Here is a 57,671-nt window from a genome sequence, read left to right as displayed (position 1 = left end):
GTCAGAATGGCGCTGGTGGCACTGAGATAGAGCAAAAGCGTCCACATGCTGTCGCGGCCATCAACAAAGCGCGCGCTTAACATCAAAAGCGCATAGGTAAAGGCTGTTGCGACCGGCAGGAGCGAGACGAGCTCGAAACTTGCGGCACCGGGGCGGACAATCACCAGCACGCCGACAAACCCGATACTGACTGCCGCCCAACGCCGCCAGCCGACCTTTGCGATGAACAGGGCTGAAATCGCGGTGATGAAGAGCGGGGCGACAAAGGCAATGGCGGTGGCTTCGGCCAGCCCCATCAGATGGATGCTGGTAAAGAACAGAACCGTTGCCGTAATCCAGATCAACCCGCGCAGGAAATGCACCCCGACACGATGAGATCGAAGGGCGCGCCGCCCGCCCATTTTAAGGGCCAGCATCACGGCAAAGGGAAGGGCAATAATATTGCGCATGAAAATGATCTGGATCGGCGAATAGTGATCCATCAGGGATTTGGCCAAGCCGTCATTGATGCACAGACATGCTACCCCGGCACACATCAGAAGGATGCCGGTCAGGTTTTGTTGGCGGCTTTGGTTCGTTGTTGTTTCCAACCCCTGCTTTCCTGTTGGCAGCGCATCGAAGCACGCTAGCGTTTATGGAATCTACCTTTAGGGGAAACATATCTGTTGCACCAGAAAAGAAATGCAGAGGGCCTCAGTTGTGGGTTTGATAATATTAAGAACCCCTCGCAAAACAGATTGACTTTCGAGCCTGGATCGGATTTTTAGTGTTACGTTATAACATTACATTTTTGATTCATGGAGTTCACGATGAACCATCCTGTATTGCGCGGTTTATGCGTATCTGTCGGCATGGCCGCGATTGCGGTTTCAGGTGGGCTTTCCCTGCCTGCGCAGGCCGCAGAAAACGACGGCGTTCTTGATATTGCCAGCCCGCTTGAGATTTCTGGCCTTGAGCCGGCCAAGTCGGGTTATATTTTCAGCCGGATGCAGGCGGCTGAAACCCTGTTTACCGTGAACAAGGACGGGCAGCTTGTCCCGATGCTGGCAAGGGATAGCCACGTATCTGAGGACGGGTTGGTCTGGGACATCGCAATCCGTGACGGGGTCCTGTTCCATGATGGCACGTCGATGACGGCCAAGATCGTGGCAGATGACCTGAACCGGGCTTTTGCGCGTCCGGGGGTTTTGAACCGGGCACCGATCACGGCCATCGAAGCACAGGGCGATGAGGTTGTTATTACTCTGTCCGAACCGTTTTCGATGCTGCCGGCATTCCTTGCGCATTACAGCACGATCATCCTTGCACCGAGCGCCTTTGACGCCACGGGAGAGATTACTGCAATCGTCGGTACAGGTGCGTTCAAGGTTGACGAAGTGACCCCGCCATTGCGCGTGGAAATGACCGCATTTGATCAGTGGTGGAATGGTCGGGCCGGGATTGAAAAGGTCAGCTACCTTGCAGTTTCGCGCGGGGAAACGCGCGCGATGATGGCACAAAGCGGGGATGCGGACCTTGTATTGTCGCTGTTGCCGGTTGCGGTCAATCAGCTGTCGAATAATTCCGAGGTCAATGTCAATGTTGCCACCATTCCCAGAACGCGACTTTTGAAAATTGATGCTGCCAAGCCGTTTTTTGACGAGGTGATCGAACGACAGGCGTTGAGCCTTGCGATCAATCGTGCAGCGATTGCCAGTGTGGTGATGCGCAACCCGGATCTGGCCGCGACCCAGATGTTCCCGCCATCGATTGTCGGTTGGAACAATGCCGATATCCCGGCCTTTGAATTTAATCCGCAAAAGGCACGTGATCTTTTGACCAAAGCCGGTTGGGTCGAAGGGACCGACGGTATCCTTGAAAAGGATGGCAAGCGGTTCTCGGTTACAGTTCGGACCTATGCAAGCTGGCCGGATCTTCCGTTGATTGCGACGGCACTGCAATCGCAATTGCGTGCGGTGGGTATTCATCTTGAAATTTCGGTCGGAAGCTATACCGAAATTCCGTCCGGTCATGCCGATGGCAGCCTTGAGGTTGCTTTGATCACGCGCAGTTTTTCGATGGTGCCCGACCCGCTGGCAACTGTAATGACCGATTATGGTCCCGGTGGTGCCGATTGGGGTGCGATGAACTGGAACAATGCCAAGGCAGCAGACCTTCTGACCGAGTTGGGCCGCACATCGGACAAGGCCGCGCGTGCAGATATGCAGCACGAACTGACCGCGATCTTGCAAGATGAATTGCCGACCATTCCGCTGGTCTGGAGCGAACTTGCCGTATCAAGCAGTGCCAAGCTTGAAAACCTGTTTGTCGATCCGTTCGAGCAGAATTACTACCTGTCTGATCTGCGGTGGGTGAAATGAAGCAACTGATTGCAACGCGGCTGATGCAGCTTGTTGCCGTGGTTCTGATTGTCGGAACAATCAGTTTCGCGTTGATGTACTTTCTTCCGGGGGACCCGGCCTTGCGCATTGCCGCAGGCCGGTATGGCCCGGATATGATGGACAATGCGATATCGGATATGGTCCGGGTCGAGCTTGGTCTGGATCAACCGGTTATCGTGCGCTTTGTTGCATGGATGGGGGACTTGCTGCGGTTTGATCTGGGCCATTCGTTGGTGTCGGGTGCGCCGGTCATTGACGAGATTGCCCTTCAGCTTGGTTATACCCTGTGGCTGGCGGTGGCGGCCTTTGTGATTTCGCTTTTGATTGGTCCTTTGATCGGGGCGGTTGCCGGGTTGTTTCCCGGTTCGATATTTGACCGGGTGACGTTGCTGATGGCGATTGCCTTGCGGGCGGTGCCGCCCTTTGTTTTGGCGATTGTATTCATGGTGGTGTTTGGCGTCACGCTGCGCTGGTTCCCGACCGCCGGTTTTGGTGGTTGGGAAAACATGGTGCTGCCATCCTTTACCCTTGCCCTTGGTCTGGCGGCGATGTCGTCGCGGGTTATGCGCGATGCGATGACAGAAGTCGCATCCAGCCCGTATTTCGTTCATGGACGCTACAAGGGGCTTTCGGATCGTTCTGTTGTGATGCGTCACGGTTTGCGCAACGCGTCTCTTCCGGTTGTGACTTATCTTGGTTTGCAGATGGTCTATCTGGTCGAAGGGGTTGTTGTGGTTGAATCGATCTTTGCCTTTCCGGGTATTGGTCATGCGTTGGTCCATGCCATTGTTGCCCGTGATGTGCCGATGGTGCAGGGCACGGCATTGGCGATGGGCGGATTGTTCGTGCTGCTTAACAGCATTGTTGATCTGATGTGCCTGCGCCTTGATCCGCGGCTTGGTGCCCGAACAGTCGGGAGGCGCGCATGAAAACCGTATCTTTGGCACAGCTTCCTGTCGGGCTTGATAGCGAAAAGAAGCAAACATTCTGGCAACCCGTTCGGATTGCTGGTGCAGCCATTCTGGTGGTTTTGCTGTTGTTTGGTTTTGTCGGCCCCCTGATTGTGTCGGCTGATCCGCTGTATCAGGATTATGGCGCGGTTCTTGTCGCACCTGGTGATGTGACCCACTGGTTGGGAACGGATCATTTCGGGCGGTCGATGCTTGCCCGGCTGGTACACGGGGCGCAATTATCATTTGTCATGGCATTTGTTACGGCGCTTAGTGCTGCAATTCCGGGTATAGCACTTGGCATTGTGGCAGCAAGCCGGGGTGGCTGGACGGAACGCGGTTTGGTTGCGCTTTCCGATATTGTGCTGGCACTGCCCGGTTTGCTTTTGGTGTTGTTGCTGATGGCGTTTGCGCCGGGGAAATTCGGGCCGCTTTATCTGGGGCTTGCGCTTTATCTTTGGGTGGAGTTTTTCCGGGTCGCACGGATTGAAACCGCGCGTGTCTTGCAGCTTCCGTGTTGCGAGGCGACCAGACTGCTTGGTTTTGGCAATATTTATATCCTTAAACGGATCATTCTGCCTGCATTGGCGGGGCCGATGATGACACTGTTTGCCTTTGCCATGGGATCGGCCATCATTGCGGTTAGTACGCTTAGTGCCATTCATGTCGGTTTGCGTCCGCCAACACCGGAACTTGGCGCGATGATTGTTGAACTGATGCCCTATTACAGCGAAGCGCCGCTTCAGGTGCTGATGCCTGCTGTGGTGATTTTCCTGCTGGTGTTGTCGTTACAGTTGCTTGCCGGGAGGAAAAGCTGATGAACTGTGAAATCAGGATTGAGCACCTGACGATCAAAACCGGCGATGGCACGGTTCTGGTTGATAATGTGTCGGCCGCTTTTGGCCCGCAAAGGCCGTTATGCCTGATCGGGGAAACCGGATCAGGCAAAAGTCTTGTCATGCATGCAGTGTTTGGCAGTTTGCCCGACAATCTGGAGTGTGAAGGGGCGATTTTGCTTGATGGGCGTGATCTTTTGGCTTTGTCGCCACATGAACGTCGCGTGCTTTGGGGGCGGGTAATTTCATTGCTGCCTCAGGAACCATCACGGGCACTTGACCCGACCATGTCGGTGCGGTCCCAAGTGGCGGAGATTTATCCGGCCTTGCATGGCGAAAGCTGGCAGCAGGCCAAAGCCCGCGCGCAGTCTGATCTTTCTGCCGTCGGGCTGGAGGAATCTGGGCATGCTTATCCGTTCGAACTTTCGGGCGGCATGGCCCAGCGTGTGTCGATTGCCATGGCCCATGCCGGGCAAAGCAGTGTTCTTCTGGTTGATGAACCGACCAAGGGACTTGATCGGGCGCTGTGTGATGTTGTGGCAGAAATGCTTGATTACGAAGTCGGGTTGGGTCGGGCTGTTATGGTCATTACCCATGATCTGGAACTGGCCGCCCAGACCAAGGGCACCATCGGGGTCATGCGGGCAGGGCGTTTGGTTGAATACGGGCCTGTTGATGAGGTATTGGGTCGGCCCAAGGATGCTTATACCCGATCACTTGTGGCATCGTTGCCGCGCAACTGGCCAAGGACAGATAAACACCGATCAACGCAGGCAGGCACGCCTCAGATTATTGGGCGGGGGCTTGGCAAATCGTTCGGGCCAAATACCCTGTTTGCCGATCTTGATTTAACCCTGCGTTCGGGGGAGATCACGGTGGCACTTGGCCCAAGTGGCAGCGGCAAAAGCACGCTTGGCAATATTCTGCTTGGTCTGGTGGATGCCGATCATGGTGTGGTTGACCAGACAGAAGGTCTGGCAAAAACCCGATATCAGAAAATCTATCAGGACCCGCCATCGGCGTTCATTGTCCATCAGACACTGGGACAGGCTTTTGATGATCTGGGGCGGCTTCATGCCATCCCTGAAGCATTGATTGATCAGATGATGATTGATCTTGGTCTTGATCGTGGATTGCTTGCGCGCCGCCCCGATGCGATTTCCGGCGGCGAACTACAACGCTTTGCCATCGGGCGGGCTTTGTTACTTGAGCCGGCTGTTTTGTTTGCCGATGAAGCGACATCACGGCTTGATCCGGTTAGTCAGAAGCGGGTGATTGATTTGCTGGTGGCGCAGGTGCGTGATCGCAATCTGGCCTTGATGCTGGTGACCCATGATCATGTTCTGGCCGACCAGATTGCCGATCATATTATTGATCTTGGCGGGCAAAAAGAGACTGCCCGTCGGCGTTCTGCCGCCTGACACAAAACAAAACGCCGCCCGGCATGCACACGGGCGGCGTTTTCCGTTGGGGCGGAAAGTCGGACGATCAGATCGCGGTGGCGCGGTTGGCGTCGATGTAGATTTCGCGCAGGCGCTTGGCGATGGGGCCGGGGACGCCATCGCCGATTTTCTTGCCATCAATTTCCGCAACCGGGCAGACAAAGGCCGAGGCGGAGGTCGAAAAGGCCTCTTTCGCGTTCTGGGCTTCTTCGAGGGTGAAGTGGCGTTCTTCGACTTTGAGCTGCAATTCTTCGGCGCATTTGAGAACCGATGCCCGGGTGATGCCGTGCAGGATGTCGGTCGAGAGTTCGCGGGTGACGATGGTGTTATCCTGCGTCACGATATAGGCGTTGTTTGACGATCCTTCGGTGATGAAGCCATCAAGCAGCATCCATGCATCATCCGCGCCCTTTGATGCGGCTTCGGTTTTGAGAAGCGACGCATACAGAAGCTGGGTCGTTTTGATGTCGGACCGGCGCCAGCGGATATCGGGGAAGGTGACAATTTTCTGACCACGTTCGGCCAAGGCCGATTTGATCAGCGATTTGGACTGGGTGAACATCACGATGGTCGGGGTGGTTTTCGGATCAATCGCGAAATCACGATCACCAGCCGAGCCGCGTGAGACCTGCAGGTAAATCAGGCCTTCGGTGATGTCATTGAGCTTCACCAGTTCGCGGTGGGCTTCAAGAAGCTGATCGATATCGGGCTTGAATGCAAATTTCAGTTCCGACAGCGAGCGTTCAAGCCGCTTCATATGGCCCATGAAATCAATCAGCTTGCCATCCAGAACCGAGGTGACTTCATACACGCCGTCGGCGAACAGGAAGGATCGGTCAAAAATCGAAATCCTGGCTTCGGTTTCCGGCAAAAACTCGCCGTTTACATAAACAGTACGCATGACAACTTTCCTGAATGGCAAACGGATCTTTTGTGATCCGTAATTGATCTTTAGCGCGACGTTTCCGTGGTCTTGCCTGCTCGGAAAATCCAAGCGGCGACCATTTGTTCCTACGTTATTTAGCTACTGCAATATCACAGTGCGAGGTCGGCTGTCGTGGAAAAGCTCTATATCCTGCGTATAAAAGGTGGATTGTTGCTTTGACGGGGTATCTATGTGACGTGATAGGTGTGATTGTGCATGCGAAATGGTAAAATTGTCGCAGATTATTCGATTTTGAGATTGCTAAGAAAATTCCTTTTGACCCTAACATAAGTTGAGGTTCTATCGTCCTGTTCCATGAGATGAAAAACATCGTCAGATAATGGAGCCTTGTGATGAACAGTCCCTTGCCAAATGCCGTGACCATGCCCGTTCTTGCGGATGAAAAAACCTTGCAAAGCCGTGTCGATGCCAGCTGGGCGCAGCCGTTGCCGCGCCCAAAGCAGGAAGTCGATCTGGATGCCTATTTCGCCCGGATTGGCTATGACGGCCCGCGCGAAGCAACGTTGGAGGTCTTGCAAAATCTGCATGCCCTGCATCCGGCGGCTATTCCGTTCGAGGCGATTGACGTGTTTAACGACAAACCGATCAGCATCGCGCCGGAGACTATCGACCGAAAACTGATCCATAACGGACGCGGGGGTTATTGTTTTGAACATAATTCGCTATTTGGCCGGGTGCTGCGCAGTTTGGGGTTTGATGTCGAAGGATTGGCCGGGCGGGTTTTGTGGGGATACGGCCCGGATGACATGCCGCGTCCGCGTTGCCACATGGCCAACCGGGTAATGATTGACGGCGAAGCCTGGTTGGCCGATGTCGGTTTGGGCGGATGTGTGCCGACCGCCCCCTTGATGCTGGATGTCGCAAGCCCGCAAGTCACCCCGCATGACACATATCGCGTGAGTAAAGGCCCGCACAGCTATCTGATCGAGCTTGAACGCGGCGGGGTTTGGAAGGCCGTGCATGAGATCGATTTCGCACCGGTGGCCGAGATCGATTACGAGGTCATGAACTGGTATGCGTCCGATCATCCCGAAAGCGGTTTTTGCAAAACCCTGATGGTGGCGCGTTCTGCGCCGTTTGCGCGTTTTACGCTTTTGAATAATCGTCTGACCATTCGGCTTGTGACTGGCGAAGAAGAAACACACAAACTTTCGGTCGGGGATATCTCCCAAACCCTTGAAGACATTTTCGGCATCACACCAAAAGATAGCTGGAAAATTGCATTTTCGCGATTGGTATAACGCAAGAGCAGTCGCGGGCGGAGTGCGGTGTCTGCGGCTTTTGCGTTGACGGGGTGACGGGGAGCAATTGTTCCCCGTCATTGCCCTTGAAAAGGCTTAAGGACGGAATACCAGTTTAACCGGATGGGCATTATTGCCCGCTTTTGGCATCAGCTTCGCGGGTGAGTTCACCAAGATAGAGCAGAAGGTCCGCAATGCTTTCCGGGGTGAAGGAAAATTCCGGCATGGTCATGCTGTCATGGGAAACCGTGATGCCTTCGGCCAGGGCTTCTTCCAGATTTTCAAGCGGCCAGCGTTGGCCGAAACTGGCAAGGGGCGGGGCATCTGTGATCGTCGGGTCGGGCAGGGGATCGCCTTTGAATTTTGTGTGGCAGCGCAAACAGGTTTGTTCGGCAATCGATTGCCCCTGTGTGACGTCGCCATGTTCTTCGCCCTTGCGGTTCATATAATCGCCAACCCCCCACATGCCTGCGGCGACAAGGCCGGTCACAAGGATGACAAGGCTGATTTTCTGCATGGTGGATCTCCCCGAGGCGGTTGTTTCTTGTTGATATTATCGAACGATAGCAAAGGTTGGTAAGGAATTTCCTAAGCCGGTTTTTGTGCGATCAGACCAATGGATAGGGTTATGTAAAGGTTATTGATAATCAGTCTCAGTTGCTGTAAGTGTCGTGCCACTGCGGGCCCAAACCTGCCGGTGCGTCCTTAAAGGAAAATCTGATTGCCTGGAAATTCATCCTCATTGGCCCTGTTTATGCGCCAGCGTTCTGCGCTTGTGAATTATGCCAGCAACATCATCGGCAGCCGTGTTCTGGCCGAAGATCTGGTGCAGGAAGCCTGGCTGCGGTTTGATGCGGCATCGAAGGGCCGGTTTCTCGATGATGCGACCGGGTATCTGTACCGGATCGTGCGCAATCTTGCCCTTGATAGCAAACGGCGTGATGCGCGCGAATATAGCGTTACGAATGCTTCTGATTATGAGATCGCAGTGCAGGTATCCGCCGACGAGGCACCCGATCCTGAAACCGTAATCCTGTATAAAGATGATTACGCCAAGGTGATGGAAGCCTTGGGTGAGCTTCCTGAACGCACGCGCATTGCCTGCGAAATGCACCGGTTTGGCGGGGCGAAACTGCGCGAAATTGCGACCTATCTTGATATTTCTGTGCCGCTTGCCCACAAGCTGGTGGCCGATGGTATTGATCATTGCCGGCAACGGTTGGGCGGCTGGCCATGAAGGTAATGCATGACGGATCCGGGGTTTTCAGTGTAGAACAGCTTCGTGCCAAGACCCGTTTGGGTGGCAATCGGGACAAGAATTCGGGTGGGATGGCCTTGGGCGCACCGTTTCGCGGTGCCAAGCAGGGCGACGTGGCGTGATGACAGGCATAACTGATCCGGTCCAGAAACAGGTGGCACAGGAAGCAACCGATTGGTTGATCCTGTTGCAGGATGATCCTGATAATGCAGAGCTTAGTGCGCAGTTTGCGGACTGGTGCGGGCAAAGCGATGATCATATCGCAGCCTGGAATGCGACCTGTAAGGCCGCAGACCTGATGGCGCAGGTCAAACCGTTTGATGCCGATGTGAACCAAGGTGGTCAGGCCGACTGGCAACGGTTCCTTGCCGAAACACGTGCCGAGAATAACGCCGAAAAATCCGACGTAGACGAAACATCTGAGCCAAACAAGGATGCCGTCGGGATCAATCCGGGCACCGGGCAAAACGATCATCCCGACGGGCCGGTCATGTCCGAGGATGCAAAGAGCCTTCACCTGCCAAATGGCAGCGTTATTTCCCTGCAAAGCCGTTTTGATCAGCGGGGCAATAAATCATGGCGGGGCATCGGGCTTGGCGGGTTGGCGGTGGCGGCATCGCTTATGGCGGCGATCATTGGTCCGAAAATCGCAACCGAACTTCGTGCCGATCATATAAGCGGCACGGCCGAGATCAAAACGATCACGCTTTCTGATAACAGCACAGTCACCCTTGCACCGGAAAGTGCGATCACGGTCCGGTTTGATGGTAAAACCCGCTTTGTCGAATTACTTGACGGCGAAGCCTTTTTTGACGTCACCCCCAACCCGGAACAGCCATTTCAGGTTGGCGCAGATACCGTTACGGTAACTGTGCTGGGCACCGGGTTTGATGTATCGGACACCGGCAATGTATCAAAGGTGGGGGTCGAGCACGGGTTGGTTCAGGTGGATAATGCCGATCATGTCCCCGAACTTTCGCAAAAACTGACCGCGGGTGAAGCGATACGGGTGGCGCGCGATGGCAGTGTTATCCGCAGCACGACGCCAAAAGGCCAGGTCGCACCATGGCGGAACCATCAATTGATCGCACAGGATCAGCCATTGGCCGTAATTGTTGATCAATTGCGCCGCTATTATAGCGGCACCATCCTGATCACGGATGAAGCATTGGGGCAACAAACGGTGACCGGGGTTTATCGTCTTGATGATCCGGTATCGGCGTTGCGCGGTATGGCACGGGCGCAAAATGCGACTGTGCGCGAACTTACCCCGTGGGTTTTGATCGTCTCGCCGTCCTGATTTTTTACTCCATCCATCATTGTTCGAAACCCGCAAGGCCTTTGGGCTGCGCGACGGTTTTCTGCATGCTCAAATCACCGGGTTTCAGGTGTTTTCGGAAAAATTTCGCATTTATCGAAAGTATTTTTGAAAAAAGCCAATCGGCAGCCGTTTTGTTTTGTATGCGCCACTGAGAAGCATTTGCATTCTCAAGTTGGCTGAGGCATATGACAAGAAACGGAGAATAGACGAATGAAGAACGGGGGTGCATCCGCACTGCGAAATCGTGGTCGCGTTGCCGTAATCGCCAGTGCCTTGATGATGACGAGTGCCTTGGTGCCGGTGATGTTTGCAACGCCTGCTTTGGCGCAGATTACGAACGATGCGAAGGCCGGGCAGAACGGTATTGATGGTCAATATGCATTTGATATTCCCGCACAGTCATTGACCAGTGCGCTGGCGCAATTTGGCGTTCAGACCGGTTTGCAGGTGACAGTCGATGGTGCGCTTGCCCGCGATGTACAGGCCGGGGCGGTATCAGGGACCATGCGGGCGGACAGTGCACTTGAAACCCTTTTGCGCGGAACCGGGCTTGATTACGATGTGACAGGTGATGGCACGGTGGTGATCGAACCCTTGGTGACGGGTGCGGCATCACAAGGCGAGGTTCTTGACCCCGTGCGGGTTGAAGCTAACGCATCAGAAACCCGTGGCCCGATTGATGCCGTTACCAACAGTTATGTGGCTGCGCGCAGCCTGACAGCATCGAAAACCGATACAGCGATTATTGATGAAGCGGCCTCGGTTTCTGTCATTACCCAAAAGGAACTTGAAACCCGCAATGTGCAGCGTGTGGCCGAGGCGCTTGGCTATACATCGGGTGTGACGATTGATTTGTATGGTACGGACCAGCGATCTGACTTTGCTTCTGTGCGCGGCTTTTACCAGCCGACCCTTGGCAATTACCGCGACGGATTGCCGCAGCGTGTTTACAACTTCACCAACAGCCGTCAGGAACCTTATGGGTTGCAGCAGATTGATGTTCTTAAGGGATCGACATCAAGCCTGTTTGGCCTGAATGGTCCGGGTGGTTTGGTTAATGCCATCACCAAACGCCCCGAAGATGATGCGCGCGGCGAAGTGTTCACGACCTTTGGCGAAAACCATATTGCCACGGGCGGGGATGTGACCGGTCCCATCGCCGATGACAGCAACTGGACATACCGTCTGACCGGTCTTTGGCAGGATGCCGAATACAGTCAGGATTATTCGCAGGATGACCGCATTTATATCGCACCGGCTTTTACCTATAAGCCAAAGGCGGGCACGGAACTGACCATTCTGACCAATTACAGCAACCGCAAAAACACGCCGGGTTATGGTTTTCCCCAAGGTGTTGAAATTGATCCCGATACTTTTTTGGGCGAGCCGGATTTCAACCGCTATGACACCGAACAGACCAATATCGGCTATCAGCTTTCCCATCAGTTGACCGATCAACTGGCATTTCGGCAAAACACCCGCTACACGCATATTGAAACCGACTATGAACAGGTTTACGGCGCAAAGGTTGATTCGTCCCAGAACCGGACAGCCTTTGCCATTTATGGCGAGCTTGACCGGTTTGCCATCGATAACCAGTTCCAGTACGACACCTATTGGGGTGAATTTGACAGCAAGTCCTTGGTTGGCCTGGATTATAATCGCGATCAGAACAATGAAGTCCGCTATGACGGGTCTGCCACCGGGATCAATGTTTTCAACCCGTCTTATTGCGGCATTTCATGTGTGAATGTGTCCTTTAGTTCGGAAAAGGAAATTACCCAAAGCAGCTATGGGCTTTATGCGCAGGAACAGTTGACAGTCTATGACGACTGGATCGTCACGCTTGGTGGTCGTTATGACTATGTTCAAAGCGGTACTGAAACGATCAATACCGGCGCGGTTGAAGAACGCAATGATCAGGCATTCACATCGCGCGCGGGCCTGACATACAAGGTTACCGATGGTCTGTCGGTTTATGGTAATTATTCGGAATCCTTCCAGCCGATCTATAGCAACACATCAAGCATGGATGGTGAAGCCAAGCCACAAGAAGGCACGCAGTATGAAGTCGGGGTAAAATACAAGCCTGAGAACTTCAATGCCCTGTTTACCGCAGCTGTCTATGACCTGACTCAAACCAATGTCGGGCAGTGGAACGCAAGCTATAGCGAATATCGTCAGGTGGGTGAGGTCAATTCACAGGGGCTTGAACTTGAAGCAAAGATGAGCCCGCTTGAAAACATGAATGTTACACTGGCCTATAGCTTTATCGATGCCGAGGTCAAAAAGGATGTGGTCGCGACCAATATCGGCAAGCGTCCTGCATCCGTTCCGGAAAACAGTGCATCAGCCTGGCTGGATTACACTTTCGAAGAAAGCGGTGCGCGCGGTGATCTGACGGTTGGGGCGGGGGTGCGCTATGTCGGTCAGACCTTTGCTGATAACGCAGAAACAAAACCTGCAGGTGCCTATGCGGTGGCCGATGCCATGATCAATTACATGATCACGGATGATGTCAGTTTTGCGGTGAATGTCACCAATCTGCTTGATCGCAAATATGTCTCCTATTCCTATAGTGATGATTATTACGGTCCGGGCCGTTCGGTCCTTGGAACGCTGAAATATACTTGGTAATCGGTTTGACATGCCAAAGCAGACGGCCGCCCATTGGGTGGCCGTTTTGCTATTAGCAATCAGCAATCGGTTTTGGCTTATTGAATGCGGGCGGTGGAGTTTTTGCGCAGGTTCCGGTGCAAAAAATCGATAAAGATGCGGACTTTGGCCGACAGGTTATGGCGTTCGGGATAGACGGCATAAATGTCGGCATCGACATGGGCGTATTGCGGCAGAACGAGTTGCAGGCGGCCTGCTTTGACGTGGCGGGCAATGTCCCATTCCGATCGCATCATGATGCCATGGCCGTTCAATACCCAGCCCAGGGCGATTTCGCCGTCATTGCTGCTGAGTGTGCCATGTACTTTGACGGTTTCGGAATGCTGACCGCGTTGAAATTTCCAGACGTCATGGACGTCATTGTCCTGTCGCAGAATGATGCAGTTGTGATGGATCAGATCGGCGAGGGTTTTGGGCGTGCCGTGCTTTTCGATATAGGCCGGGGATGCACATAAAAACCGCCGGTTGCCTTGAAGCTTGCGCGCGCGAATGCGGGAGTTTGGCAATCCGCCAAACCGGATGCCAAGGTCGATGGCTTCTTCGACCATGTTCATCGGGGCATCGGTCAGCAACAACTGGGTTTCGACTTCGGGATAGAGATGGCAAAATTCCGAAATTACCGGGGCGACATATTCCCGACCAAACCCGAAGGTGGCATTGATGCGCAACAGCCCGCTTGGTGTTTCGCTTGCCTTTGTCACGCGTTGTTCAAGGTCTTCGATCTCGCGCATGATCTGGATGGCGCTTTGAAAATAGGCCTCGCCTTCGCTGGTCATGCTGATCCGGCGTGTTGTCCGGTTTAACAGGCGCACCCCCAACCGGTCTTCAAGTTTCGCCAGCCGTTTGCTGACGGCTGGTGGCGACAGATTGAGTTCGAGTGCGGCGGCCGAAAGATTTCCCTTACGGACCAGAAGAACAAAAAAGCCGAGATCACTGTCAGATGACATTCTTAACCTGTGCGACATAATGAAATGAATAATCAGAAATTATACTGAATTAATAAAAAATCTACACTGCAAGTGTCATTCGGGCAGTGATTCAAGAATAACGGTGCGTCCTACAGCACGATTAATCGCCCGAACGACGTCAGGGAAACTCTGGCAGGGTGGTTGAATTGTCCAAGTCTTCGGTCACCTGCCGGAATGCTGATCAAACGGGTCAGCCCATTCATAACCGGGAGGAATACCAATGCGTAAGCTCGCACTTGCGGCGGCCTTGGCCGCGACTTTCTTTGCAACCCCTGCATTTGCCGAATTTCCGGAAAAGACCATCAATTACATCATTCCGTTTAATGCGGGTGGTGAGTCTGATGTGTCCGCACGTTTTCAGCAGGCCTATCTCGAACAGATTTCCGGTCAGCCGGTTGTCATTCAATATATGGCCGGTGCCGGTGGGGCACAGGCATGGTCGCAGCTAAATGGCATGGAAGGTGACGGTTACACCATCATGGGAATTAACCTTCCCCATACCATCCTGCAGCCGATGGAAAAAGATGTCGGGTACGAGACCAAGGATCTGACCTATATCAACTTTTTCCACTACACACCGAATGCCTTGTTCGTTCCCAAAGACAGCGAATTTAACTCGCTTGGCGATTTGATCGACTATGCAAAAGCCAATCCGGGGATGGTGACGCTGAGCGGGTCGGGGTCGAATTCCGCCAACCATCTTGGGCAGGTTCAATTTGACCAGCTTGCCGGTATCACCACCACATATGTTCCGTTTAGCGGAACCGGCCCGGCGGTGACGGCAATTCTGGGCAGTCAGACCACGGGTGGCTTTAACTATGTCACATCGGGTGTGAATAACGGCGATGGCATGCGGATGCTTGCTGTTGCGTCAGAAAACCGTGTGAAGGCATTCCCGGATGTGCCGACCTTCAAGGAACTTGGATTTGACATTACCGGCGGTGCGTTCCGCGGTGTGGCTGTTCCGAATTCAACCCCGGAACCGATCCGTGAAAAAATCTCGCAGATGGTGACCGAGGTGAACAATAACAGCGAATTCCAGAAAAAGATGGAAGATGCCGGATTTGTTCTGACCGATATCCCGTACGATTTCATCAATGATTTCGTCGCGGCCAAAGCAGAAGAATACCGCGCAATCGCCGAGACGCTTGGCATCGCCAATCGATAATCGGCGCAAGCGACCAATAAGAAACCTGCGACAATAAAAAAATCGGGATTGGAAAGGTCCATCGTCATGGAGCTCCTTGGCTATTTCGTTAATGCCCTGACGCCTTTGAATATTTTGATGGCGCTTGGCGGCGTGGTTCTTGGCACGGTAATCGGTGCTTTGCCGGGATTGTCGGCAACTATGGCGGTGGCCGTTCTGGTCCCTTTTACATTCACGATGGATCCAGCTACCGGCTTGATCGCACTGGGTGCGATTTATACCGGGGCCATTTATGGCGGGGCCTATGCCGCCATTCTGGTTAATACACCGGGAACGCCATCTGCAATCGCGACCACCTTTGATGGTTTCCCGATGGCCAAACGCGGTGATGGTAGTCTGGCAGTAACACTGGCAACGCTTGCGTCTGTTTTTGGCGGGCTTGTCGGGGGTGTGTTCCTGTTGCTGCTGTCACCGCCGCTGGCCAAGGTTGCCTTGGCCTTCGGGCCGCCGGAATATTTCTGGCTGGCGATTTTTGGACTGACGCTTATTTCCGCCCTGTCGGTTGGCAATACGCTTAAAGGATTGCTGGGCGGTTGTGTCGGCCTGATGTTGGCAATGGTCGGGGTGGCCGTGGTTGGCGGGGATATCCGTTTTACCATGGGAACCCATATGTTGCTGGGCGGGTTCGATATTGTTTCCGCACTGATCGGTCTTTATTGCATTCCGGTATTGATTGATCTGGTGGCAACTCCGGACCCGCATTTAAAGGTCGAACAGGGCAATCGCGGCATTCGCCTGCGCGAAGCATTCGGCATTGCCTGGAGCAGTAAATTCAACGTTCTGCGAAGTTCATTGATCGGGACCGTGATTGGTGTTTTGCCCGGTGCCGGGGGATCGATTGCCGGGTTGGTGTCCTATTCCGAAGCGCGTCGGTCATCCAAACATCCTGAAACCTTTGGCAACGGGGCGCCTGATGGCATCATTGCCACGGAATCAGCCAATAACGCCACGGTTGGCGGCGGCTTTATCCCGACATTGGTGTTGGGCATTCCCGGCACACCGCCAGATGCGGTTATTCTTGGCGCGTTGCTGGTGCAGGGGATCAAGATCGGGCCGACCCTGTTCACCCAACAGGGCGACATTGTTTATACCTTTATTTTTGGCTTGCTGATCGCAACTGCGCTGATGTTGCCAGCGGGGCTTTTGATCGGGCGGTATGCCTATAAATCCATCGCATCCATCCCCAAAACATTGCTGGTGCCGACCATTGCGTTTTTAACCGTCGTTGGCAGCTTTGCCATCCATAGCAACCTGCATGATGTGCAGATGATGCTTGCGCTTGGCGTGATTGGCTGGCTTTTGAACCGCTGTGGTTTTGCGCCATCGCCGATTGTTCTTGGACTGGTGCTGGGACAGATTGCCGAACAGGGGTTTGTTCAATCCTATCTGATTGGCAATGCGACCGGAAACCTGACCGGCATGTTCTTTGGGCGTCCGATCAGTCTGGCGATTGTGGTTCTGGCGGGCTTCACGTTGCTTTATCCGCTGGTGTTTGCCAAGCGTAAGGAAAAAGCCCGGAAGCGCGCACTGGATGCGGCACGTAACTTTAATGACAGTGACGGCGCCACGACGTTGCCCGAGGCAGATGCGCCAAAAACCCGGTTTGAACCATTTGCGGGTGTTAAAAAGCTGATGGCGCAGCCGCGCGATGCTGCCGGGATGATGTTGTCGGTATTGTTGATCATTGTTGCCGTCCTGGCCTTTGCCCAGACATCATCGATGTCACCGATGGGATCGGTGTTCCCAAGCACAATTTCGGTTGCCATCATTGTCCTGTCTGTTGTGCTTCTGGTGTTGAATTTCTTGCGTAAACCAGCGGCCAAGACAGCAGGTCAGGGGGTAGTCGAGGAATCATCATCGCGGCGTTATGCATTGGTGGCAGTCATGGCGATTTGGGTTGCCGGTGTGCCAATAGTCGGGTTTGGTTGTATGGCGGTTCTGGCGTTCTTATTGCTGGCCCGGATATCCTGTTATGAGGCGATGACCCGGAAACAAATTCTTGGTGAGGCCGTTGCCGGTATTGTGATTGTCGGTGGTCTTTACCTTCTTATGGCGGAAGTTCTTCTGATCAGAATGCCAAAGGGGCTTCTGTTCTAGGACCATCGGTCACAAGAAAACTCCTTAACCTGCTAACGAACAGAGACTGAAAATGAAAAACTATCGTATTGCAGCCATCCCCGGCGACGGGATCGGTAAAGAAGTTGTTGCGGCCGGTGTTGAAGTTCTTGACGTTCTTGCCAAACGCGACGGTGGCTTTACCATGAGCTTTGATCATTTCGACTGGGGTTCGGACTATTACAAAAAGCACGGGCTGATGATGCCAGCCGATGGTCGCGATCAGATCCGCGATCATGATGCGATCTATTTTGGCGCGGTTGGTGCGCCCGATGTGCCGGACCATGTGACGCTTTGGGGATTGCGTCTGGCGATTTGTCAGCCGTTTGATCAATATGCCAATGTTCGCCCGACCCGCATTCTGCCCGGTATTGAAAGCCCGCTTCGCAACGTTAAGCAAAGCGAACTTGACTGGGTGATTGTGCGGGAAAATTCCGAAGGCGAATATGCCGGTCAAGGCGGGCGTTCACATGTGGGTTTGCCCGAAGAAGTCGCGACCGAAGTTTCGATTTTCACCCGTGCCGGTGTCACCCGGATCATGCGGTTTGCCTTTGATATGGCGCGCAGCCGTCCGCGTAAGAAATTGACCGTCGTGACCAAATCAAACGCCCAGCGTAACGGCATGGTCATGTGGGATGAAATTGCCAGCGAAGTCGCACAGGATTACCCGGATGTTGAATGGGACAAGATGCTGGTCGATGCCATGACCATGCGCATGACCCTGCGCCCGGAAACCCTTGATACGATTGTCGCAACCAATCTTCATGCCGATATTTTATCAGACCTTGCCGCGGCCCTTGCCGGGTCGCTTGGCATTGCACCGACCGCCAACCTTAATCCGGAAGGCAAATTCCCGTCCATGTTCGAACCTATTCATGGGTCGGCATTCGATATAACGGGTCAGGGCATTGCCAATCCTGTGGCGACGTTCTGGAGTGCGGTGATGATGCTTGACCATCTGGGCGAGCAGGCCGCGTCCGAACGATTGATGCGTGCGGTTGAACGCGTCACTGCGGACCGTACCCTTCATACGCCTGATCTTGGCGGTACGGCAACGACCCGTCAGGTGACAGATGCCGTGATTGCCGCGATCCAGGGCGATAATGCTTGATCGCGCAAGGTAAAATCACGGCGGGGGAACGCATCATGCAAAACGGGGCAGACCTGTTTGAACTTCAGAACCAGACCGATATCAAACCGTTTCTGGTCGATCTGTTTGAAGCCGCCATTCGCGCGGCGGATCCCGATATATGCGTTCCCCCGCATTTGCCAGCGCCGCCCAAGGGACGGACGATTGTCATTGGTGCGGGCAAGGCGTCGGCCAAGATGGCGCGTGCGCTTGAACAGCATTGGGAAGGGAGCCTTTCGGGGGTTGTGGTCACGCGCTATGGCCACGCAGTTCCGACAGAGCATATCGAGATTATCGAAGCCGCCCATCCCGTGCCCGATCAGGCCGGTTGGTTGGCAACCCAGCGTATCAAGGATGCCGTAACCGGATTGTCGGCAGATGATCTGGTGATTTGTTTGATTTCTGGGGGCGGGTCGGCCTTGCTGGTCGATCCGGTTTCGCCACTTGATCTTGACGGGATGCAGGCGATCAATCGCGATTTGCTTAAATCCGGGGCATCAATTGACGAGATGAATTGTGTTCGACGGCATGTTTCAAACGTCAAGGGCGGGCGTCTGGCGGCGATGTGTTTCCCGGCAAAGGTTATGACATTGGCGATTTCGGATGTGCCGGGTGATCGGTTGCTTGATATTGCGTCTGGCCCGACGGTTGCCGACCCGACATCTTGCCGGGATGCTTTGGCGATCCTTGATCGGTATGGCATTTCGGTTCCGGCGAAAACCCGGACCATGTTGGAAAACGGCGAAAGCGAAAGCATCAAACCCGATGATCCGCGCATGAAAAATTGTCAGGCCGTTTTGATTGCAACGCCGCAAATGGCATTGGAAGCAGCGGCCGAGTTGGCCCGCGAGGCTGGCATTGATGCCCATGTTCTTGGCGATGCGATTGAAGGCGAGGCATCAGAAGCAGGATGTGTCATGGCCGGAATTGCCCGCCAGGTTGCCAGCCGTGGACAACCGTTTGCGCCGCCGTGCGTTTTGTTATCTGGCGGGGAGACGACGGTTACGATCCGCGGAAATGGCCGGGGTGGGCGCAATGTCGAGTTTTTATTGGGATTGGCCGTTGCCTTGGACGGTGCGCCAAATGTTTATGGTGTTGCCGGGGATACCGACGGGGTCGATGGCATGGAAGAAATCGCCGGTGCGTATTTTGGCCCCGATACGGTTGCCCGGGCAGCCGGGATTGGGATCAAGGCAATTGAAAGTTTGGAAAACAATGACGGGCACAGCTTTTTTGAAGCACTGAATGACCAGATTGTCACAGGCCCGACATTGACCAATGTAAATGATTTTCGCGCAATATTTATTACCGGGAAACACACCAACATCCCGGTCGGAGGAGACATGAAATGACGAACAAAGCCCATAAGATTGCAGTGATTGCCGGGGATGGCATCGGGACCGAAGTGATGCCCGAAGGTGTGCGCGTTCTGGAAGCTGCGGCCAAGGTTTACGGCATTGATCTGACGTTTGAGACGTTCGAATTCGGATCATGCGATTATTACCTTAAACATGGTCAGATGATGCCCGATGACTGGAAAGCACAGGTGGGCAATCACGATGCGATCTTCTTTGGCGCGGTTGGCTGGCCCGATACGGTGCCGGATCATATTTCGCTGTGGGGATCGCTTATCCAGTTTCGGCGTGATTTTGACCAATATGTCAGCCTGCGTCCGGCAAAGCTGATGCCCGGTGTTCGATCACCGCTTGCCGGGCGCAAGCCGGGCGATATTGATTTCTATGTTGTTCGTGAAAATACCGAAGGCGAATATTCCTCGGTCGGCGGGAAAATGTATCCCGGTACGGACCGCGAGATTGTCATTCAGGAAACGATCATGTCGCGGATCGGCGTTGACCGGATTTTGAAATATGCATTCGATCTGGCGCAGAAACGCCCGAAAAAACATCTGACATCGGCAACAAAATCCAACGGTATTTCGATCACCATGCCCTATTGGGATGAACGGGTGATCGAAATGGCCAAAGATTATCCCGATGTCCGTTGGGACAAATATCATATTGATATTCTGACCGCGCAATTTGTTCTGAACCCGGATCGCTTTGATGTGGTTGTCGCCTCAAACCTGTTTGGCGATATCCTGTCCGATCTTGGTCCGGCCTGTACCGGAACCATCGGCATAGCGCCATCTGGCAACATCAATCCCGAAGGCAAATTCCCGTCATTGTTTGAACCGGTTCATGGTTCTGCCCCCGATATTGCGGGCAAGGGCATTGCCAACCCGATTGGTCAAATCTGGGCCGGTGCCATGATGCTGGATCATTTGGGATATACCGCCGCACATGACGGGATTTTGCAGGCGGTGGAAACGGCACTGGCGACAGAAGAATTCCGCACGGCAGACCTTGGCGGCAAAGCCAATACCGTGACCTGCGGACAGGCAATCGTCGATGCGGTGTTAGCACAGGGCTGATTTTCAGATTTCCCGGCAGGTTGTCCTCCCGCCCGATCTTCTGGCGTCTAGTCAGGAGGTCGGGTTCCTGTTTTCTGAAAATATCCCGGCACTCGTCACACGAAAACGGCCGCCCAACAGGCGGCCGTTTTGCATATGTGTTTGGGTTTGGCGTTGGCGTTGGCGTTGGCCTTGGCCTATTCGCGGAACTTTTCGCGGGCAGGCGCGCCGCCGCGACCACGTTTCAGGCTGGGCAGGGCCAGCATGGCCAGAACGAACAGACCGGTCGCCAGTTTAAGATCGGGCGGTGGCATGCCCGCGGCCAGACACAGCGAGACCAGCTGATAGTAAATGATCGCACCGACAAACGGGGCAAGAAGCTGGCGAAACACCGATTGTTTGCCAACGACGGCCTCGCCGATCATAAGGGCGGCAAGACCATTGATCAGGATGCCAAGGCCCATATTCACATCGGCAAAGCCCTGCGACTGCACCATCAGCGCGCCGCTGGTTGCTGAAAATGCACTGGCAAGGCCAACACCGATGATGGTCGATACCCAAACCGAAATGCCTTGTGCCTCGGCCATGGCCGGGTTGGAGCCAACGGCGCGCAATGCCGTTCCTTTTTCGGTTTTAAAGAACCAGTTCAGCGCCAAGAACACACCAGCGCCAATGATACCGGCAATGATGATTTTGCTGACCGGGAAGCCCGGCGTAACAAACGGCGCCCAGTTGTAAACGCTGTCTGATCCAAAGATCGACAGGTTCGATTTGCCCATGATGCGCAGATTGATGCTGTAAAGCATCGTCATCATCAAGATACCGGCAAGCAGCGTATGAATGCGGAACCGCAGGTGAATAAGGGCGGTACAGCACCCGGCCAGAAAACCACACAGAAGGGCGGCAACAATCGCCAAAGCCGGGTTAAAGCCCGCCGCAATCATGACACCGCAGACACAACCGCCCAAAGGATAGGCGCCTTCGCTGGTCAGGTCGGGGAAATGCAGGGTGCGGAACGGGATCATGATCCCCAAGACGACAAAGGCAAGGATCAAGCTTTGTGACAGGGTGACAGGCACCAGGGCGATGTAGCTTGTAAAGGTCGAAGACAAAAATTCCATCATTGGATTACACCCCGGCCCCTAACATCATGGCATCGGTCTTGACCGCAAAATGGTCGACCAGTTTTGCCACCGTGACATTGGCCTTTTCCGCGTCCCCGATTTCCAGTTTGACCCGACCGGCATCGAGCATGATCACCCGGTGACCATAATCAACCGCGTGCTGCATGTTGTGGGTGACCATCAAGGTTGTCAGTTTCAGGGTATCAACCGCACGAACGGTTGCTTGCATCACCAGATCGGCGGTGCGCGGATCAAGGGCCGCGGTATGTTCATCAAGCAACAACAAATCAGGCGATCCACCAACCGCCATAATTAATGACAAGGATTGGCGCTGTCCGCCAGACAGCAATTCGACCTTGGTTTCAAGCCGGTTTTCCAAACCCAGACCAAGGGCGGAAAGCCGTTCCTTATAATCGGTAAGGCGTTTGGCATTCAGCCCGCGCGACAAGGTGCGTTTGGTGCTGCGCAAATCTGCCAGAAGCATGTTTTCGGCAACGGTCATGCTGGCCGCTGTGCCCAGCATCGGGTCCTGAAACACCCGGGCAATCCGGGTGGCGCGGGTATGGACCGGGGTATCGGTCACGTCATCGCCATTGATCAGTATTTGACCGCTATCAAGGGGCATGGCGCCGGAAACGGCGTTCAGCATGGTGCTTTTGCCCGCCCCGTTCGAGCCAATGACAACGCCGAATTCGCCGGTTTTCAGGGTCAGATCAAGATCATCAAGCGCGATTTTTTCATCGGCTTGTCCGGCATAGAATGTTTTTCGTGCAGATCGGATTTCGAGCACCCGTCTTCTCCCAGGGTTTATTCTTATCCACGTAACTGAACCGGTTGCCCGGATTTGTGCGGATACGCGGAGTAAAATTGCGGAAAGATATGAATCTTTCAAGGTTTTACGACAAAGTCAGCCCGTGCAAATCCGGGCAATCCAAAGGACAATCGCTATGAGAGAGAACTCCTGCGTCAAACCCCTTGCGTGGGGGAGTGCCTCACGCTGCGGGTCTTTCCTTGTATTTCACTCTCATAGTGATTGCCGGTCCGGTTACGTGGATAAGAATGAACCCGAAACCATTGGCGCTGGTAAGATTGGTTCCTACCAGCGCCAATGTTTGTTCAAGTCGCGTTCGAATTATTCGACGATGCAACCGCAATCGTTAAACGATGCCGGAATTTCAACGCCAAAGGCTGCTGCCGCTGATTTTGAAATCATGGGTGCATGCGTTTCATAGGACGGTGCCGATGGTGGAATGTCGGCAGGCGAGGTGCCCTTGAGAATCTGGGCGGCGATTTTACCTGCATTCAAGCCAACCTGACCATAATCGACCGAGAAGCTGGCCGGAACCGTGCCATTGGCAACCGCAGAACTATCAGAGTTCACAATCGGAACGCCAATCTGACGGGCGGCGGCGGAAACAGCGGCAATTGCCGGCTGGATCAGGTTTGATGCCGGGGTATAGATGACATCGGCCTTGCCGGCGACAGATGTAATGCGCTGCAAGATGTCATTGACGTTATCAATACCAACCGCCACGACCGAGAAACCGGCAGCCGGTGCGAGTTCTTCGACCTTTTCAAGCAAGGCAACGTCGTTTGCTTCGCCCGGATTGTACGGGATGGCAAGGCGTTTGGCATCGGGCAGAAGTTTGCGGGTAAATTCAAGAACCGCGGCAATGTCCTGCAAATCGGATGCGCCGGTCATGCCTTCGTCACCTGCTTCCCATGACGGGACCAGCTTGGCGGCAACCGGGTCGGTTACGGCGGAAAATACAATCGGAATGCCTGATCCAGCCAAGGCCTGTTTGGCGATCTGTGAAACCGGGGTGGTGACCGTATAGATCAGTTTCGGGTTTTCTGACTGCAATTTCGTGATCATTTGCGGCACAAGGGATGCGTCAAAGTTGGTGTGGCTTTCGGAATAGGTCACGTCCGTGCCTTCGACAAAGCCGTTGGCGGCCATGGCTTCTTTGAAGCCAACAATCGCGGCATTCAGCTGCGGATGTTCGCCAAAATTGGCGATCCCGACTTTGATCGTGTCGGCAGATGCGCTGCTGATGGATGCGAAAAGGCTGCCTGCCAGGACCAGCCCGGAAAGAAGACCACTTTTGTTCAATTTCATTCTTTGAAACTCCCTGATTCTTTTGGGCCGGTATTGCGTCAAGCCGACCTTGATCGCGGATCATGCGTAGTTCCGCGTACTACGTCAATAATATGTATGATCAAAATATGCCGACACCCTTTGCATACCGGGCGAGGGGCGTGCTTGGGCGAAAGGCGAAAGCGATCATAAGTGTTTTGGATATGTGGGGTTTATCGTCTTGGGCACCAGTTGCCAAGCAGATCAGTGCGGTGCATAGGCCCGGCTTGAGATCGAGACAGAATTGCCTGACGGGTCTTTAAAATTGGCGAATTGATATTGATCAGCCTGATGGATCGGGCCGATATCCAAGCCGCCGTCGATCAATTTCTGTCGGAAAGCTTCGACATTGCTAACATCGAAAACCAGTTTGATCAAAGACTGGCCTTCTTTTTGGCCTTTGCCAGCGGGATGGAGCATCAGGATCATGCCACCATCGTTTCGGCGCAGCTCGACAATGCGGTCATCAGGCTTTGTGAAAACCTGATAATCGAAGTGATCAGAATAGAACTGCACCATGGCATCGATCTTTTTGGAATAGATGATAATCCGGTTGCACGGTCCGGCGGTAAGATCATGCAAAGTATTACACTTCATCATCTAGCTGCCATCGGCGGTGCGAAACACGGTCAGGCCATTCACAACCACCCGACCATCGGGCAGCAACTTGCCATCATATTCTGTGGTGCCTTGTGGGCCGGGGCGTCCGGCGGCAAGGCCATCTACAGCGAATGGGACAAGTGCACCCAGAAGGGTCGGGCTATCAGGGGTGCCCAGCAGATCGACAAGGCGATCCTGACCCAGCAATTTGACATCGAAATCGCCGGTAAAGCCATATCGTGCGGCGGCTTGGGCAAGGAATTCGCCTGATCCAAGGGCCTCTAGCCCGCGGGATTCAATATAAAATTCATCCACCTTGACCGGTGCGCCATTTCCTGCCGCTTTTTTCCACAAGGCATCGCCAATCTGACGGCGCGCCATGCGTGGTGCGGTCCCGGTCAGGATATCGTGGAAGCCTTTTTCAATGATCGGTTGGGCTTCTGTCCAAGGCAGGCCGGAGCTGCTGCTTTTGAGCCGAACGGTGCGCGGTTGGAACAGGCTTGGCAACCAAAGGCCATCATGACCGTAATCAAGATGGGTTTCGCCGTTTTCACCGGGATAAAGCACGAAGCTTGCAGATTGCATCGAACCACGCTTTTCGCGGTTCGCCCCGGTCCATTCCGCCGCCTGCCATGCAATGCGGGCCAATTCCGGCAACCATTGGATGACAAGGCCGTTCATCAACCAGTGTTTGCGCGTGATCGGTTCATCACCGGTCAGAAAACTGGCAGAACCGTCAAAGGTGACGGGCACATTGCGGTTTGTGTCCCAGCGGAGATAGCCACCCGCATTGCGCATGGTGATGTCGCGCTGGTCGCTTGTGGCTTCGGCATGCATTTTGGCCCGTTCGGGAAGCTTGATATCAAGATCAAGCTGACCGGCGGTGTCTGTGTCACGCACAATGACATGCACATCATCCATGGTCAGTTCGCGGGCGGTCGAATATCCGCGCAGATCAAGGGAAATGGCGTCATAGACCAGCTCAACCGCATCGCCGTCAATCATACGGGCATCAAGTTCGGTTGCGGAAATACCCGACTGCATCAGAATGGCGTCAACGGCTGTGCGGGCATCCTGAACGGAAATCGCATGGGCGCGGGTGTTGAACGCAATCATTGAAATTGCACAAATTCCAACACTGAACAAAGCATGACGCACGCGCATGAACTGATCCCCTAGGCTGTGTAATTGGCGGATACGATTTAAACGTATCGTATTCTTTACCCCAATTTTGGTGAAGGTAGGGCAAGGAATGACAATTATTTTGCCGACGGCCCCCTGACAACTGACAGGGTGCTGTCAGGAGAGGGCTGTTAGAGATGAAGGCGTTAGGGGGTGCTGGTGCTGACGTCGTTACGGTATGTCGGACTTGCGACACCACAGAGAAAAATATCAACGACCCGTGTGACGCGCTGATGGATTTCTGCGTCAGTATATTGAGGAGGTTTTACCAATTTAAGCATCTGCTTTTGCCACCCGCCTGTGACCATTGATTCAAACATTTCTGCGTAATGTTCCGGGTTATCAATCACGATATGGCCAAGACCGTGTTGGCGTTGAAGGTATCTTGCCAGTCGGGCACGGGTGTTGTCGGGGCCGGTTTTCATGAATTTGTCAACCAAAGGTATAAAGTTGTGACCTTCTGTAAACAGAATTTTCGTGAAGCGAATGGCTTCCTCGGATAGTATCCTTTTCGCCAGTTTGGTTGCGAAGTCCGTAAGGGCATCACGAGGGGGAAGATCGGATTCCAGCGAGATATGCAATTCCGCGGAAAACGCCATGCAGCGTTCGGTCATGACAGCCGCAAGAAGACCGTCTTTTCCACCAAATGCTTCGTAAAGGGTTGTACGGGAGCCACCCGATTGCGAAATAACATCATTAAGTGTGACGCCAGAGAACCCTTTATCAAGCAGAATTTGCCATGCAGCATCCATCATCGCACGCCGACGCGCAGACCCGCGAGAGGATTGATTTTCAAGCTTTTCTGGCGTTTCATTCATGATTTTTGATTCTGCTGTTTTTGGCTCTTGATAGTGCAGTGCACAATGTGTACTGTACCGTACAGTATTTCGAAATGCAATGGCAAAGCGCGCTCAAAATGCTTTGCCCGGACTTAGAAGGAAAAGCAATTTGTCCATGCGATCTTGTTTAAAATTTGCTGGTATGGCTGCGCTCGCCTTGATGGTGGCAGCCTGTAGCGAAGAAAATAAAGGCGGAGAACAACAGGCAGCCGCGCCACAGCAGCAGGCTACGCCAGTTGGAACCGTGACCTTAGAGGCACAGACCGTTGGTCTTGTCGAAGAAATGCCCGGTCGCACGATCGCATTCCGACAGGCGGATATTCGTCCGCAGGTCGATGGCATTATTAAAGAACGCAATTTCACCGAAGGCGCGTTTGTCGATGCTGGTCAGCAGCTTTATATGATTGATCAGAATGTCTATCTCGCACGGGTCGATGCGGCACAGGCCGAACTTTCCCGTCAGCGTGCGTCCCTTGATCAGGCAACCAAAACCCGTTCGCGGTATGATCCGTTGATCAAGTCGCAGGCCGTAAGCCAGCAGACATATGACGACGCGGTTTCCGCCGAAGCACAGGGCAAGGCATCTGTTGCCGCCGCCCGTGCCGAATTGGAACAGGCCCGCATTGATCTGGAATATACCACCGTGACCGCCCCGATTTCAGGCCAAATCGCATCTTCGGATTATTCCGAAGGCGCGCTTGTTACGGCCAATCAAGCGGCCAAGCTGACTACGATTACCCAGCTTGATCCGATCTATGTTGATGTGACGCAGGCCGGTGGTCGCTTGATGAAAATCAAGCATGCCATTGCGAATGGCCGCATCAAGGGTGTTGAAGACGGCAATGTCGAAGTCTCACTCATTGTTGATGCCACCGGCGAAGAATATCCGCACAAGGGAACATTGCAATTTTCGGACGTTACGGTGAATGAAACCACCGGTACCATTCGGTTGCGCGTTGTCTTCCCGAACCCGGACGGGACGCTTTTGCCCGGTATGTTTATCCGTGGTCAGGTGCGTCAGGGCCGCCTTGAAGGGGCGTTTCTTGTTCCGCAAAAAGCGGTGATGCGTCGCCCGGATGGATCGGCTTATGTTTATGTGGTCGGGGATGGCAAAGTTGTTTCCAAGGACATCACGATTGAGCAGTCCCAAGGACAAGATTGGCTGGTTTCGGCTGGCGTTGAAGATGGCGATCAACTGATTGTTGATGGTATTCAGCGCATCGGACCGGGCGCACCTGTTGCGGCTGAGCCTGTCGAAACCGCCAAAGCCGCCGAATAAGGACTTATTCAATGGCAAAATTCTTTATTGACCGTCCCGTATTCGCTTGGGTTGTGGCCTTGGTGATTATGCTGGCGGGGGGACTGTCACTTTGGCAATTGCCAATCGAACAGTATCCGTCCATCGCACCGCCATCTGTTGAAATCTCGGCAAGCTATCCGGGTGCGTCTGCGGAGACCGTGGAAAACACGGTAACGCAGGTGATCGAACAACAGATGAGTGGTCTGGATTATCTGCGTTATATGTCGTCGAATTCATCGGCAAATGGTCAGGCGTCAATCAAACTGACGTTTGAACCCGAAGCCGATCCAGACATTGCGCAGGTTCAGGTTCAGAACAAACTCCAAGCCGCCATGTCTTCGCTTCCGACCGAAGTGCAGCAGCAAGGTGTGAACGTTACCAAATCGAGCGGTTCGTTCCTGATGGTTGTCGGCTTTGTCTCGGCTGATGGGTCGATGAATGCCGAAGACCTTTCGGACTTTGTCGTCTCCACCATTGAAGATCCGCTGGGTCGTGTGAATGGTGTTGGCTCGGTTCAGGTGTTTGGTGCGCAGCACGCGATGCGCATCTGGCTTGATCCGAACAAGATGCTTTCATACAACCTTGCGGTTTCCGATATCAGTTCCGCAGTTCAAGCCCAGAACACCGAAGTTACCGCCGGTCAGATCGGTGGTGCGCCGTCCGTTCCCGGTCAGCAGATCAACGCGACCATCACCGCCCAAAGCAAATTGCAGACGGTTGATGAGTTTGCCAATATCCTGCTTAAGGTTGAAACCGATGGATCGCAGGTGCGTCTTGGTGACGTTGCCCGCATTGAAATCGGCGGCGAAAGCTATGATGTTGTCGCGCGTTATAATGCACAAGCGGCAACCGGTATCGGGGTTAACCTTGCAACCGGTGCGAACGCGCTTGATACGGCCGAGGCCATTAAAGCGCGTCTGGCGGAGCTCAAGCCGTTCTTCCCGAAGGGTGTGGAAATTGTTTATCCGTATGACACCACTCCGTTCGTCAAAGTGTCGATCGAGGAAGTTGTTCACACCCTGTTTGAAGCGATTGTTCTCGTCTTCCTGGTGATGTTCGTTTTCCTGCAAAACTGGCGCGCAACCCTGATCCCGACAATTGCAGTTCCGGTGGTTCTGCTTGGCACGTTTGGGGTGCTTGCCGCCTTTGGCTATTCGATCAACACGCTGACCATGTTTGCCATGGTTCTGGCCATCGGTCTTTTGGTTGATGATGCCATTGTTGTGGTTGAAAACGTTGAACGTGTGATGCACGAAGACGGGCTTCCGCCGCGCGAAGCAACGCGGAAATCGATGGGCCAGATTACCGGAGCCTTGATCGGTATTGCGCTTGTTCTGTCGGCGGTGTTTGTGCCGATGGCGTTCTTTGCCGGGTCGACCGGGGCGATTTATCGCCAATTCTCGATCACGATTGTGTCGGCAATGGCTTTGTCGGTTGTTGTGGCAATTGTTCTGACACCGGCTCTTTGCGCAACCATGCTCAAACCAACCCATGTCGATCCGCTTGCGAAAAGGGGGCCATTCGGCTGGTTTAACCGCGGGTTTGACAAGACCAACCGGTTCTATCAGGGCAGTGTTGATCACGTCGTGCACCGCAAATGGCGCTATCTGTTTGTTTACGTGATCCTTGTTGGCGGCCTTGCTGCTTTGTTCGTGCGTCTGCCGGGGTCATTCCTGCCAGAAGAAGATCAGGGCATCATGTTCTCGATGCTGCAGCTTCCCGCCGGGGCGTCGCAGGAGCGTACAGTCGAAGTTCTCAAAGAGATCGAAACGCATTTCCTTGAGAATGAAAAAGAAACCGTCAATGGCCTGTTTACCGTGGCGGGCTTCTCCTTTGCCGGGAGTGGTCAGAATGCAGGTATTGCCTTTATCAATCTGAAAGACTGGTCGGAACGTACGCGACCTGATCAGGCGGTTGGTGCGGTGATCGGGCGTGCTTATGGTGCTTTCTCTCAAATCCGCGAAGCCAATATCTTTGCCTTTGCACCGCCAGCAATTGTCGAGTTGGGGACGGCGAACGGCTTTGATCTTCAGCTTGTTGATCGTGGTGGTAATGGGCATGACGCCTTGATGGCAGCCCGTAACCAGCTTTTAGGTATGGCTGCACAGGACCCGCGTCTTGTGGGTGTCCGCCCGAACGGTTTGAGTGATACGCCACAGTTCAACATCAATATCGATCAGGAAAAGGCAAGTGCGCTTTCGGTTAATCTGGCCGATGTAAACAGCACTTTGGCTGCTGCCTGGGGCTCAAGCTATGTCAATGACTTCATTGAAAATGGTCGCGTGAAGAAGGTTTATATGCAGTCGGATGCGAAATATCGCATGATGCCTGAAGACCTTGATTACTGGTATGTCCGAAACGGATTGGGCGAGATGGTCCCGATTTCGGCATTCGCCACGACCAAATGGAACTTTGGATCACCACGTCTGGAACGCTTTAACGGTTTGTCATCGCTTAATATTCAGGGCGCTGCTGCACCGGGCGTTGCATCAGGTGATGCGATGATCGCGATGGAAGAACTTGTTGCCAAGCTTCCGGGGGATGTCGGCCTTGAATGGCAGGGGCTTTCTTATGAGGAACGCGAAGCAGGCGAACAGGGACCGGCATTGTATGCATTGTCCATGATCGTCGTCTTCCTGTGTCTTGCGGCGTTGTATGAAAGCTGGGCCATTCCGATCTCGGTCATGATGGTCGTGCCGTTGGGCGTTCTTGGTGCCGTGATCGCAGCCTTGCTGCGTGGGCTTCCTGATGACGTTTACTTCCAGGTTGCGATCCTGACCACGATTGGCCTGTCCGCCAAAAACGCCATCCTGATTGTCGAGTTCGCCCGCGAACTTTACGATCAAGGCATGGGGCTTTTGGAAGCAACCGTCGAAGCCGCACGTCAGCGTCTGCGTCCGATCATTATGACGTCGATGGCCTTCACCCTTGGTGTTGTTCCATTGGCGATCTCGACCGGTGCCGGTGCTGCTGCGCGTGTGGCTGTTGGTACGGGTGTGATGGGTGGTATGATTGCCGCGACCGTGCTTGCGATCTTCTTCGTGCCGCTGTTCTTTGTCTTGATTGTTGGCACCTTTGCCAAAAGCCGTTCCAAACGCGGTGACGTCAAGGCAGCCCACGAACATCCGGCGGAATAACGTAAAACGAACAAGGCCGGTCCAAATCGGACCGGCCTTGTGTGGCATCGCGCCGTGACGGTGCAGATTTAAAAATCTGCGTGATCCCCCGACCCCGCCGTTGCGCGTGCGTAAAAAGGGCCGATGCTTTTGCATCGGCCCTTTTGTTTTGACCCTATCCAAAAGTGCCGTCAAGCGCCTTTTGGACGGGGCCACAGGGAGGAGGGGGGATTTGACGAGTATTAAGTTGCTGAAAATTCAGTTTTTGCTCATGCCATCAAGGACCTGACGATGGGTATGCATTTGATGGAAAATTCGGTAGCGCCGGTCATGATCGGCCTTGGCTGACTGGTCCGGGGCATGGGATGTTTCCTTGCCCGCCATCTTGCGGGCTGCCTTGGCAAGACCGCCATCAGGATCCAGCGCCCCTGCGGCCAGCATGGCGGACCCCAGCAATACCGGTTCTTCACAATCAGACATCACAACGTGACATCCCGTGACATCGGCATAGAGTTTTACCAGTACCGCACTGGCGGTGTGACCGCCGCTTAAATGAATGTGGGTGATGTCATATCCGGTATCATTTAACGCATCGATGATATGGCGCGTGCCATAGGCAATCGCACAGGCGGTTGCCCAATAAAGTTTCAGGAAGCTTTCTTCGCTTTGATCCAGTGTCAGACCGGAAATTACGCCAAGGGCTTCTGAATCGGCAAGCGGGGACCGGTTGCCATGAAAGTCGGGCAGAACATGAAGGCGCGGGGCAAGATCGGTTGTCTTGGCCATCATCGGCAACAATTTTTCCCCGGCCAGTTTATGGGCATCACGGCCCATGCCATGGGAAAACGGATGCATGGCAACCACATGATCCAACAAGGCCCCGGTGGCCGATTGTCCGCCTTCGTTCAGCCAAAGATTGGGCGCGATCGCCCCAAGATACGGACCCCATACGCCTTTGATAAAGCGCGGTTGTTTTGACAGCGCCATATGACAAGTCGATGTTCCGGCAATCATTGCAAAATGCTGATCCAGATTGCCATCAAGATATTCACCAAGGGTGCCAAGTGCCCCGGCATGGGCATCAATCAAACCGGCGCCAACCACACAATTGGTGGTCAGGCCAAGATCAGCCGCACCTTGATCCGACAGGGGGCCAATCAACTCGCCAACGGCCAATGCTTTTTCATGCATTCCAATCTTTTCATTAAGATCACTCATGCCGATGGTAGATAGGAAATCACGATCCCATGGGTCATCTTGATGGGCGAGATAGGTCCATTTGCATGTGACGGTACAGCAGGACCGGGCGTTGCTTCCTGTCGCACGGAATGAAAGGAAATCTGCCAAATCATAAGCAGCCCCCATTTTGTTCCATGCCGTTTGATGATGGCGTTTCAGCCACATCAGTTTGGGAATTTCCATTTCCGGGGACATGGTGCCGCCGATAAATTCAAGCACCCTTGATCCGGTCGCGGTGCATTCTTCTGCTTCGCGCACCGCGCGATGATCCATCCAGACAATCACATCCCAGTTATCTGCCCCATTCGGCGTTACACCAAGCGGGCGGTTATCTTGATCACGGATCACAAGCGAACAGGTGGCATCAAAACCAATGGCGGCGATTTTACCCGGTGCGACACCGGATTTTTTTAAGGAATCGCGGACCGACTGGCAAACCGATTGCCAGATATTTTCCGAATCCTGTTCGACGAAATCGGGTTTCGGACGGTTCATTGCAATCGGGTGGGCGGCACTGCCCAGCAGCTTTCCGCTGGCGTCAAATACGCCTGCGCGGGCACTGCCGGTGCCAACATCCACGCCGATAAAGCAGGAATCTTGGGGACTCATGATGGGTATTCCTCCGCTTTCCCCGGCTGTTCGGACCTTGTCACGTCTGCCGGATGTTCTTTTGTTTGGTCTTTCTGAGGATGAGTTGATCAAAAGTTCACTAATTGGTCAAATGTTCATTTTTGTTGACGCTGAAACATTCCATTCGCTAGGCTGTTCAGGGTCTAAACCCATAAATGAAACAAGCCAGGTTCAACATGGCCCCAGGAAACGAACACGGAAACGATACCGGAAACGGAACCAAAACGTATATTGGTGAGGACGCCACGCCGCACACTATTGCGACGGTCAAAAAGCTGTTTGATCGATGCGCTGTTGTTCTGTTTGACTGTGACGGCGTGCTTGTAAACAGCGAACCGATCTCGCTTGCGACACTTGTTGATGTGCTGGCCCATTTTGGCGCGCCTTTGACATTGCAAGAAGTCTCAGACCGCTTTACCGGGCGATCAAGTGCGGCACCGATTGATCATATTCTGGTCGAAACCGGCAAAGACGTCCGTGCTGAATTCAAGCCGTTTTTCTATGAAAAACTGTTTGCCCGCTATGATACAGAACTGACCAAAATCCGCGAAATTGACGGGGTTCTGGATGGGTTGACCAAGCGGAAAGTTGCCTTTTGCATTTCATCTAGCAGTTCGGTCGAACGGTTGGAAAAGACCATGGCCGTGACCGGTCTTGGCCCGTGGTTTGAAGACCGGATTTACAGTGCCGATTTCGTCAAGAACGGCAAACCGGCCCCTGATCTGTTTTTGCACGCGGCGGCTGATATGGGCTATTCCCCCAAACAGGCGATTGTGATCGAGGATTCTGTTGCCGGTGTGACCGCGGCCATTGCCGCAGGCATGAAATGCATCGGGTTTGTTGGTGGCGGGCATTATGCCGGGGACGAGGTAGCCGCGGCAAACCGGCTTTATGACGCCGGGGCGGATATGGTTCTTGCCGATATGAGCGTTCTGGCCAAGGCCATTTCAGTGTAATGTACCTTCTTACGATGAAGCACTTCCCTCTGACCAATTGATCAGGGGGAAGTGTCTAGATACTCAGCGGGTCTTGCTTTCCGCTATAGGGACTTTATGCATATGCGCCTGCTGAATAGGTCAGCTCATAGCTGTGGCTATAGATTTCAATGATGTTGCCGAACGGGTCTTCCATATAGACCATGCGATAAGGTTTTTCGTTCGGGAAGTATTCCCGAACCGGCATGCGTTGTTTGCCACCGGCTGCGACGATTTTGGCAGCCAGTCCTTCGACGTCAGGATCCTGAATACAGAAATGGAAAACGCCCGATTTCCAGTATTCAAAATTGTTTTCAGGTTTTTGGGCACCTTTAAATTCGAAAATCTCGACACCAACCCGGTCGCCCGTCGACAGATGGGCTATGCGGAATTCACCCCATCCTGCGCCAAAGACGTCCGAGCACATCACACCAATGGCACTGTCATCTTCGGTGATTTTGGTTGGTGCCATGATCAGATACCAACCCATGACTTCGGTATAGAATTTTACAGCCACATCCAGATTAGTGACTGAAAGCCCGATATGGGAGAAGCTGCGGGGATAAGCTTGCGTCATAACGCACCTCGTTGTTGAAAGATTGAGGTGGATTTAAGCAGGTATTGGCATAAAGTAAATTGATCATAAGTAATAAAATCGATAAGATTTTATTATGATAAATCCGCAATGGCTTCGCAGTTTTACCGCTGTTTCACGCACGGGTAGCTTTACCCGTGCTGCAGATGAACTTGACCTGACGCAAGCAGCAGTCAGTCAGCACATCAAAAGTCTTGAAGCGGAACTGGGCCCGCTTTTTGTCCGGCGCCCCCGCAATATTGACCTGACGCCGGCGGCGGTCGCGCTTTTGGAATATTGCGACGAAATCAACCGAGCGGACAACCGGTTACATAACCGTTTAACCGATGGCCAGCAGACATGCGGGGATTTCACCATCATCACGCCGGGAAGCATCGGTTTGTTCCTGTATCCGCGTTTACTGTCCTTGCAGGAGGCCAATCATAATTTGGTCATTCGACACCGGTTTGCCCCCGACCCGGAAATTCTGCAAGCGGTGCTGGAAAACCGCTATGAGGTCGGTTTAACGACCGTGCGTCCGGATGACCCGCGTCTGAGCGTCAGTCACTTTACCGAGGAAAATCTCGAACTGATTGTTCCTGCCGAGGCTAAGGTGAACGAGTGGGCCGACCTGGAAGCGCTTGGTTTGATTGACCATCCAGACGGCAAAGCGATGGCAAAACGTTTGCTTGGCCAAATGTTTCCCAAGAACCGGGGGCTTAACCGGATGCCGGTACGGGGATTTAGCAATCAGGTGGCACTGATTCTTGAGCCGGTGGCACGCGGGCTTGGATTTACGGTTTTGCCGCAATATGCGCGTCAGGTTTTCCGCGATCAGAAACGCATTCGTGTGATCAGGGCAAAATTCCCGGTGATTGACACGATCTGGTTGATACATCGGTCTGAATGGCCGTTATCGGCGCGCGCAGACTATGTCATCTCGAAGTTGCGCGGCATTGAAATGCGCCAAGACGGGGCGGAATAAGGTTTATTATCGCTGGGTCAGGAGTTTTTGATAGCGGGTCTGGCTTTGGCTGAGATGGTCGCGCATGGCTTTGCGCGCGACATCATCTTCGCGGGCCGCAATCGCATCAAAAATCTTGCGATGTTCGCCCATGATCATGTGCATATAGGCCTTTTGATCTTCGGCTTCTGGCGGGCGGCGGCGCAATTGCGCACGGGGGATGGTTTTATCGCCCAGATGTTCCAGAAATTCGGCAAAGCGGCGATTGTTGGTGGCGGCAGAAATTGCGCTATGGAATTCAAAGTCGGCCGGTTCGGTTGGATCGCCTTTTTCCAGAGCGGCTTCCATTTTTGCCATCGCCTCATAGATTTTGGCCTGCTGGGCGACGGAGCTTCGCGTGCAGGCAAGGCCTGCTGCCTCGATCTCGACCGCCATGCGCAGTTCAAGGATTTCCAGAACGTCGGACACTTGCGCGTAATCAACGGCAAAAATCGATTTGTCGTTGCTCCGCGATTCGGGTGCCAAAACAAACACACCGGCTCCTTGGCGCGGTTCCAGAAGACCATCGGCCTTTAAGGCGGCAATCGCTTCGCGGATAACGGTGCGGCTCACCCCAAACCGTTCGGTCAGGACCGGTTCGGTTGGAAGTTTGCTGCCCGGTTCACGTTGACCGCTTTCAATTTCCTGACGCAAACTGGCAATGACTTTTTCCGTCAGCGAAACTTTGCGCGGTGTGTTTGATGCGGTCGTCTTGTTCATTTTGCGTGTCCGATAAATCCGGTATAAAACAATCGGATATAAAATTGACCACAGGCGTTAAGGTTTGGTTGGCGCAAGTGGCAGTACCATCTTGAAATAGTCGAACCTGACCAGTGATGTAAAGTCATCATATGATTTATGAACGGAATTGAGGCACCTGCATGTCCAAAAAGGGCGAACCGGAATATCGTTGGAACAGTGGACCTTTTCAGATCGGGATCGTGCCGCAGGGCGGTGCGATATCGCGGATTGACTGGGTGCGCCCGGATGGCAATGGCGTGATCAACCTGTTGCGCCCTGTGAGCGAGCAGGCCTTGAATTCGGGAAATCCATCCAGTCTGGGATGTTTCCCGATGGTGCCCTTTGCCAATCGGTTGGCCTTTTCCGAATTTGATTTCGATGGCCATATCGTCAAGGTTCCGGCGAACCGTCCGCCCAGCCCGCATGCCATTCACGGCTTTGGCCGCGGGGCGGAATGGAAAATCGAACGCCCGACTGTTGATAGTTTGCGCTTTAATCACAAGCATGACGATGCCAAAAGCGGCTTTGTCTATGTTGCCTGGCAGGAATTCAAGGTCACTGAAATTGACGTGACGCTTGAAATCGGGGTGCGTCATCTGGGCAGAACACCGATGCCGTATGGCATTGGGTTGCATCCGTGGTTCCCCGGTGGGGAAGATGCATCGGTTTCCTTTGTCGCGTCCGATTGTTTTGCCACCGACGAAGACATGCTGCCGACCCGACGCACGGTGATTGATCTTGGTCGTGATTTTTCAGATGGCAAAATGATCCGCCATCATCACGGGCTTGATGTTCATTACACCGGCTGGGAACGCGAAGCGGAAATGATTTGGGATGATGCGGGTTATAGCCTGCATATGACGGCCAGCGACAGTTTTGCCAACCTGCAATTCTATATCCCCGAAGACGGTAAAACGTTCTGTGTTGAACCGGTTACCCATGTGCCAAATGTTCATAATCATCCCGAATTCAAGGAATTTGGCGATCTTGTTGTGCTTGATAACAACCAGACACTGACCGGCAGCATGACATTGACACCGTCTTTATTGGCAAAACCCGATAGCGGGCTTGTCGATGATGACGACATCGCAGTTCCGGCAAAGCGGGATTATTCTTTGGTCGATTGATCGTAGGCGGGGTGTGCGGGGGCTTTACCCGGTTGGCGTTTCCCGATAAAACTTATAAGTAAGTTTTACAAGATAACAAGTTCGGGGCGGAGCATGACCGAGTTGCTGTTGAAGGTTCAAAAACGCGAAAAGCTTGCGGATCAGCTTTATGGTCAGATCCTTGAACAGATTGTTTCAGGCAATCTGGGCGAGGGGACCAAGCTTCCGTCCGAGAACGAGATTTGCGCATCCTTTGGCGTGTCGCGTCCGGTTGTCCGCGAAGCGTTGCGCAAACTGCAATCCGATGGGTTGGTCTATGCCCGCCAAGGGGTGGGGTCGTTTGTCAAAAAGCGTCCGCCACAAGGCTTGATCGAGTTTGGCGGGGTCAATGACGTTGCGGGGCTTTTGCGCTGTTTTGAAGCACGTATTGCGATTGAATGCACAACGGCGCGCATGGCCGCTGAACGTGCCAGCCTGCGCCATCACCGCGATATCGAGAATGCCCTGAAAATGCTTGAAGATGGTATTGGTGCGGGGGATATCGCCGATAAGGCCGATCTTGATTTCCATATGGCCATTGCCCGCGCCAGCGGGAATGAAATTTTTGTCACCATCCTCAATTCCCTGCATGGTGTGATGTCCAAATCAATGAAAGTTGCATTGAATATCACACGTGGTGGATCGGCCGAACGTGCCCAAAAGGTTCTTAAAGAACATCGACAGATTTATGATGCGATCCTTGGCCGTGATGGCGATAGTGCCGAACTTTTGATGCACTATCACCTTCATCAGGCCCGGCAGCGCGTGACCGATCACGCCCGCGATATGTGATTTCAACTGTTTCGTGACCGGTTTTGGACGTGTGCTTTTCCGACCGGAAGGTTCGGAAAATAACGGGTAGCCGCATCGGTTTTGAAGCCGTTTTGGTCGGCACTCGATATCATTCCTGTAAAGAAAAATGGCTAATTTTATTGACAAGTGGGGCCGGTGAACGGCAAACCGTTGGATAGAAAAATTGATCATATGACTTTAAGGGGTGTTGCAATGTCGGGGACGAACGGGGCTTTTTACCAGCCGGAAATTCTCAGTGATGAGACATTTACACTGGCGGAATGCCCGAATTGGGATGCGCAGAATGACCGGCTTTACTGGACCGATATTCTGAACGGGCAGCTTCATGCACTTGATGTCAAAACCGGCGTGCGCAAAGTCTGGAAGTTTGAAAGCGAGCTTGGTTGTTTTGGCCTGACCGATGCGGGCCGCATCATCGTTGCCCTGCGCAAGGACATTGTTTATCTCGACCCGAAAACGGACGAACGCACCGCGCTTGCCACGATTGAAGACGGCATTCACAGCCGCACCAACGATGGCAAGATCGGACCTGATGGCGCGTTCTGGGTCGGCACCATGGATGACAATGCCGATAAGCAGGCAATTGCATCGCTTTATCGCATCACGGCTGATGGCAAGATCGAGCAAAAGGCCACCGGGTTTAAGATATCGAATGGCATCGCATGGTCGCCAGATGGCGCGATGATGTATCATTCAGACTCACGCGGGCCGTGGGTTAATCGCTGGGACTTTGATGTTCAAACTGGCGATATTTCCAACTGCACGCGCTATCTTGATCTTGATGACACGCTGGGCCGCCCGGATGGTGCTGCGGTTGATATGGAAGGGTGTTATTGGTCAGCGGGTGTGTCGGCAGGCAACCTGAACCGTTTTGCCCCGGATGGCACATTGATCACATCCATCCCGATGCCGATGCCCAATCCGACCATGCCGTGTTTTGGCGGGCCGGATATGAAAACGCTGTATGTCACCAGCCATCAGGAAAATTACAGCCCAGAAAAGCGCGCCGAGTTTCCGCATGCGGGTAAGCTTGTATCCCTGCGCGCCGAAGTGCCGGGTGTGCCGGTTTCGCGCTTCCGCGAAGCTGGGTGATATCACCGCGAAATTTAGCGGACTTGCCCAAAATAAAAGCCATGCAGGAAACTGCATGGCTTTTACCATATGGGGTGCTGGTTTGGCGGGGCGGGATCAGTTTTTAGATTCTTCAGACTTTGCTGATTTCCGCCGTGACCGTGCCCAACCCGTCAAAGATGGCTTCGATCTTGCCATGCGGGCTGATGGTCGGAAGTGCGCAGGCGCCGGTTGTAATCACATCGCCCGCCTTTAAGCTTTTGCCGCGCTTGCCAAGATATCCGACCAGATGTTCAAGGCCGCCGAAAATTTCAGGCCATGCATCGGGATCATCATTGGTGGCAAGGATTTCGCCGTCGCTTTTGGTGGTGACAGTGCCGCCAATGAAACCAAGATCGCGCCAGTTTTCAATTTCCTGCCCCAGCACGAAATAACCGGTGGAATTCAGATCGGCGAGTGTTTGAACAGGGTTCTGTTTTACGTCATAGCGTCGATCTGCGATTTCGATGGCCAGATGGATGCTTTCGATATGATCAAGGATATCGCTTGATGTTGCATCGGCGGCCGGGGTGCTTTTCATCACGACGGCAATTTCGGCTTCGATATTGGGGTAATGCAGATCCGCTGTGGTCAGCTTGGCGCCATCGCCAAGAATACGGCCATCAAGCAACGGCCCGATCAAGGGGCCATCTGCTCCAATCTTTTCCTGAGCAGCCCGTGTCGCCACGGCCAGTTTCCATCCCGCCTGCTTGGCGCCGGTCAGCGCAAGCGTCGCGCGTTGAATGTCATAGGCCTGCTCAAAGCTTGTTGGTGCAATATCTTCCGGCAGGGGATCAATCAGCGTGTGATTGAGAAAGGCATCGGCAAGGATGCGGCTGGCGGCGTTAATGTCGGTCATTCCCGGTCTTCTCGATTGTGGGATTAAAGGGGTGATAGGGCGACCCTAACGGGCTTAAAGGCGGAAGTCATCATATCAATTGATCCGATTCGCCCGAATATCGCCCATATTCAAGTCATCATACCAAAGTTCAATCTTGTCATCAGGTCAATAAAACCCTTGTGTTGCGCAGTTTTCTGCGCCCTTGAGTCTGTTTGGGTAATATGTTTGACAAAGTGATATGATGAATTTATAAAATCATCATAGTTATTTTGACGTATCTAGATTTGAAGGACGCTTGATGCATTATCTTGAGATGAAAAAGGCCATTGGTGCCGGGTTGCTGTCATTCCCGGTGACGCCTTTTGATGCCCAGGGCGGGCTTGATCTGAACGCTTTCCGCGCGCATGTCGGTTGGCTTGCACAGTTCCCTGCAACGGCGTTGTTTGCTGCAGGCGGGACGGGCGAATTTTTCTCGTTGACCCCGGCTGAGGTCGTTGCCACCGTGCGTGCTGCCAAGGAAGTTGCCGGTGATACACCGATCATTGCCGGTTGTGGTTATGGCACGGCAATGGCGGTTGAACTGGCCAAAGAATGCGAAGCCGCCGGTGCCGATGGTCTTTTGCTGTTGCCGCAATATCTTGTCGGTGCCGAACAGGAAGGTCTGTTTGCCCGGGTCAAGGCCGTATGCGATGCGGTCAAGATCGGCGTGATTGTTTACAATCGCGACAATTCGATCATCACCGCCGAAACGCTGTCGAAATTGTGTGACGTTTGCCCCAACCTTGTCGGGTTCAAGGATGGTCACGGCAATATCGAAATGGTGACCAAGGTCTGCACCGTGATGGGCGACCGCCTGTCTTATATCGGTGGCATGCCGACGGCAGAAGTCTTTGCCAAGGCCTATAAGGCTGCTGGCGTGACAACCTATTCATCGGCGATTTTCAACTTCCTGCCGCAGCAGGCGCTTGATTTTTATGACGCGCTGACGCGTGACGATGATGCAGTGATGAACCGGGTTCTGACCGAATTCTTCTATCCGTATCTTGATATCCGTAATCGCGGCAAAGGATACGCCGTTGCCATCGTCAAGGCGGGGATGCGGGTTATCGGACGCGATACCGGTCCGGTGCGCAGTCCGCTGATCGATCTTACGGATCACGAGCACGACATGTTGGCCGAGGTCATCCGCAATGCCTATGGCGATGGTGCATTGCGTGTGGCTTAGTCCATCACGATATCGGACCTGCCTTTTATCCCGGCAGGTGGTTCTGCCGGGATGGCTATTTGCGACGCCATAATAACAATCGGTGCGCAATGACTATTAGACTAGTTGTTAATCCACCTTAGAATTGTAAGTACAACTAACAACCTGTAAGGTTGAATAACAACAACAAGTCCCGATTAGGGAAAATAAGGCTTTAACGCAGTAGACACATCAGTCTCGGGAGGACTCTAAATGAACAATTTTCTTAAAACCACGACCCTGACGATTGCCGCAGCGGCCGTTTCGGTCGCACTGGCATCTGGCGCGCAAGCAAATGAATGGCGTGGCTGGAACATTCATCCGCCAGAATATCCGGTTTCGACCGGCATGGAAGAATTCGCCAAGATCATCAATGAAAAATCCGGTGGCGATCTGGAAGCCAAGGTTTACCATGGCGGTGTTTTGGGCGATCAGCCTGATGCGATCCAGCAGGTTCGTCTTGGTGGTCTGGACTGGGCGGTTTTCAACCTTGGCCCGCTTGGTGAAGTTGCACCCGAAGCAAACGTTGTTTCGCTGCCCTTCATTTTCAAAAACGTCGATGCCATGCACAAAGTTATGGACGGTCCTGCCGGTCAGCAGATTGCAGACGGCCTGATCAAAGCAGGGCTTCAGCCGCTTGGTTGGTATGATTCTGGTGCACGTTCTTTCTATAACACCAAGCACCCGGTCAACACCCCTGCCGACCTTAAAGGCATGAAAATCCGTGTGATGAACAACGATCTGTATGTGCAGATGGTTGCTGCCTTGGGCGGTAATGCTTCGCCACTTCCGTACAGTTCTGTTTACCAGTCGCTGCAAACCGGTGTTATTGACGGTGCTGAAAATAACTACCCGTCCTATGACAGCTCGGGCCACTTCGAAGCCGCAAAATACTATTCTGTTACGCAGCACCTGATTTTGCCAGAATGCCTTTGCATGAACAAAAACCTGTATGACAGCCTGTCTGACGATGAAAAGAAAATCGTCCACGAAGCTGCTGATGCATCGGTGACCGTACAGCGCGCTGCTTGGGCAGAACGTGCAGAACAGTCGAAGGCAAAAGTCATCGCTGCTGGTATTGAAGTGAACGAGATTGCCGACAAGCAGGCATTCCAGGATGCAATGCAGCCGGTTTATGACGGCTTTGCAAAAAGCAACCCTGAACTGGCCGATCTGGTCAAAGCCATCCAGGATGCGCAGAAATAAGACATAAGGTATTGAAGGGTAGCGATATAATCGTCGCCCTTCTTTCTTTCTAGGCTTATTCTATTTCCGGTTATTATCATTCTGGCGGCAGATAGATGTTTTTGAGTTTCACCAATTTGTTAGACCGCCTTGGTGGCGGCATTGCCGGCTTTCTAACGTTGATTGGCGGCGTCTCGCTAGTGGCACTGATTCCGTGCTTCGCATGGTTGGTTTTTGGTCGTTATGTTCTAAATGAAACCCCCACCTGGGTTGAACAGGTGTCTCTGATACTGATCGTCTTGGTTACGTTCCCGGTTGCTGCTGCAGGCATGCGCGACAACAGCCACCTTTCCGTATCGTTTTTCCGTGACGCCCTGCCGCCAAAAGTTGCTGCTGTGATTGCAGTCGCCACCTATGCCGTGATGACGTGGTTTGGTTATTGGATGATGATTGGCGCGATAGATCTTGTGCAGTTTAACTGGTCCAAGGTCATGCCGATCATTCACGTTTCGGATGGTTGGCGGTGGATGCCAATGGCCTTTTGCGGGGCTGGAATCATGTTTTATAGCGTTGTGAATATTCTTAAAATTATCACACGCTGGAAGGTCATTTCCAACGCCAGTTATTATCACGATGATTTGCTTAATAAGGACGAAAAATAGATGGGCATGACCATTCTTCTGGGCGTGTTTGCGATAGGTATTATTGTTGGAATGCCTGTTGCCATCGCACTTGGTGTCGCCGCCCTAGGGGCTTTTTTCTTTGAGGGGCTGCCGACCCTGATCGCTTTCCAGCGTATCGGATCTGGCGTTAGTACTTTTTCCCTGTTGGCCATTCCGTTCTTTATCTTTGCCGGCGAATTGATGCTCCATGGCGGGATCGCATCCCGATTGGTGCAATTTGCAACTGCATTGGTGAGTAGCCGCCGTGGTGGACTTGGCATTGTGAACGTGTTTTCATCAATGCTGTTTGGCGGCATTTCCGGATCGGCTGTGGCCGATACATCTGCCCTTGGATCGATCCTTATTCCGGTGATGAAAAAGGAAGGCTACCGTGCGGATTATGCTGTAAACGTGACGGTAACCTCCTCTGTTGCCGGGATCATGATCCCGCCCAGCCATAACATGATCTTGTATGCTGTGGCTGCTGGTGGGGGGATTTCGATTTCCAAGCTGTTCATGGCGGGCGTTGTGCCGGGCATGATGATGTGTTTGTTGCTCGGTGTTGCGGCCTGGCTTGTTGCCATCCGGCACGGCTACCCTGCTGAGCCGTTCCCCGGTTGGGGTGTTGTTTGGCGAACGGCTGTGCGCGCAATTCCGGGTTTCTTTACCGCCGTGATCATTGTTGGCGGGGTTCTAAGTGGTGTGTTTACCGTCACTGAATCCGGTGCAATCGGTGTTGCTTATGCGCTGATTATTACCGGTTTTGTATATCGCGAACTCAGTTGGGACGGTTTCATTGCTGCGGTAAAACAATCAGCCAAGACTACGGCCCTTGTAATGCTGCTTGTCGGTTGTGCTTCAGCCTATGGATACATGCTGGCCTTTTATCGGGTGCCGGATGCTTTGGCCGGGGCGATTACAACGATCACAGACAATCCGATCATGGTCCTGTTGTTGATCAATGTTATGTTACTGATTGCGGGCATGATTATGGATATGGCGGCCTTGATCCTAATCTGTACGCCGATCTTCCTGCCACTTGCAGTACAGTTTGGCATGGATCCGATTCAGTTTGGCATGGTGTTGATGATGAATTTGGGCCTTGGCCTGTGTACGCCGCCGGTGGGGTCCTGCCTGTTTGTTGGCTGTGCGATAGGCGGGGTGAAAATCGAACAGGCGGTGCGATCAATCTGGCCATTTTATCTGGCGATAGTGACAGCACTTCTGCTGACAACTTATATTCCCGCTATTTCAATGACCTTGCCCAACCTTGTGTTTGGCAGCAATTGATCGCGGTAAAAGACGCATATCAAAGAGGATAAAGATGAAACGTTTGCTGATTACCGGTGCTGCCGGGAACCTTGGAAAAATCTGCCGCGAAGGCCTTAAAGGCTATGCCGATGTCATTCGTCTGTCGGATATTTCGCCGATGAACCCGGCCGGGCCGAACGAGGAAGTCGTCCCGTGTGATTTGTCTGATCGTGCAGCGGTGATTGAACTGACCAAGGATGTTGATGGCATCATCCATCTTGGCGGCATTTCCATCGAAGCGGCATTTGACGATTTGCTACAGGCCAATCTTGCCGGAACCTATAACATTTATGAAGCCGCCCGCCAGAACGGTGTCGGCCGGATCATGTTTGCCAGTTCCAACCATGCGATTGGTTTCCACGAACGTACCACCAGACTTGATGACACATCCGCACAGCGTCCTGATAGCTTGTATGGCGTGACCAAATGTTATGGCGAAGCAATGGCAAGCTATTATTACGACAAGTTCGATGTTGAAACCGTTTCGGTGCGCATCGGGTCATGCTTTGAAAAGCCGCTTGATCGTCGGATGTTGTCAACCTGGATGAGCCCGGGCGATTTTGTGTCGTTGATGAAGGCGATCTTTACCGCCCCGCAAACCGGTCATTTGGTGATGTATGGTGTTTCGGACAACACAGCAAAGTGGTGGAGCAACGATCACGCCGAGTTCCTTGGCTGGAAACCAAAAGACAGTTCGGAACAGTTCCGTGCTGAAATTGAAGCCGCCTTTGCCCCGGAAGACCGCCACGAGAAGGCGACGATCTATCAGGGTGGTGGTTTTGCTGCCCGAGGGCATTTTGAAGACTGATTTACCGAGAAATCCGGTTCGGCAAAAGGTCCGCTTAATGCGGGCCTTTTGTTTTTTGGATTGACGATATTGTCTCATCAATTATAACCACACTGAAAATGATAATAGTTATCATTATTGCTAATGCCGGTGTGTGCGTATGACGGTCCGGGACCGTTTGTGGGACGGAATTTATCAACAATATTACGCGCGTCTTCTGCGTCAGGTTCAGAAATATCTGCCGACACGCGAAGAAAGCCAAGACGTCTTGCAGGACCTTTACCTGCAATTACGTCGCCGTGACCTTGATCCCAAAGACGTTGAAAATCCACCAGCCTATTTGATGCGCATGGCGACCAATCTGGCGATTGATGTTCTGCGCCGGAATAAACGCAATCCTTTGGAGTTTACAGATCCCGCCGATATTGCCGAGATGAAGGGCGCAAATGATCATTGCGCGACACCTGAACAAATCAGTTCTGACCGACAGCGTCTTGATATCATCGCAGCCGCGATCAAAGATTTGCCGCCGCGCTGTTGCGAAGCGTTTTTGTTATGTAAGCGTGATCACCTTACCCCGGCAGAAGCTGCGCAAAAGCTTGGCGTCAGTCGTAATATGGTGGAAAAACATTTGCGAACTGCGTTAAAGCATTGCCGCGAGGTGTTGGCGCGACATGAAAACTAGGTTGATCTTAAACATCCTCTTTGGCGTGCGCTGAACGTCATATAAACGGGTGCAAGCCCATCGCTCGACCATTATCAAAGGCCGGACCGCAAAATTGCCATGACAGAGTTTCGTTATCCTATTGATTGCACATGCGACGAAGACATTGCTGATTTCTGGGCAATTCGGCTGGACAATGATGGCCTTGGCCAGAATGAACAGATTGCTTTTGATCAATGGCAGGCAACATCCCCGAACAATGTGGTACTTCTGAGCCGTGCGCGCCAAACCTGGCACAGTATGGAAATTGTCGTGGCAGATAGCCGGGCGCAGGTACCTGATGTAAACCCTGAATCAACGGCATCAAATGTCGGTTCGAATGAGCCGCGCCGTCCGCTGACCGATACCGACCTTGCGGGAATTCGCGATGATCTTGAACGTCTTGGTGCCCTTGGTGGCGGGCCGAGGCAGTTCCCAGGAATGCGGCCGAAAAACCGTCGGTTCAGACCAATGCTGGCCTTGGCGACCTGTATGCTGATTGTCGGGTTGTTTGTTCTTGGTGCTGTGCGTCCTGATCCTGATCTGGTGGCGGAAAATTCGATCAGCGCCATATCGAAAATCCATGATTTGGCCGATGGGTCACACATCTGGATGGAGCCGGGTACGCGGGTAAATATCGACTATTCACCAGAATTCCGCGATATCGCGGTTTTGCAAGGCGGTATTTATATCAAGGTTGCCAAGGATGCCGTGCGCCCGTTACGCGTGCGCGTTGGCGATCTGACCGTACAGGCGGTGGGAACGGAATTTGCTGCCTCTAATTGGGCGGGTCATCCACGGGTCGAAGTCCGCGAAGGTGTGGTTGATCTTGCTAGCCGTGATGTTCGTCTGGCACGACTTAGTGCCGGGCAGGCGGCATGGCAGGGGACACAGGGTGATATGCGCTATGGTGCGTATAACATTGATCGACTGGCGGCATGGCGGAATGGTCGCTGGATTGCACAGGATATGCCGCTTGAAGAATTGCTGGCGAAAATCGCCCCATTGATGAACGGTGAAAGCTACGTTCTTGATCCGCTGATGGATGACATCTATGTCACCGGCAGTTTCGATCTTGCCAAACCACAAAGTGCGGTTGCTGCATTGCTGGCGGCCTATGGCCTTACAAAGCAGTCATTTCCCGGTGGTTTCGAAATTATTTCAAAAAAATAGCAAAAAAGACATCCTCAAAACCTGACCCCATACGTCATGAGGGTAATAGTGAGTTGCATTATTATTTGTGATCTTGGGGTTAAATCGTGAACAATACGAAAATGACAAAGGCACGTCTGCTGGGGACCAGTACGCTGGTTGCGGCCGTGTTAGGTGTTTCATTCGGCGCTTCAATGGCATCGGCAAATGCGCAGTCAGGCGCAACCGATGCACAAGTGCTCAACCTAGATGCCGGGAATTTACGCGCGTCTTTGGATCAAGTGGCCGCACAGTTTGGTCTGCAACTGATCGTGCAGGGTGATCTTTCCGGGCTTCAGGGACAATCGGTTTCTGGGGAACTTGACGCGACGCAGGCATTCTCGGTTTTGCTGGCCGGAAGCGGTCATAACTTTGAATTCATTACCGAAGACAGTGTCCGCGTCTTTCCTGTCGCTGCACACGGAAGCGAAAATTCGGTCACGTTGCCAAACGTGGTTGTCAGTGCCACCCGTTCGCGTCGATCAATCTCGTCGATGTCGCCGACGGTCGTGGTCATTGGCCGCGAACAGATCGAAGCCCAACTTGCCAAAACCAGTGATGTTACCAACGTCATTCGTAATTCTGTGCCGGGCTTCATGTTTGATGATCAAAGCCTGATTGGCAGCACGGAAACCTTCCGTGGCCGTGATGTGCAGGTTCTTGTCGACGGGATTTCGCGCAATACGCCCCTTCGAAATTCAAGCCGTATTCTATCCATGATCGATGTTGCCCAGATCGAAAGCATCGAAGTCATTCCCGGATCGAATGCCATGAACGGCGATGGTGCAACCGGGGCCACGATTAATATCATCACCAAAACCGGCGAAGCTGGAACCAACACGTTCTCCGTCGATGGTCATGTCAAAGCCTTCACCGATGATGTCGGCGACAGCCTGGCACCGTCGCTGACCCTTGCGGGAAGTGGTGGCATTGGCGCGGTTGATTACGCCGCAAGCGTCACCGGGGCGAAATCAAACAACTTCTACGACGGGTATGGAAATCAGGTGCCCTCGGATGCGATGTTGGGTCAAGGTGGGTTCGATAATGCCGAAGATCTGAATGTTTTTGGCAAAGCTGGTCTTACCCTTGCTGACGGACATCGTTTGTTTCTATCTACCGAAGTCGTGCGATTTCGTCAGAATATCGAATATTATCCGGATCTGAGCACCGATCCGATTTCGGTCAATTATGATGCGCCCTATAACGCGCAGCCCATCGAAGATGAAAGCCAGTATTTCACTGCCGGGTATGAGTATGATTTCGGCAAGCTGGGCGTTGGCGATCTGAAGCTGTTTTACAATGACAGTTACAAACAGGCTGCCCGTGCCGAATATCATTCGACTTATAATTTTGCACTGGTGGCGTTGGCCGATAGCCCATCCACCGAAGACCCGTTGGGGCAGTCGGTGATTGATACGTTAAAAACCGGGGTGAAGCTTTCGACCGATACGCCGCTTGATATGGTTTATGACGGCATGAGCTTAAGCTGGGGCGGGGATCTGACGTTCGATGATGTCAAATACCGCACAATCAGCGGCCGTGATATCGGCGCACCGATGGAACAGGATGGCAAAGCCGTCTTTGCACAAGTTTCCGCACCCGTGACCCAATATCTCGATCTTTCAGGTGGTGTGCGCTATGAAAAATATGACCTGACCGTCAGCGATTTCACCCGCCCGAACTATATGCGCTATGTCGGTGGTGTCGGGCAGACCTATTTCGGAACCGCGGCCTTTACCGGCGGGGATGCGTCCTATAGTGCTGTGACCTATAATGCATCGGCTGTTGTACATTGGACCGATAAAATTGATACCTCGCTGAGTTACAGCGAAGGTTTTTCTGTGCCCGATGTCGGGGCCTATACCCGGCGGGCCGGTTTGACGGGCATTCCGCTTAATTTCGCAGATATCGATGTCGAGGCCTCCAAGGTTAAAACCTATGAGCTTGCCGCACGGTATGCCGGGACTGATTTCCGAACCACGGGTGCGGTCTATATGAGCACCAATGAACGTGGTGACAATTTCGATACTGCGACCAGTGAGCTTAGTCAGGAAAAAGAACGCATTCTTGGGGCAGAACTGACGGCTGAATACGACATCAGCGAAGATACCTTTGTCGGTGCCTTGGCGTCCTATGTTGAAGGGCGTTATGATACCAACGAAGACGGTGATCTTGATAGCTGGCTTCCCAATAACCGTATTCCATCACCCTTCCGCTTTACCGGATATGTCGACAGTTATGTCTGGGATGATCTGAACATGCGTTTTGACGGAACCTATACGGCACCACGCAGCAAGATCGATGATGCTAAAATTGACTCCAGCCTCGTCTTTAACCTCTCGGCCCATTATCCGGTACTGGGCGGGACGGCGCGACTGGGTGTCGAAAACATTTTTGATGCCAGCTATGAAAATCCGGCGGCAAGTGCGCTGCGCGGCTATTCGGTGGCCGGGCATGGTCGAACGATCATGATGGGCTTCCGGCGCGAATTTTAAATCCTATTCCATTTGAATTCAGGCCCGGCGGGAAATCCGCCGGGCCATTGGCATTAAGGGAACAGATGTTCAGATCAAGCACCCATGGAACCGATATCGTTCTGTTTGAAATGATCGATGCGCAAAGCCCCGCTGATGGGGCTGCCTATATCAGGGCGCTTGATGATTTTGCAAAACGCAGCGAACCGGCCGTTCTGATCATGCTGGTCAAAGGCATGACGGGGCAGGATCACGAAACCCGCAAACAGGCCGCTGCATGGTTTAAGCAAAACCGCGACCGTCTGGCGGTATTTGCCAAGGGTGTGATCCGTGTCGAACAAGATCACCATCACGGTGATGGCCATATGCATGATCATGCCGAAGATGTTGAAAACAGCAACTTCGCCCGCATGCTGCCATTTCCAATGAAACATGCGCCAACACTGGATAGCGCAATCGAGATGGCAAAGAATTGGCCGCCTGAATTGGGTGGGCGAAACCAAGAAGCGTGATGGACGAGCATCAGGGGGATTCTTGCTGGCAGGTGCTGAATGTTCATGTTATGTTCTATTTCTTTGAAGCATAAAATCGGGATGTGAAATGATAAAGGGAAGTTGTCTGTGTGGGAATGTCAGGTTCGAGATTTCCGGTGAACCGTCATCGCTGAGTTACTGTCACTGCTCACGCTGTCGTAAGGCTGCGGGGGTGTTTTCTGCGGTGGTGATTGGCAAGGTCGATGATTTTCATCTGCTGTCAGGTAAAGAGTCGATTGGCCTCTACAAAGGGCCGGATGGAAAGTTTGAACGCAGCTTTTGTAAGGAATGCGGGACATCTTTGGGCGATATGTCGTCGGAGAAAATCTATGTGGTTGCGGCATCCGCACTGGATGATGATCCGAAAGTTCGCCCGTCGGTTCATATCCATACCGCATCGAAACCCGATTGGTATGAAATCAAAGACGATTTGATCAAGTTTGACGGTGATTACATCCCGTCAAACTGATGCAGGCTTACGGACCCGGCAACACAGGCGTCAGGGGAGACCGCGACGCCTGTGTTCGTTATCGTTTGCGCGCTGCCAGAAGCAGGAAATAACTGGTGCCGATCATTGCGGCTATCAATCCGGTTGGCAGTTGGGCAGGGTATAAAAGGTTCCTTGCCAGCCATTCGGCGACCATCATGACATTGACCCCGATTAAAACCGATCCCAGCAAATGCCCGCCCGCAAGGCGGTATCCCGCCACACGTGCCAGATGCGGGGCCATCAGGCCGACAAAGCTGAGCGGTCCGACAAGAAGCGTTGCCGCCGCGGCCAGAATGGCGGCCAGCAACATCATGGCAAACTGGAATGTCGTGATGCCAAGGCCAAGCGATACCGATTGATCCGTGCCAAGGGACGCCAGTTCAAGCGGCCGGCGCAGGGCAATCGCGATGATCAGCAATATACCGGTGACACCTGCGACAATCATGACCTCGTCCATATTGGTGAAATAGGTCGTACCGGCCAACCACGACATCAGCATTGATGTCTGTGTACCGCTGCGGGTCAAGACGATCCGGACAATCGCACCCAGAATGGCGGTTAGCGCCAGACCGTTGAGCAGCATGTAATGCGGTGCATGGGTGAATTTACGGCACAGTGCCAACAGAACAATCAGCGAAATGCTGCCGCCAGCAGCCCCAATGATCATAAGATCAGCGCGCTGGGCAAACCCAAACATGGTCAGCGCAAGAATGATTGCAAGAGCGGTGGCCGAACTGACCCCGGTGATTTCGGGGCTGGCCAGCGGGTTGCGGCCAACACGCTGGATCAAGGTGCCCGATACAGCCAATGCCGCCCCGCAAATCATTGCGGCAAAGGTGCGTTCAGCCCGGCCGGTGATGATGTCAAAGCTGCTATCGCTCCAATTAACCGTCCAGCCCAGAACGGCAAATCCAGTGCCATCAAGCGATACATACAGCGAGAACACCAAACCGATCGCTAGAAGGGCGGTCAAAAGAACACTAAGTCCGGTCTTCGATGTGATTTCCTGATCGCTGTGCTGATCTTCGCTTTGGCTTCCGGGCATGATCTTGGCTTTGCGCAGGATCAAGATGATAAACGGCGCACCAAAAAGGGCGGTCGCCGCCCCGGTTGGCAAAATGTCGCCACCAAGCCCGTTAAACTGGCGGACGATGAAATCAATCACCAAAAGCGTGAACCCACCGGTCAAAACCGAATAGATCATAAGGTCGCGTGACCGGGTTAACCCGGCAATACGCAAGGCAGCAGGAACAGCCAGCCCGATAAAGCCAATCATGCCTGCTGCTGAAATAACCGATGCGGTAATGAAAACCGCAAAGCCAAGGATCAACAGGCGAAGAACCGTAACTTTTGCACCAAGTGAACTTGCTGTGTCATCGCCAAGCGCCAAAAGATCAAGCGGACGCGACAACAATAAAACAGCCGCCATGCCGATCACGATGCGGGGCAAAACAAACTGGGTTGCTTCCCAGCCATTCTGGGCCAGATCACCAGCCCCCCACATAAAGATCGACTGCAGATATTGTTCGTTAAACAGCAAAAGTATCTGCGTGCCTGACTGCAAAAGCAGATTGATAATCATGCCAGCCAAGATCAGCCAAAGCGTCGCATTGCCCCGCTTTGCCGCAATCAGATAAACCGCACCCAGTGCAATCATCCCCCCGGCAAGGGCGAATGCTTCTTGAAACAGAGCAAGCGATGCCGGTGCAACCAGAACGAAAATGGTTAAGGCAAATTCAACACCGGCCCCAACGCCAAGGGTTGTCGGCGATGCCAATGGATTGCGCAAAACCGTCTGGATTTCCGCCCCGGCCAGCGCAAGACCGGCCCCACACAGAAACGCCATCGCAAGGCGGGGCAGGGTGCTGTAATGAAACAGGATTTGATCAAAATCGGTTTCATCGGGTGTAAACATCACCTGACCGGCCAACCCATTTTGCAGGAACGGCCAGAAATCAATGACAAGAACACCAATCGAGAGCACGCCAAGTGCTGCCAAAAGAAGGGTGGGAGTCCGATGGGAAGTCTTGATCATTGATGGGGGCCGTTTTCAAGGCTTTCGGTCAGAAGTTCGGCAAACCGAAGGGCAGAAGGCACCCCGCCATAGGCCCAGACCACGGGCAATTCATAGACCCGTTTGTTGCGCACAAAATCCATCACGTTCCACATCGGTGAGTTCCATATTTTTTTAAGAACCACCTCAGGAACAGGGTTGGTATAGACCAGCGTTTCCTTGGCAAATGGCGCGATGATGTCAAACCCGCCGCGCGCAAAACCCCATTTGTTGACCTCACCCCTATAAGCAAGCGGCACATTCATCGCGGTAAGAACCGAACCGGGCATGGATGTTTTGCCATAAATGCCGACATTGCTTTCATCAAAGAAGTAAACAACGTTTACTTTCTGGTCGGGGCCAATTACGGCGTGGATACGTTCGCCATATTCGACAAGTTTCTGATCAACATGTTTCAGATACGTCTCGGCTTGGGCTTCGCGGCCGGTTGCCTTGGCGACTTTTGCCAAAGTTTCGCGCGCGGTTTCAAAGGCCGGGCGTTTTTCATCAAACAGTTTCAGTTCAAGAACCGGGGCGATTTCGACAAGCTTGCCATAAGCCATGCCGATATCGGGGATGGTAATGATCAGATCGGGTTTTGCTGCGCGCAGGGCTTCAAGATTGGGCGATGACCGTTGCCCGAGATCGATAAAATCGGCAGGCAAGTCGGGTTTGGAAACCCAGTCGACATAGTCACCTGCATCGGCAAGGGCGACCGGATCAAGACCAAGGGTAATCAGGGTTTCGGTAAAGGCCCAGTTGATGGTGGCAACGCGCTTTGCCGGGGCATTCAGGGTCAATGTCCCGCGTTCATGTTCAATGCTGATCGGATCGGCCATGGCATTCGTTGTGCCAAAACCCAGAAGGGCAGCAATCACGGTAAGAGCGCAAAGGAATATGCGAAATGGCATCATGAATTTACGATCCGTTGGCGGCAATAACAGCATCGGCAAGCTGTTCGGCGAACCGTGCACCCGATATCACCCCGCCAAAGGTCCAGCTTGATGCGACTTCATAAACATGCCCGTTGCGGGCAAATGGCATGGCCTTCCAGATGGCGGAATTAAACAGCTTTGTCTTTGCGGCCGGTGGAACTGGTTCAACATGGGCAAATTGAACGTTACCCAGTTTGGCCAAGTCGGACACATCGCCATTGTGAAAGCCCCAGCCGTTCACATCCCCTGTCCATGCGTTGGCAAAGCCCATCCGGGCCATGACAGACCCGAACAACGAATTTTTGCCATGAATGCGGAAATGGGCGTCATCAAGGATGCGGACAATGGCGAATGTTGCATCATCGCCAACCGATGCACGAATGCGTTCACCTGCTGCTTGGATGCGCTTGTTCACCGATGCGATGACAGTTTCGGCAGTGTCGGATTTTCCGGTGAGCTTGCCAAGATTGCGCAGCAATGTCTCGGCCCGGTCCAATGCCGGTTGGTCGAGATTGGTATTATAAATCGAATAGACCAGTGTCGGGGCATATTCCGATAATTTGTCATAGGCCATGGCGACTTCGGAACTGATCAGGACCGCATCGGGTTTGCTTTCGCGAAGCGCTTCAAAATTTGGTTCGCGGCGGGTGCCAAGATCGGCAAATGTCGCGGGCAGTTCCGGTTCCACCACCCAGATGCGATAGGCATCTGATTCTGGAATGGCAACCGGATCAATACCCAGTGCCAACAGGCTTTCGGTCAGCGACCAGTTTGATGCGGCAAAGCGGGTTGGTGGGGTATCGAAACTTACTTCGCCCATTTCATGGGTAAATGTTTCTGCCCCGGCCGATACAGGTGCCAAGCCACCCATCGCAATCATGCAGATGGCCGAAATTCGACCAATCGAGAACTTTTGCATCTTTACATTCCTATGCAACATAGCTGACGAAACGGTTGCTTTCGGGCACCGCGATAACGTTGATTTCGGTTTGGAAAATGTCACGCAAAACAGCGTTATGCATGAAGTCATGTGCAGCACCCTGCCAACAGGTGCGTCCGGCGCGAAGTGCCAGAATATGGTCGGCAAACCGACCGACCATATCAATGTCATGCAAAACGGCAATCACGGTCAGATTGATCTGATCTTTCAGATTGGCGACCAGTTGCAAAATGTCGCGTTGATGACCGACATCAAGGGCAGAGGTTGGTTCGTCCAGCAACATTATCGGGGCGTCTTGTGCCAACAGCATCGACAACCAAACACGTTGGCGTTCCCCCCCCCGACAGACTGGCAACCAGCCGGTCAGAAAAGCCCGTCACGTGGGTCATTTCCATTGCCTGATCAATCTTGGCGTGGTCTTCGGCGCGATACCGGCCAAATGCGCCGCGCCATGGATACCGGCCAAAGGCCACCAGTTCACGTACACTTAGATGCGGTGGAACAACCGGGTTTTGCGGCAGATAGGCAACCTTGCGCGCAAAATCGCGTGTGCCATGATTGCTAAGAACCTGCGTATCAAGTTCGATGCTGCCTGAATGGGCCTTGTTTTTACGCGCCAGCAGTTTCAGAAGCGTGCTTTTGCCCGATCCGTTATGGCCCACAATCGCGCTAAACGATCCGGTCGGAAAGCTGACCGTGATGTCATCAAGCAGCGTTTTGGGGGTCTTGCCGTCGCTTTTAAAGCAGACGTTTTTCAAATCGAACATGTTCTGGAAACTCGCAAAATCAGTAAAGGGTGATGCTTTGATCGTAACGCGCTGTGTCGGTTGCGGATCACGGCTTTCCCAATATGAGAATGCCTATCAATTACTTGCGATAAATGCAACCGAGTTGCGATTGCATATCGTTAAAAAATCAACATGAATCCCAATCATCATACAAAATGACTTTTCAGGAGTTACCATTCCGGGTAGCAATATAAATTAACGATTTTTGATCTGGCACCTGTGCCTTTGCGCACTGGAAAAGACTGGACAAGGTAACGCGGAAAACGACGCGAAACATTCAGGGAGAAACCATGGCCAACGTGAAAACCGTATTGCCGAACCTGCGCTGCACATTGGGCGAGGGACCGCATTGGGATGCCAAAGACGGTGTTTTGTATTGGGTCGATATTGTCGGCAAGACCGCCTATGCGCTGCGTCCAAATGACGGCGGATCGCGCAGTTGGACGTTTGATCAACCAGTTGCCGCCATTGTCCCGCGTGAAAATGATGGTCTTTTGGTTGCCCTTGCTGATGGGCTGGCATTTCTTGATGCCGATAGTGGGAAAACAACCCCATTTGCCGCACCCGATGCTGATCATGCGGGCAATCGATCAAATGAAAGCCGGGTTGATCCGGCTGGACGGTTTTGGTTGGGCACTATGGAAAACAACATTGGCCCGAACGGCGAAGATTTGCCGGTTACGGTTTCGACCGGGACGCTCAACCGGGTCGGTGCAGATGGGGAAACGGTGCGGTTTTTCTCTGATATCGGGATTTCCAATACGCTTTTATGGTCGGCCGACGGCAAAAAGATGTTCTTTGGTGACACGATCAAAGACACATTGAATGTCTATGATTTTGATATGAAAACCGGGGTGCCATCCAATCCACGTGTGTTCTTTGGTCCGCAGGACCGGGGCAATATGGATGGCTCGGCAATGGATGCGGATGGCTATATCTGGAATGCGCGCTGGGGCGGGGGATGTTTGATCCGCTTTAACCCGGCAGGCGGTGTTGATCGCATCATTGATCTGCCGGTAACCCAGCCGACCAGTTGCGTGTTTGGTGGCCCGGATATGAAAACGCTTTATATCACATCCGCCGCAGTCGGATTGGAAGGCAATGGTAACCCGTTAGAAGGGGCTCTCCTTTCAATGCAGACGGATGTTGCCGGACAGCCTTGTTATCGGTTTGCCGGTTAAGGACCAAAAAACCGCCTGAGCATCGGGTAGGGCGGTTTTAGTGGTGGGGAGACTTTCTCGCCTCGAACCTTTTGCGCATATCCAAAACATCTTGTGATGTGATGCGGCGCAAAAGGCGTGATCCTGGTGGTTAAAGTCGGGCTTTGATGGGGCAATCGGGTTAAATATGGGCAAATACAGAACCTTGCCTATTTTTGGCCTTGGTTTTCGGTATGTTTGGCGGCACGATTAAGGGCACAATATAAGCGCCATTGCCAAAATACGAGCAAACCGGGGTCAGAATGAAACCTAATTTCTTCACAAGCGTGTGGGTAAGGACGCTTTGTGCAATCGGCATGATCGGCATATTGTCCGGCTGTGCCGGCCTGCAATCCGATACGACGACGGTGACCGGGTCGGTCAGTTATCGTGAACGGATTGTCCTTTCACCCGATAGCACATTCCTTGTCGTGCGCCTGCTTGATGTTTCGCGGGCCGATGCGCCGTCCGTTGAAATCGCATCTTTGCGCCAGCCGGTCAGCAATCCACCGATGGTGTTTATCCTGTCCTATGATGCCAGCAAGATTGACCCGCGCTTTACCTATGCAATCGAAGCAACAATCGTCACGAAAAATGACAATGTCTTGTTCCGTAATGATAAGATGTATCCGGTCCTGACCCGCGATGCGCCAGGTGATGTTGACATCACGGTCCGCCCGATTACCACCGCACAATCTGACGGTGCCCGTAAAACCGATGGCAGCGATGTTTCGCGCGATGTTGCCGCGATCGAAGCCCGCCTGCCTGATATGCGGGTTATTCCCGGTCAGTATGCCGCAAGTGATCATACGGTAACCTATAAGGCCTATGTATCGCCCGACGGGGAACCGCTTCTGGTTGATGAACATCGCGATCTTGGCAAATTTGGCACATCGGATGTGAAGCTTTATTACCGCAATGGCCAGTTG

52 protein-coding genes (2 of these 52 running past the window's edge) are annotated in these 57,671 nt (G+C 53.2%); 33 read left to right on the top strand and 19 right to left on the bottom strand.

What is annotated here, in order from left to right; translation table 11 throughout:
- Positions 1-590, bottom strand: partial view of a DMT family transporter gene (locus ACQ0MK_RS11365; protein ID WP_430472685.1) — the 5' portion only. The gene continues 295 nt to the left of window position 1, outside the view; only the first 590 of its 885 coding nucleotides appear in the window; it begins with the start codon at positions 588-590; its stop codon lies beyond the left edge, outside the window.
- 219 nt (positions 591-809) lie between these two features.
- Here ACQ0MK_RS11365 and ACQ0MK_RS11360 point away from each other — a divergent pair, with 219 nt between their 5' ends.
- From ACQ0MK_RS11360 to ACQ0MK_RS11345, 4 genes are read left to right on the top strand one after another with little or no spacing between them, the layout of a single operon-like run.
- Positions 810-2,360, top strand: a complete 1,551-nt coding sequence (locus ACQ0MK_RS11360) for an ABC transporter substrate-binding protein (RefSeq protein ID WP_430472684.1) — start codon at positions 810-812, stop codon at positions 2,358-2,360.
- A complete protein-coding gene (locus ACQ0MK_RS11355) occupies positions 2,357-3,310 on the top strand; it encodes an ABC transporter permease (protein ID WP_430472683.1) in 954 nt (317 codons plus the stop codon). Before ACQ0MK_RS11360 ends, ACQ0MK_RS11355 begins: the two co-directional genes overlap by 4 nt.
- Entirely contained in the window at positions 3,307-4,149 is an 843-nt protein-coding gene (locus tag ACQ0MK_RS11350; protein WP_430472682.1) for an ABC transporter permease, read from the top strand. The genes ACQ0MK_RS11355 and ACQ0MK_RS11350 overlap by 4 nt, the downstream gene beginning before the upstream one ends.
- Positions 4,149-5,588, top strand: a complete 1,440-nt coding sequence (locus ACQ0MK_RS11345; protein WP_430472681.1) for an ABC transporter ATP-binding protein — start codon at positions 4,149-4,151, stop codon at positions 5,586-5,588. Before ACQ0MK_RS11350 ends, ACQ0MK_RS11345 begins: the two co-directional genes overlap by 1 nt.
- A 67-nt stretch (positions 5,589-5,655) precedes the next feature.
- Here ACQ0MK_RS11345 and ACQ0MK_RS11340 read toward each other — a convergent pair whose 3' ends face one another.
- Entirely contained in the window at positions 5,656-6,510 is an 855-nt protein-coding gene (locus ACQ0MK_RS11340; RefSeq protein WP_430472680.1) for a D-amino-acid transaminase, read from the bottom strand.
- Between the two features lie 377 nt (positions 6,511-6,887).
- Here ACQ0MK_RS11340 and ACQ0MK_RS11335 point away from each other — a divergent pair, with 377 nt between their 5' ends.
- Positions 6,888-7,796 carry an arylamine N-acetyltransferase family protein gene (locus ACQ0MK_RS11335; RefSeq protein ID WP_430472679.1) on the top strand — a complete coding sequence of 303 codons (909 nt, stop codon included), beginning with the start codon at positions 6,888-6,890 and terminating at the stop codon, positions 7,794-7,796.
- Positions 7,797-7,926: 130 nt separating this feature from the next.
- Here the strand turns inward: ACQ0MK_RS11335 and ACQ0MK_RS11330 are convergent, their stop codons facing one another.
- A complete protein-coding gene (locus tag ACQ0MK_RS11330) occupies positions 7,927-8,313 on the bottom strand; it encodes a c-type cytochrome (protein WP_430472678.1) in 387 nt (128 codons plus the stop codon).
- A gap of 204 nt (positions 8,314-8,517) precedes the next feature.
- Between ACQ0MK_RS11330 and ACQ0MK_RS11325 the strand changes: the two genes are divergently transcribed.
- From ACQ0MK_RS11325 to ACQ0MK_RS11310, 4 genes are all read left to right on the top strand, one after another.
- Entirely contained in the window at positions 8,518-9,033 is a 516-nt protein-coding gene (locus ACQ0MK_RS11325; RefSeq protein ID WP_430472677.1) for a sigma-70 family RNA polymerase sigma factor, read from the top strand.
- The gene (locus tag ACQ0MK_RS11320) at positions 9,030-9,176 is read left to right on the top strand and encodes a hypothetical protein (protein WP_430472676.1); all 147 of its coding nucleotides are present in this window, start codon (positions 9,030-9,032) and stop codon (positions 9,174-9,176) included. Before ACQ0MK_RS11325 ends, ACQ0MK_RS11320 begins: the two co-directional genes overlap by 4 nt.
- Positions 9,176-10,354, top strand: a complete 1,179-nt coding sequence (locus tag ACQ0MK_RS11315) for a FecR family protein (RefSeq protein WP_430472675.1) — start codon at positions 9,176-9,178, stop codon at positions 10,352-10,354. The genes ACQ0MK_RS11320 and ACQ0MK_RS11315 overlap by 1 nt, the downstream gene beginning before the upstream one ends.
- A 231-nt stretch (positions 10,355-10,585) precedes the next feature.
- Entirely contained in the window at positions 10,586-13,012 is a 2,427-nt protein-coding gene (locus tag ACQ0MK_RS11310; RefSeq protein ID WP_430472674.1) for a TonB-dependent siderophore receptor, read from the top strand.
- Positions 13,013-13,089: 77 nt separating this feature from the next.
- Here the strand turns inward: ACQ0MK_RS11310 and ACQ0MK_RS11305 are convergent, their stop codons facing one another.
- Positions 13,090-13,998, bottom strand: coding sequence for a LysR family transcriptional regulator (locus tag ACQ0MK_RS11305; RefSeq protein WP_350041832.1), 909 nt, complete (start codon positions 13,996-13,998; stop codon positions 13,090-13,092).
- Between the two features lie 241 nt (positions 13,999-14,239).
- Between ACQ0MK_RS11305 and ACQ0MK_RS11300 the strand changes: the two genes are divergently transcribed.
- From ACQ0MK_RS11300 to ACQ0MK_RS11280, 5 genes are all read left to right on the top strand, one after another.
- Positions 14,240-15,187 carry a tripartite tricarboxylate transporter substrate binding protein gene (locus tag ACQ0MK_RS11300; RefSeq protein WP_430472673.1) on the top strand — a complete coding sequence of 316 codons (948 nt, stop codon included), beginning with the start codon at positions 14,240-14,242 and terminating at the stop codon, positions 15,185-15,187.
- Between the two features lie 66 nt (positions 15,188-15,253).
- Positions 15,254-17,323, top strand: a complete 2,070-nt coding sequence (locus ACQ0MK_RS11295) for a tripartite tricarboxylate transporter permease (RefSeq protein ID WP_430472672.1) — start codon at positions 15,254-15,256, stop codon at positions 17,321-17,323.
- Between the two features lie 52 nt (positions 17,324-17,375).
- Positions 17,376-18,452, top strand: coding sequence for a tartrate dehydrogenase (locus tag ACQ0MK_RS11290; protein ID WP_350041829.1), 1,077 nt, complete (start codon positions 17,376-17,378; stop codon positions 18,450-18,452).
- A gap of 35 nt (positions 18,453-18,487) precedes the next feature.
- Positions 18,488-19,822, top strand: a complete 1,335-nt coding sequence (locus ACQ0MK_RS11285) for a glycerate kinase type-2 family protein (RefSeq protein WP_430472671.1) — start codon at positions 18,488-18,490, stop codon at positions 19,820-19,822.
- Positions 19,819-20,901, top strand: coding sequence for a tartrate dehydrogenase (locus ACQ0MK_RS11280; protein ID WP_430472670.1), 1,083 nt, complete (start codon positions 19,819-19,821; stop codon positions 20,899-20,901). The genes ACQ0MK_RS11285 and ACQ0MK_RS11280 overlap by 4 nt, the downstream gene beginning before the upstream one ends.
- A gap of 176 nt (positions 20,902-21,077) precedes the next feature.
- Here the strand turns inward: ACQ0MK_RS11280 and ACQ0MK_RS11275 are convergent, their stop codons facing one another.
- From ACQ0MK_RS11275 to ACQ0MK_RS11250, 6 genes are all read right to left on the bottom strand, one after another.
- Complete coding sequence (locus ACQ0MK_RS11275) at positions 21,078-22,004, bottom strand: ABC transporter permease (protein ID WP_430472669.1); 927 nt, start codon at positions 22,002-22,004, stop codon at positions 21,078-21,080.
- Between the two features lie 4 nt (positions 22,005-22,008).
- Positions 22,009-22,794, bottom strand: coding sequence for an ABC transporter ATP-binding protein (locus ACQ0MK_RS11270; protein ID WP_430472668.1), 786 nt, complete (start codon positions 22,792-22,794; stop codon positions 22,009-22,011).
- Positions 22,795-23,136: 342 nt separating this feature from the next.
- Entirely contained in the window at positions 23,137-24,123 is a 987-nt protein-coding gene (locus tag ACQ0MK_RS11265; RefSeq protein ID WP_430472667.1) for an ABC transporter substrate-binding protein, read from the bottom strand.
- A 222-nt stretch (positions 24,124-24,345) separates the two neighbouring features.
- Positions 24,346-24,741, bottom strand: a complete 396-nt coding sequence (locus tag ACQ0MK_RS11260) for a VOC family protein (RefSeq protein WP_430472666.1) — start codon at positions 24,739-24,741, stop codon at positions 24,346-24,348.
- Positions 24,742-25,905, bottom strand: coding sequence for a hypothetical protein (locus tag ACQ0MK_RS11255; protein ID WP_430472665.1), 1,164 nt, complete (start codon positions 25,903-25,905; stop codon positions 24,742-24,744). It lies immediately after the preceding gene.
- Positions 25,906-26,069: 164 nt separating this feature from the next.
- Complete coding sequence (locus tag ACQ0MK_RS11250; protein ID WP_430472664.1) at positions 26,070-26,741, bottom strand: TetR/AcrR family transcriptional regulator; 672 nt, start codon at positions 26,739-26,741, stop codon at positions 26,070-26,072.
- Between the two features lie 136 nt (positions 26,742-26,877).
- Here ACQ0MK_RS11250 and ACQ0MK_RS11245 point away from each other — a divergent pair, with 136 nt between their 5' ends.
- Positions 26,878-28,041, top strand: coding sequence for an efflux RND transporter periplasmic adaptor subunit (locus ACQ0MK_RS11245; protein WP_430472663.1), 1,164 nt, complete (start codon positions 26,878-26,880; stop codon positions 28,039-28,041).
- Between the two features lie 11 nt (positions 28,042-28,052).
- Positions 28,053-31,199 carry an efflux RND transporter permease subunit gene (locus tag ACQ0MK_RS11240; RefSeq protein WP_430472662.1) on the top strand — a complete coding sequence of 1,049 codons (3,147 nt, stop codon included), beginning with the start codon at positions 28,053-28,055 and terminating at the stop codon, positions 31,197-31,199.
- Between the two features lie 237 nt (positions 31,200-31,436).
- On the opposite strand, the gene ACQ0MK_RS11235 is transcribed toward ACQ0MK_RS11240, so the two are convergent.
- A complete protein-coding gene (locus ACQ0MK_RS11235) occupies positions 31,437-33,026 on the bottom strand; it encodes an FGGY-family carbohydrate kinase (protein ID WP_430472661.1) in 1,590 nt (529 codons plus the stop codon).
- Positions 33,027-33,223: 197 nt separating this feature from the next.
- Between ACQ0MK_RS11235 and ACQ0MK_RS11230 the strand changes: the two genes are divergently transcribed.
- Complete coding sequence (locus tag ACQ0MK_RS11230) at positions 33,224-34,003, top strand: HAD family hydrolase (protein ID WP_430472660.1); 780 nt, start codon at positions 33,224-33,226, stop codon at positions 34,001-34,003.
- Positions 34,004-34,097: 94 nt separating this feature from the next.
- On the opposite strand, the gene ACQ0MK_RS11225 is transcribed toward ACQ0MK_RS11230, so the two are convergent.
- Positions 34,098-34,598 carry a lactoylglutathione lyase family protein gene (locus tag ACQ0MK_RS11225; RefSeq protein WP_430472659.1) on the bottom strand — a complete coding sequence of 167 codons (501 nt, stop codon included), beginning with the start codon at positions 34,596-34,598 and terminating at the stop codon, positions 34,098-34,100.
- A 94-nt stretch (positions 34,599-34,692) separates the two neighbouring features.
- Here ACQ0MK_RS11225 and ACQ0MK_RS11220 point away from each other — a divergent pair, with 94 nt between their 5' ends.
- Positions 34,693-35,580 (top strand): LysR family transcriptional regulator, encoded by an 888-nt coding sequence (locus ACQ0MK_RS11220; RefSeq protein WP_430472658.1) that lies wholly within the window; start codon positions 34,693-34,695, stop codon positions 35,578-35,580.
- A gap of 6 nt (positions 35,581-35,586) precedes the next feature.
- On the opposite strand, the gene ACQ0MK_RS11215 is transcribed toward ACQ0MK_RS11220, so the two are convergent.
- On the bottom strand, positions 35,587-36,318 hold the full coding sequence (locus ACQ0MK_RS11215) for a FadR/GntR family transcriptional regulator (RefSeq protein WP_350041816.1): 732 nt from the start codon (positions 36,316-36,318) through the stop codon (positions 35,587-35,589).
- Positions 36,319-36,479: 161 nt separating this feature from the next.
- Here ACQ0MK_RS11215 and ACQ0MK_RS11210 point away from each other — a divergent pair, with 161 nt between their 5' ends.
- The 3 genes from ACQ0MK_RS11210 (at position 36,480) to ACQ0MK_RS11200 (ending at position 39,389) form a co-directional block, all read left to right on the top strand.
- The gene (locus tag ACQ0MK_RS11210) at positions 36,480-37,466 is read left to right on the top strand and encodes an aldose 1-epimerase (protein WP_430472657.1); all 987 of its coding nucleotides are present in this window, start codon (positions 36,480-36,482) and stop codon (positions 37,464-37,466) included.
- Positions 37,467-37,559: 93 nt separating this feature from the next.
- Positions 37,560-38,276, top strand: coding sequence for a FadR/GntR family transcriptional regulator (locus ACQ0MK_RS11205; protein WP_430472656.1), 717 nt, complete (start codon positions 37,560-37,562; stop codon positions 38,274-38,276).
- A gap of 213 nt (positions 38,277-38,489) precedes the next feature.
- Entirely contained in the window at positions 38,490-39,389 is a 900-nt protein-coding gene (locus ACQ0MK_RS11200; RefSeq protein ID WP_430472655.1) for an SMP-30/gluconolactonase/LRE family protein, read from the top strand.
- Positions 39,390-39,501: 112 nt separating this feature from the next.
- Here the strand turns inward: ACQ0MK_RS11200 and ACQ0MK_RS11195 are convergent, their stop codons facing one another.
- Positions 39,502-40,266, bottom strand: coding sequence for a 2-keto-4-pentenoate hydratase (locus ACQ0MK_RS11195; RefSeq protein ID WP_430472654.1), 765 nt, complete (start codon positions 40,264-40,266; stop codon positions 39,502-39,504).
- Positions 40,267-40,546: 280 nt separating this feature from the next.
- On the opposite strand from ACQ0MK_RS11195, the gene kdgD reads away from it, so the two are divergent.
- From kdgD to ACQ0MK_RS11145, 10 genes are all read left to right on the top strand, one after another.
- On the top strand, positions 40,547-41,473 hold the full coding sequence (gene kdgD, locus ACQ0MK_RS11190) for a 5-dehydro-4-deoxyglucarate dehydratase (RefSeq protein ID WP_350041811.1): 927 nt from the start codon (positions 40,547-40,549) through the stop codon (positions 41,471-41,473).
- 231 nt (positions 41,474-41,704) lie between these two features.
- Entirely contained in the window at positions 41,705-42,697 is a 993-nt protein-coding gene (locus ACQ0MK_RS11185) for a TRAP transporter substrate-binding protein (RefSeq protein ID WP_430472653.1), read from the top strand.
- Between the two features lie 95 nt (positions 42,698-42,792).
- A complete protein-coding gene (locus ACQ0MK_RS11180; RefSeq protein ID WP_430472652.1) occupies positions 42,793-43,338 on the top strand; it encodes a TRAP transporter small permease in 546 nt (181 codons plus the stop codon).
- Positions 43,339-44,628, top strand: a complete 1,290-nt coding sequence (locus ACQ0MK_RS11175; protein ID WP_430472651.1) for a TRAP transporter large permease — start codon at positions 43,339-43,341, stop codon at positions 44,626-44,628.
- Between the two features lie 34 nt (positions 44,629-44,662).
- Entirely contained in the window at positions 44,663-45,457 is a 795-nt protein-coding gene (locus ACQ0MK_RS11170; protein WP_430472650.1) for an NAD-dependent epimerase/dehydratase family protein, read from the top strand.
- A gap of 139 nt (positions 45,458-45,596) precedes the next feature.
- A complete protein-coding gene (locus ACQ0MK_RS11165) occupies positions 45,597-46,121 on the top strand; it encodes an RNA polymerase sigma factor (protein ID WP_430472649.1) in 525 nt (174 codons plus the stop codon).
- Between the two features lie 99 nt (positions 46,122-46,220).
- Positions 46,221-47,312 (top strand): FecR family protein, encoded by a 1,092-nt coding sequence (locus ACQ0MK_RS11160; RefSeq protein WP_430472648.1) that lies wholly within the window; start codon positions 46,221-46,223, stop codon positions 47,310-47,312.
- Between the two features lie 86 nt (positions 47,313-47,398).
- Positions 47,399-49,825, top strand: a complete 2,427-nt coding sequence (locus ACQ0MK_RS11155; RefSeq protein WP_430472647.1) for a TonB-dependent receptor — start codon at positions 47,399-47,401, stop codon at positions 49,823-49,825.
- Between the two features lie 65 nt (positions 49,826-49,890).
- Entirely contained in the window at positions 49,891-50,316 is a 426-nt protein-coding gene (locus ACQ0MK_RS11150) for a hypothetical protein (RefSeq protein ID WP_430472646.1), read from the top strand.
- Positions 50,317-50,404: 88 nt separating this feature from the next.
- The gene (locus ACQ0MK_RS11145) at positions 50,405-50,806 is read left to right on the top strand and encodes a GFA family protein (RefSeq protein WP_350160245.1); all 402 of its coding nucleotides are present in this window, start codon (positions 50,405-50,407) and stop codon (positions 50,804-50,806) included.
- Positions 50,807-50,864: 58 nt separating this feature from the next.
- On the opposite strand, the gene fhuB is transcribed toward ACQ0MK_RS11145, so the two are convergent.
- The 5 genes from fhuB to ACQ0MK_RS11120 are packed head-to-tail and all read right to left on the bottom strand — an operon-like array spanning position 50,865 to position 55,522.
- Entirely contained in the window at positions 50,865-52,862 is a 1,998-nt protein-coding gene (gene fhuB, locus ACQ0MK_RS11140; protein ID WP_430472645.1) for a Fe(3+)-hydroxamate ABC transporter permease FhuB, read from the bottom strand.
- Complete coding sequence (locus ACQ0MK_RS11135; RefSeq protein WP_430472644.1) at positions 52,859-53,794, bottom strand: ABC transporter substrate-binding protein; 936 nt, start codon at positions 53,792-53,794, stop codon at positions 52,859-52,861. The genes fhuB and ACQ0MK_RS11135 overlap by 4 nt, the downstream gene beginning before the upstream one ends.
- A gap of 4 nt (positions 53,795-53,798) precedes the next feature.
- A complete protein-coding gene (locus tag ACQ0MK_RS11130) occupies positions 53,799-54,734 on the bottom strand; it encodes an ABC transporter substrate-binding protein (protein ID WP_430472643.1) in 936 nt (311 codons plus the stop codon).
- A 10-nt stretch (positions 54,735-54,744) separates the two neighbouring features.
- Positions 54,745-55,038: a hypothetical protein gene (locus ACQ0MK_RS11125; protein ID WP_430472642.1), complete on the bottom strand. Its 294-nt coding sequence runs from the start codon at positions 55,036-55,038 to the stop codon at positions 54,745-54,747.
- Positions 55,007-55,522, bottom strand: a complete 516-nt coding sequence (locus tag ACQ0MK_RS11120) for an ABC transporter ATP-binding protein (protein ID WP_430472641.1) — start codon at positions 55,520-55,522, stop codon at positions 55,007-55,009. The genes ACQ0MK_RS11125 and ACQ0MK_RS11120 overlap by 32 nt, the downstream gene beginning before the upstream one ends.
- 311 nt (positions 55,523-55,833) lie before the next feature.
- Between ACQ0MK_RS11120 and ACQ0MK_RS11115 the strand changes: the two genes are divergently transcribed.
- On the top strand, positions 55,834-56,724 hold the full coding sequence (locus ACQ0MK_RS11115; RefSeq protein ID WP_430472640.1) for an SMP-30/gluconolactonase/LRE family protein: 891 nt from the start codon (positions 55,834-55,836) through the stop codon (positions 56,722-56,724).
- A gap of 281 nt (positions 56,725-57,005) precedes the next feature.
- A protein-coding gene (locus tag ACQ0MK_RS11110) for a YbaY family lipoprotein (RefSeq protein ID WP_430472639.1) crosses the window boundary here: on the top strand, positions 57,006-57,671 show its 5' end (the start). The gene runs 900 nt beyond the window's last position; 666 of the gene's 1,566 nt are visible here — the first part of the coding sequence; the start codon lies at positions 57,006-57,008; its stop codon lies off the right edge, out of view.

Origin of the sequence: Thalassospira lucentensis, from assembly GCF_050516545.1 — a bacterium.
In the GTDB taxonomy this organism is placed as follows: domain Bacteria; phylum Pseudomonadota; class Alphaproteobacteria; order Rhodospirillales; family Thalassospiraceae; genus Thalassospira; species Thalassospira lucentensis_C.
This window is presented reverse-complemented; position numbering and strand designations above follow the sequence as displayed.

Excerpts from the sequence above, each read along its gene's own strand:
- ACQ0MK_RS11360 (WP_430472684.1), top strand. The coding sequence starts at position 810 with ATGAACCATCCTGTATTGCGCGGTTTATGCGTATCTGTCGGCATGGCC.
- ACQ0MK_RS11355 (WP_430472683.1), top strand. The coding sequence starts at position 2,357 with ATGAAGCAACTGATTGCAACGCGGCTGATGCAGCTTGTTGCCGTGGTT.
- ACQ0MK_RS11350 (WP_430472682.1), top strand. The coding sequence starts at position 3,307 with ATGAAAACCGTATCTTTGGCACAGCTTCCTGTCGGGCTTGATAGCGAA.
- ACQ0MK_RS11345 (WP_430472681.1), top strand. The coding sequence starts at position 4,149 with ATGAACTGTGAAATCAGGATTGAGCACCTGACGATCAAAACCGGCGAT.
- ACQ0MK_RS11340 (WP_430472680.1), bottom strand. The coding sequence starts at position 6,510 with ATGCGTACTGTTTATGTAAACGGCGAGTTTTTGCCGGAAACCGAAGCC.
- ACQ0MK_RS11335 (WP_430472679.1), top strand. The coding sequence starts at position 6,888 with ATGAACAGTCCCTTGCCAAATGCCGTGACCATGCCCGTTCTTGCGGAT.
- ACQ0MK_RS11330 (WP_430472678.1), bottom strand. The coding sequence starts at position 8,313 with ATGCAGAAAATCAGCCTTGTCATCCTTGTGACCGGCCTTGTCGCCGCA.
- ACQ0MK_RS11320 (WP_430472676.1), top strand. The coding sequence starts at position 9,030 with ATGAAGGTAATGCATGACGGATCCGGGGTTTTCAGTGTAGAACAGCTT.
- ACQ0MK_RS11315 (WP_430472675.1), top strand. The coding sequence starts at position 9,176 with ATGACAGGCATAACTGATCCGGTCCAGAAACAGGTGGCACAGGAAGCA.
- ACQ0MK_RS11310 (WP_430472674.1), top strand. The coding sequence starts at position 10,586 with ATGAAGAACGGGGGTGCATCCGCACTGCGAAATCGTGGTCGCGTTGCC.
- ACQ0MK_RS11305 (WP_350041832.1), bottom strand. The coding sequence starts at position 13,998 with ATGTCATCTGACAGTGATCTCGGCTTTTTTGTTCTTCTGGTCCGTAAG.
- ACQ0MK_RS11300 (WP_430472673.1), top strand. The coding sequence starts at position 14,240 with ATGCGTAAGCTCGCACTTGCGGCGGCCTTGGCCGCGACTTTCTTTGCA.
- ACQ0MK_RS11295 (WP_430472672.1), top strand. The coding sequence starts at position 15,254 with ATGGAGCTCCTTGGCTATTTCGTTAATGCCCTGACGCCTTTGAATATT.
- ACQ0MK_RS11290 (WP_350041829.1), top strand. The coding sequence starts at position 17,376 with ATGAAAAACTATCGTATTGCAGCCATCCCCGGCGACGGGATCGGTAAA.
- ACQ0MK_RS11285 (WP_430472671.1), top strand. The coding sequence starts at position 18,488 with ATGCAAAACGGGGCAGACCTGTTTGAACTTCAGAACCAGACCGATATC.
- ACQ0MK_RS11280 (WP_430472670.1), top strand. The coding sequence starts at position 19,819 with ATGACGAACAAAGCCCATAAGATTGCAGTGATTGCCGGGGATGGCATC.
- ACQ0MK_RS11275 (WP_430472669.1), bottom strand. The coding sequence starts at position 22,004 with ATGATGGAATTTTTGTCTTCGACCTTTACAAGCTACATCGCCCTGGTG.
- ACQ0MK_RS11265 (WP_430472667.1), bottom strand. The coding sequence starts at position 24,123 with ATGAAATTGAACAAAAGTGGTCTTCTTTCCGGGCTGGTCCTGGCAGGC.
- ACQ0MK_RS11260 (WP_430472666.1), bottom strand. The coding sequence starts at position 24,741 with ATGATGAAGTGTAATACTTTGCATGATCTTACCGCCGGACCGTGCAAC.
- ACQ0MK_RS11255 (WP_430472665.1), bottom strand. The coding sequence starts at position 25,905 with ATGCGCGTGCGTCATGCTTTGTTCAGTGTTGGAATTTGTGCAATTTCA.
- ACQ0MK_RS11250 (WP_430472664.1), bottom strand. The coding sequence starts at position 26,741 with ATGAATGAAACGCCAGAAAAGCTTGAAAATCAATCCTCTCGCGGGTCT.
- ACQ0MK_RS11245 (WP_430472663.1), top strand. The coding sequence starts at position 26,878 with ATGCGATCTTGTTTAAAATTTGCTGGTATGGCTGCGCTCGCCTTGATG.
- ACQ0MK_RS11240 (WP_430472662.1), top strand. The coding sequence starts at position 28,053 with ATGGCAAAATTCTTTATTGACCGTCCCGTATTCGCTTGGGTTGTGGCC.
- ACQ0MK_RS11235 (WP_430472661.1), bottom strand. The coding sequence starts at position 33,026 with ATGAGTCCCCAAGATTCCTGCTTTATCGGCGTGGATGTTGGCACCGGC.
- ACQ0MK_RS11230 (WP_430472660.1), top strand. The coding sequence starts at position 33,224 with ATGGCCCCAGGAAACGAACACGGAAACGATACCGGAAACGGAACCAAA.
- ACQ0MK_RS11225 (WP_430472659.1), bottom strand. The coding sequence starts at position 34,598 with ATGACGCAAGCTTATCCCCGCAGCTTCTCCCATATCGGGCTTTCAGTC.
- ACQ0MK_RS11220 (WP_430472658.1), top strand. The coding sequence starts at position 34,693 with ATGATAAATCCGCAATGGCTTCGCAGTTTTACCGCTGTTTCACGCACG.
- ACQ0MK_RS11215 (WP_350041816.1), bottom strand. The coding sequence starts at position 36,318 with ATGAACAAGACGACCGCATCAAACACACCGCGCAAAGTTTCGCTGACG.
- ACQ0MK_RS11210 (WP_430472657.1), top strand. The coding sequence starts at position 36,480 with ATGTCCAAAAAGGGCGAACCGGAATATCGTTGGAACAGTGGACCTTTT.
- ACQ0MK_RS11205 (WP_430472656.1), top strand. The coding sequence starts at position 37,560 with ATGACCGAGTTGCTGTTGAAGGTTCAAAAACGCGAAAAGCTTGCGGAT.
- ACQ0MK_RS11200 (WP_430472655.1), top strand. The coding sequence starts at position 38,490 with ATGTCGGGGACGAACGGGGCTTTTTACCAGCCGGAAATTCTCAGTGAT.
- ACQ0MK_RS11195 (WP_430472654.1), bottom strand. The coding sequence starts at position 40,266 with ATGACCGACATTAACGCCGCCAGCCGCATCCTTGCCGATGCCTTTCTC.
- kdgD (WP_350041811.1), top strand. The coding sequence starts at position 40,547 with ATGCATTATCTTGAGATGAAAAAGGCCATTGGTGCCGGGTTGCTGTCA.
- ACQ0MK_RS11185 (WP_430472653.1), top strand. The coding sequence starts at position 41,705 with ATGAACAATTTTCTTAAAACCACGACCCTGACGATTGCCGCAGCGGCC.
- ACQ0MK_RS11180 (WP_430472652.1), top strand. The coding sequence starts at position 42,793 with ATGTTTTTGAGTTTCACCAATTTGTTAGACCGCCTTGGTGGCGGCATT.
- ACQ0MK_RS11175 (WP_430472651.1), top strand. The coding sequence starts at position 43,339 with ATGGGCATGACCATTCTTCTGGGCGTGTTTGCGATAGGTATTATTGTT.
- ACQ0MK_RS11170 (WP_430472650.1), top strand. The coding sequence starts at position 44,663 with ATGAAACGTTTGCTGATTACCGGTGCTGCCGGGAACCTTGGAAAAATC.
- ACQ0MK_RS11165 (WP_430472649.1), top strand. The coding sequence starts at position 45,597 with ATGACGGTCCGGGACCGTTTGTGGGACGGAATTTATCAACAATATTAC.
- ACQ0MK_RS11160 (WP_430472648.1), top strand. The coding sequence starts at position 46,221 with ATGACAGAGTTTCGTTATCCTATTGATTGCACATGCGACGAAGACATT.
- ACQ0MK_RS11150 (WP_430472646.1), top strand. The coding sequence starts at position 49,891 with ATGTTCAGATCAAGCACCCATGGAACCGATATCGTTCTGTTTGAAATG.
- ACQ0MK_RS11145 (WP_350160245.1), top strand. The coding sequence starts at position 50,405 with ATGATAAAGGGAAGTTGTCTGTGTGGGAATGTCAGGTTCGAGATTTCC.
- fhuB (WP_430472645.1), bottom strand. The coding sequence starts at position 52,862 with ATGATCAAGACTTCCCATCGGACTCCCACCCTTCTTTTGGCAGCACTT.
- ACQ0MK_RS11135 (WP_430472644.1), bottom strand. The coding sequence starts at position 53,794 with ATGATGCCATTTCGCATATTCCTTTGCGCTCTTACCGTGATTGCTGCC.
- ACQ0MK_RS11130 (WP_430472643.1), bottom strand. The coding sequence starts at position 54,734 with ATGCAAAAGTTCTCGATTGGTCGAATTTCGGCCATCTGCATGATTGCG.
- ACQ0MK_RS11125 (WP_430472642.1), bottom strand. The coding sequence starts at position 55,038 with ATGTTGCTGGACGAACCAACCTCTGCCCTTGATGTCGGTCATCAACGC.
- ACQ0MK_RS11120 (WP_430472641.1), bottom strand. The coding sequence starts at position 55,522 with ATGTTCGATTTGAAAAACGTCTGCTTTAAAAGCGACGGCAAGACCCCC.
- ACQ0MK_RS11115 (WP_430472640.1), top strand. The coding sequence starts at position 55,834 with ATGGCCAACGTGAAAACCGTATTGCCGAACCTGCGCTGCACATTGGGC.